This is a genomic window from Amycolatopsis sp. CA-126428, assembly GCF_002904335.1.
Classification (GTDB): Bacteria; Actinomycetota; Actinomycetes; order Mycobacteriales; family Pseudonocardiaceae; genus Amycolatopsis.
Genome location: NZ_PPHF01000075.1, coordinates 1 through 56,016, shown reverse-complemented (window position 1 = coordinate 56,016; position 56,016 = coordinate 1). Strand labels below are relative to the sequence as shown.

The window sequence follows — 56,016 nt, the reverse complement described above, 5'->3', positions numbered from 1 at the left end:
CGTAGGCCTCGCCTTCGTCGCGGAGGAGGTCGAAGCCGCAGGTGGCCACGAACGTCGGGGGGAGGCCGTCGAGGCTTTCGTCGTAGAGGACCGAGGCCCGCGGGTCGCGGTACCGGGCCGGGTCGCGCACGTACTGCGCGCGGTACCAGGCCCATTCGTCCCGGTCGAGGCGGAAGCCCGAGCCGAACCGGCGGTGCGACGCCGACTCGCCGAGCGCGTCCGTCGCCGGGGTGAGCAGGAGGGAAAACGCCGGCCGGGGCAGCTCGCCGCGGGCCGCCGCGTGGGCGACCACCGCCGCCAGGTTGCCGCCGCTGCTGTCGCCGCCCACCGCCAGCCGGGCCGGGTCCACGCCGAACTCCGCCGCGTGCGACGCCACGTGGGCGAACGCCGCGACCGCGTCCGAAGCCGCCGCGGGGAAGGGGTGTTCCGGCGCGAGCCGGTAGCCGATCGACACCACCCGCACCCCGGCTTCCTCGGCGAGCAGCCGGCAGGCGCCTTCGTGCGTGTCGAGGCTGCCGAGCACGAACCCGCCGCCGTGGAAGTACACGATCGCCGGGCCGGGCGCGGGGAGGCCGGCCGGTTCGTACAGCCGCAGCGGTAGCGGCCCGCCCGGCCCGGGCCACGAGCCGTCGCGGGTCCGGACGCCCGGGCAGATCCCGGCGCCGGCGAGCGCGCCCGCCAGGTTCAGCTCGGTCCGGGCCCGCGAAAGGCTCCCGTTGTGGTGCGGCGCGTCGAACGGCGCGAAGCGCGCCACCCGCATGAGCACCCGGGCGGTGAGGACCGGCTGGCGGCCGTCCACCACCACCGGCCGGCCCGCGAGCACGCGCAGCACGGGCGACGGCAGGCGCAGCAGCCACCGCAGCCCGGCCATGATCGACCGCACGAGCAGCCGCCGGCTCAGTCCGTTCAGCACAGGTCCACGAAAATCGGATTCGCGTACAACCACAAGTCCTCGAAGGGGTTCGCCTGCCCGATGATGTCCGGTGTGGGCTCGGAAACGCCGTTTGTCCCCCGGACGCGCAAGTAGCACGGTTCCCGGACGTTCCGGAAGGTGCGCCGGAACACGACCTGCCGCCCCGGCGCCCAGCGCGGCTCGAACGACTCCACGACCCGCGTGCCCGGCGCGGTCATCGTGTCGCGGTCGGCGGCCGGGCCGGTGACCGGGCCCGCGACGACGTCCAGGCGCGCCAGCCGCGGTACCGAGCCGCCGCCGTTCGGCCGCGACGCCAGCCGCGCCGACAGCACGACCGTGACGTCCGATCCCGGTCGCACTCGCAGCCGGCCGCCCAGCGTCGCCGACGCACCACCGCCGTACGCGCCGACCTGCAGGTCCTGCGCGAGACCGCCGTGCGACAGCCAGATCCGCCCGGCCCGCAGGCCCTCCAGGACGCCTTCGAGGCTTCGCCGCGTGACGCCGACGTACGTGCGGCTGAACTCGCCCGGGTAGAAGTCCGCGTACGGCGCGAGCAGCTGCGGCGTACCGGTGTCGACGGGGTCCGGGAACTTGCCGTGCGTGTCGTACCAGTCGCCCGCCACCGGCGGCCGGGCCAGCGTGTCGCCGCGGTTGTAGTGCGAGTCGGAGTTCGTGGTGATCCACCACGACTTCCCCTCGGCGAGCAGCGAGTCCCAGAGCCCGCCGACCTTCGCCGCCGCCCAGTCCCAGCCGCCGTGCGTCCGGTACGCCTCGGCCGGGAAGCCGGGCCACGAGCCGGCGCCGGGGCTGTTGGCGTAGCCGCCGCGTGCGCCGCCGTTGCCGAGCGGCTCGGGGAAGCCGTCCGCCTGCGCGCCGGGCGCCCCTTCCATGCCGATGACGATGCCCGGCGCGGCGTCGCGGTAGGCCCGCAGCTCGTGCGGGGCGACGCGGCCGTTGCGCAGCGGGTGGTTGATCAGCACGACCGGGGCGTGGATCCGCCGCGCCTGCTCTTCCGAAGCGAGCCAGCGCAACGCCCGCAGCGCGAGGGCTTCGTTCGCCGGGCTCGACGCTTCGGAGTTCGTCAGCCGCCAGTCGAAGGTCCGCTCGAACTCGCGCAGCTTGGCCGCCTGCTCCGCACCGGCCTGGAAGAAGACGGTGGCGTGCTCGGCGCCCGGGACGTTCCACTCCATCCCGTGCCACAGCAGCAGGTCCGGGTACTTCCGCCGGGCGGCGAGGAAGTCGGCTTCGGTGGGCTCGACCGACACCTTCTCGTGCTCGGCGTGGCCGTGGTCGGTGAAGACGATCCAGTCCGCGCCGTGCGCCCGCCCGCCGGTGGCGATCTGGTCGATCCGGTACATCGCGTCGTACGAGTACTGGCTGTGCGTGTGGTGATCGCCCACCAGCCACTGGTAGCGGCCGCACGTCCGGCTCAGGTCGGCGTCGGCGAAGGCGGGGGCCGGGAGGGGCACGCCCGCGGCGGCGGCCGCGAGCCCGGCGCCCTTGAGGAACCGGCGTCTGTCGGTGGTCACGGCGGGACGCTAAGCCGCCGGGGTGAACGGGCGGTGTCCCGGCGGCCAACTGTGCTGTGATCTTCGGTGTGGAGGAGAAACCCCTGGCCCGGGTGCTGCCGCCGGTGATCGTGCTGGCCCTGGCCGCCGGCGTCGGGCTCGCGTTCTTCGTCGCCGCGCTCGTCCGGCCGCCCGAGCTGCCGGTGGACCGGAACCCGGCGCCGCTGGCCGGGCACACGCTCTGCGCGGCGGTCGTCGTGACCTATGCGTCCGAAGAGGACATGCGGGCCGCGGTGCCGTCGTTGCGCGGCGACCCGAAGGTCCGGCGGGTGTTCGTCGACCCGCCGTCGGTCTCGCTGCTCGCCGTCCCGGGCACCGATCTGAAGGCGTGGGCGCAGGAGCTGCACGCCCGCTACCGGAGCGCCGAGCGGGTGACGGTGATCGATCTGGACGCGGCGGCGGCGCAGCTGAGACTCACCGCGCCGCCGCCGAAGTGCCCTCGAGAGGGCGAGTACTAGCGAGCCGGGACCGAAGCCACGCCCGGGGCGAGGAACGGCTTGCCGTTCACGCGCTCGGAGACGCCGGAGCGGTCCAGGTACGGCGTGATGCCGCCGTTCCAGAACGGCCAGCCCGCCCCGAGGATCAGGCACAGGTCGATGTCCTGCGCCTCGGCGACCACGCCCTCGTCGAGCATGATCCGGATCTCCTCGGCGATCGCGGACAGCGCCCGCTCGCGCACCTGCTCGGAGGTGGCGGGCTGGTCACCCTGCGTCCACAGCTCGGCGACCTCCGGGTCGACCGAGGCGTTGCCCCGGTCGTCCCAGATCCAGACGCCCTTCTTGCCCGCCTTGACGAACTTGGCGAGGTTGCCGGACACCGTGAACCGGTCCGGGAAGGACTCGTGCAGGGTCTCGCCGACGTGCAGCGCGATGGCCGGGCCGACGAGCTGCATCAGCGTCAGCGGCGTCATCGGCAGGCCGAGCGGTTCCAGGGCCTTGTCGGCGACCTCGAACGGCGTGCCCTCGTCGACGGTGACCAGCACCTCGCCGAGGAAGCGCAACAGCAGCCGGTTGACGACGAACGCCGAGGCGTCCTTCACCAGCACGCTGGACTTCTTCAGCTGCTTGCCGACCGAGAACGCCGTCGCCAGGGCCGCGTCGTCGGTCTGCTCGCCGCGGACGATCTCCAGCAGCGGCAGCACGGCCACCGGGTTGAAGAAGTGGAAGCCGACGACCCGCTCGGGGTGCTGCAGCTTCGACGCCATCGCGGTGATCGACAGCGACGAGGTGTTCGTCGCCAGGATCGCCTCGGGCTTGACGTGCTGCTCCAGCTCCGCGAACACCTGCTGCTTGACGCCCAGCTCCTCGAACACGGCTTCGATGACGAAGTCGGCGTCGGCGAACGCGGCCTTGTCGAGCGAGCCGGTCACCAGGGCCTTGAGCCGGTTGGCGGCGTCCGGGGAGAGCCGCTTCTTGCCCAGGAGCTTGTCGATCTCGGCGTGGACGTACCCGACGCCCTTGTCGACGCGCTCCTGATCGACGTCGGTCAGCACGACCGGCACCTTCAGGCGGCGCACGAACAGCAGCGCGAGCTGGCTGGCCATCAGGCCGGCGCCGACGATGCCGACCTTGTTCACCTTGCGGGCCAGCGACTTGTCCGGCGCGCCGGCCGGGCGCTTGGCGCGCTTGTTGACCAGGTTGAACGAGTACAGCCCGGCGCGCAGGACGTCGGACATGAGCAGCTCGGCGAGGCCGTCGGTCTCGGCCGCGTACCCGCGGTCGAGGTCGTTTTCGCGAGCCAGCTCCAGCAGCTCGACGGCCTTGGTCGCGCCCGGCGAGGCGCCGTGCGTGCGGCCGTCCACAATGGACTTCGCGCGGGCGATGGCGGCGTCCCACGCCGAACCGCGGTCGATCTCGCGGCGATCCGGGGTGATCTCCCCGTTGACCACGCGAGCCAGCCACAGCAGCGACTGCTCGAGGTAGTCGGCCGAGCCGAAGACGGCGTCGACGATGCCGAGCTCGGCCGCCTGCTTGACGTTCAGCATCTTGTTCTGCGCCAGGGCGTTCTCGATGATCACCGTGACGGCGGCGTCCGCGCCGATCAGGTTCGGCAGCAGCTGCGTGCCACCCCAGCCCGGGAACAGGCCGAGGAAGACCTCGGGGAACGCGATGGCGGCGGTGTTCTCCGACAGCGTCCGGTAGTGGCAGGACAGCGCCAGCTCCAGGCCGCCGCCCATGACCGCACCGTTGACGAACCCGAACGTCGGAATCGAAGACTCGGTGAGGCGGCGGAACACGTCGTGCCCGGTCTGGGCGATTTCGCGCGCCAGCTCGGGGTCGCTCACCGATTCGACGCCGGACAGGTCGGCGCCGACGGCGAAGATGAACGGCTTGCCGGTGACGGCGATCGCGGCCGGCTCGGCCTCGAACGCCTTGTCCAGCGCGGTGTTCAGCGACACCAGGCCCTGCGGGCCGAAGGTGTTCGGCCGGGTGTGGTCGTGGCCGTTGTCGAGCGTGATCAGCGCGACGGGCTTCTCGAGCCCCGGCACCTTGACCAGCCGGGTCTTCGCCTCGGTGACGACCTCGTCCGGGAACGCGGCCTTCGCTGCTTCAGCGGTGAAAGTCATTACTTGGCCCCCTGGAAACCGTTGTACGCCGGGTTCTCCCAGATCACGGTGCCGCCCATGCCGATGCCGATGCACATCGTCGTCATGCCGTAGCGCACGTCGGGCCGCTCGGCGAACTGGCGGGCCAGCTGCGTCATCAGCCGGACGCCGGACGACGCCAGCGGGTGGCCGCAGGCGATCGCGCCGCCCCACTGGTTGACGCGCGGGTCTTCGTCGTCGATGCCGAAGTGGTCGAGGAAGGCCAGCACCTGCACGGCGAAGGCCTCGTTGATCTCGAACAGGCCGATGTCGTCGATGGACAGGCCGGTGCGCTTGAACAGCTTCTCGGTGGCCGGCACCGGGCCGATGCCCATGACCTCCGGCTCGACGCCGGCGAAGGAGTAGCCGACCAGCCGCATGGCGACCGGCAGGCCCAGCTCGCGGGCGGTCTCTTCGTCGGCCAGCAGCGAGGCGGTGGCGCCGTCGTTGAGGCCGGCCGCGTTGCCCGCGGTGATCCGGCCGAAGGGCCGGAACGGCGTCTTCAGGTTCGCGAGCGTTTCGAGCGTGGTGCCCGGGCGGGGCGGCTCGTCCTCGGTGGCCAGGCCCCAGCCCAGCTCCTTGGAGCGGGTGGCGACCGGGACCAGCTCGGGGCCGATCTTGCCGGTCTTGACGGCCTCGGCGTAGCGCTCCTGGCTGCGCGCGGCGTAGGCGTCGGTGCGCTGCTTGGTGATCGCCGGGAACCGGTCGTGCAGGTTCTCGGCGGTCTGGCCCATGACGAGCGCGGTCGGGTCGACGAGCTTGTCGGCGATGATCCGCGGGTTCGGGTCGACGCCTTCACCCATCGGGTGGCGGCCCATGTGCTCGACGCCGCCGGCGATGGCGATGTCGTAGGCGCCGAAGCCGATGCCGGACGCGGCGGTGGTGACGGCGGTCATCGCGCCGGCGCACATGCGGTCGATAGCGAAGCCGGGCACCGACTTGGGCAGGCCGGCGAGCAGCGCGGCCGTGCGGCCGATGGTCAGGCCTTGGTCGCCGGTCTGGGTGGTGGCGGCGATGGCCACCTCGTCGACGCGCTCGGGCGGCAGTTCGGGGTGCCGCCGCAGCAGCTCACGGATGGCGTTGACGACCAGGTCGTCGGCGCGGGTCCCGGCGTAGATGCCCTTGTCGCCGGCCTTGCCGAAGGGGGTGCGGACCCCCTCGACGAAGGCGACGTTTCGCACGCCCCGCGCGGTCGGCGCGAGCGGCGTTGCTGGTGCGGCCACGAATGCTCCATCAGTAGACGTTCGTTCAAGGGGGTCCGGGTGGCGGAGCCCCCGGCCCGGGGCGAAGCCCCGGTTGTCACAGCCGCACGATAGCCCTTGTTACCGGTCGGTAACCAGTGGTGTGGCCCGGTCGAGTGGGCTACCGCACACTCTTGGGCTCCAGAGTCTGTCCTTTCACGAGCCAGGCGACGCCGAACGCCTCCACCGCGACGGCCTCCAGCCACAACGCGGGCAGCAGCGCCGGCAGCAGGCCGAGCGCCTTGGTCACCGCGATGAGCACCAGGCAGGCGAGGATCACCACCCCGCAGACGCGGTAGACGACGCCGGTGCCGGGCGGCTGCTCGCCGTCGTGGGGGAACAGGCGGAGGCAGAAGTAGGCGAGGGAGAGGAAGAACACGGCCGCGAAGACCCAGTGCAGCACGCCGGCGGTGCGGTCCCACGCCGTCACGTCGTGGTCGGGAGCGGTGGGGAAGAGCGCCAGCCCGATCGCGCCCAGCCCGGCGACCGTGCTGGCGACGTTGTCGACGAAGTCGTGGCCGTAGTAGGCGAGGAGGAACACCCCGACCGCGCACATGGCGCCGACGAGGACGTCCCGCAGCTCGGTGTAGTAGTAGCCGCTCAGCGAGCCGATCAGGTCGCCGCCCTGGACGAGCTGCTTGCCGAGGATGAGGACGAACGGCAGCGCCAGGCCGATGAGCCCGATGGCGCGCCGGAGGAACAGGTACGAGTGGACGAGGGTGTTCTGCGGGGATGTGGTCGCCGTGGTCATGGCCGCCTCCGGGGGTCACTGAGGTGATCGGCGTTCAAGTGCCCACGGATGAGGCTTGTTATCGCGGAGTTGTCCAAGTTCTCGGCTGATCGTTACTGGGGAAAGTCCCACACAAGCCCGGCATCCGGCCCTCGTCCGCGTCGCGCGTGCCTAAGTTGGGGGACACCTTCAGCCGAGAACGGACACCGAGAGCGTCAGCCGTTCCGCCGGCGATGAGAAGCATTCCCGGGAGACAAGTTGAAACGTTCGGTAAGCGATCTCGCCGTGTTCGGCGGACGCCCGGAGTTCCTGAATCCGATCCTCGTCGGTCAGCCGAACAACATCGATCGCAGGCGCTTCTTCGACCGGATGAACTGGGCGCTGGACAACCAATGGCTGTCCAACGGTGGTCCGCTCGTCCAGGAGTTCGAAGAGCGGGTCGCCGATCTCGCAGGGGTGCGCAACTGCGTGGCGACCTGCAACGCCACCGCCGCCCTCCAGCTCTACGCGCGCGCGGCGAGGCTCACCGGCGAGATCGTCATGCCGTCGATGACCTTCGTGGCCACCGCGCACGCCATGCGGTGGCTCGGCCTGAAGCCGGTGTTCTGCGACGTCGACCCGCTCACGGGGTGCCTCGACGTCCCCCAGGTCGAAGCGGTGCTGACCGAACGCACCGCGGCGATCCTCGGGGTCCACCTCTGGGGCCGGGCGTGCCCGGTCGACGATCTGGAAAAGCTGGCGGCCGAGCGTGGCGTTCCGCTGTTCTTCGACGCCGCCCACGCGATCGGGTGCAGCTTCTCCGGTCGCCCGGTGGGCGGGTTCGGTGCCGTCGAGGTGTTCTCCTTCCACGCCACGAAGGTCGTCAGCGCTTTCGAGGGCGGCGCCGTCGTCACCGACGACGACGAGCTCGCCGGGCAGATCCGGGCCCTGCACAACTTCGGCATCGGGCCGTACGGGCACGAGGCGGGCGGGACGAACGCGAAACTCAGCGAAGCCGGGGCGGCCATGGGGCTGACGTCCCTGGACGCGCTCCCCGAAGCCGCCCGGCGGAACGAGGAGAACTACGAGCTCTACCGGGCGGAGCTGGACGAACTGCCCGGGGTGGGCCTGGTGGAGTTCGATCGCCGCGAGCGCAACAACTACCAGTACGTCATCGTGACGATCGACGAGAGCGTCACCGGAATCGGGCGGGATCTCCTGCAGGAGCTGCTCGCGGCCGAGAAGATCGTGACCAAGCGCTACTTCTCTCCCGCGTGCCACGAGCTGGAGCCCTACCGCACCGAGAACCCGGTCGGGTTGCCCCACACCGAGGCCCTGGCCCGAAGCGTGCTGGCCGTGCCCACCGGGACCAGGACCACCGCCGAAGACATCCGGCGGGTCTGCGGGGTGATCCGCTTCGCCGTCACCGAGGGACGGGCCGTCCGTGAGCGCTGGCGACGGCGAGAGAGCAAGGAGAACGCCGCCTCGGACCACCGCCGGGAGGATTGACGGCCGAGTCACGTTCCCCTGCCGGCGGCGCAACCCGGCTACCGGACGCCGAGGTGCGCCAGCCAGCCGCCCTTCGCGGAGATGTCCGCCGCGCCCTCCGTGGCCGCCGGTTCGCACAGGAAGCCGGGCACCGACCTCCCGTCCGCCAGCTCCAGCTTGCCGATGGCGAGGGGGGCCGGGATGCCGGCCACGAACTCGCCGAACCCCGCGACCGGCAGCTCCCAGACCTCCGCGGCCAGCGAAACGCCGCCGGACGTGACCCGCACCAAGCCGGGCTTCGGCGGCACCGTGTCCAGTGCGTACAACCGGTACGAAGCCGCCGTCGACACCGCGGACACGAACCGGCCGCCACGCGAGGTCAGCTCGTGGTTCAGCGGCTGGCCGCGCAGGTGCGCGCCGACCACCACGATCGGGACCCACGCACGCCGCAAGCCCGCCAGGGCCGCCAGCTTCAGGTCGTCGTGCGGGGCACCGAGGAACATCACGCCGAACGGCCGCCCGGCCACCGAGCCCGCCGGGACGGCGAGGGCCGCCAGCCCGAACAGGTTCGTCGAGTTGGTGAACCGGCCCAGCCGGGCGTTGACCGCGACCGGGTCCGCGGCGACTTCGGCGATCGTCGGGTGCTCGGTCGTGGTCGGCACCAGCAGTGCGTCGACGCCGGCCAGTGCGGCCAGTGCCTCCGCCCGCAGGCCCGCCAGGACGGCCTGGTCGGCGAACAGCCGGTGCGCCCGGATGTCCCCGGCCGGCGCGATGATCGAGCGCACGACCGGGTCGACGGCGTCCGGGTGGGCGTCGATGAACTCGCCGACCGCGGTGTACCGCTCGGCGACGAACGCGCCGCCGTACAACAGCCGCGCCGCCTCCAGGAACGCCGAGATGTCCACAGTGGTCACTTCGGCGCCCGCCGCGGCGTAGTCCGCGACGGCGGCTTCGAACGCCTCCGCCCAGCCGGGAGCCAGCGGGCCCAGCTGGTCCGGGGCGGGGACGCCGAGCCGGAACCGTCCCGTGTGGACTTGGGCGGGTTCGGCGAGACAGGTGAGCGCGAACGACGCTTCTTCGACCGTCCGCGCGAACAGCGACACGCAGTCGATGCTCGCGCAGGCCGGGACGACTCCTTCGGTGGGCAGCAGCCCCGGGGTCGGTTTGAGCCCGGCGATCCCGTTGAAGGCCGCCGGTACCCGCCCGGATCCGGCGGTGTCGGTGCCCAGCGCGAGGTCCACGATCCCCAGCGCGACGGCCACCGCCGAGCCCGAGCTGGATCCACCGGAGATGTACGCCGGGTCCACGGCATTGCGCACCGCGCCGTACGGACTGCGGGTCCCGACCAGGCCGGTCGCGAACTGGTCCAGGTTCGTCGTGCCGAGCACGAGCGCCCCGGCCGCACGCAGCCTCGCGACCACCGGCGCGTCGGCTTCCGGCTTGTACGCGTAGTCCGGGCAGCCCGCCGTCGTCGGCAGGCCGGCGACGTCGATGTTGCCCTTGACCGCGACGAGCTTGCCGTAGAGCGGCAGCCCGCGCTCTTCCAAGGCGGCGGCCTCGGCCAGGACGTCGGCTTCCGGCCGCAGGTCGATCCAGATCTCCGGCCGGTCCACCTGTTCGATCCGCCGGTACGCGGCCCGCACCCGCTCCTCGAGGCTCATGCCAGCACCACCAAGGGCGTCCCGGGGGCCACCTGGTCACCGGGGGACACGAGCACTTCGACCACCTCACCGCTCGCGGGCGCGGGGATCCGCGCCTCCGTCTTCATCGCTTCCAGCGTCACCAGCGACTGCGCGTCCTCGACGCGTTCGCCCGCGGTGACGTCGACCCGCCACACCGTCGCCGCGAACGGTGCCTCCACGACGTGCCCGCCCGACGGGGCCTCGACCCGCGCCGGTGGCCGGGTGACCGGTTCCGGTTTCGGGTCGAACTCGCCCGCCGCCGCCCACGCCCGGCGCTCCGCCTCGAACGCCGCCGCCTGCGTCGCCCGGAAGCCGGCGATGCTTTCGGCGTTGTCCGCGAGGAACTCCTGGTAGTCCGCCAAGGCGAAGGAGCCCTCGGTGGTGTCGAGTTCCAGCGTGCCGGACGCGCTCTGCGCCCGCAGGTCCAGCAGCTCTTCGGCCGACACGGGGTACCAGGAGATCCGGTCGAAGAACCGCAGGTTCCACGGCTGGTCCCCGCCGCGCCAGCTGTTCCACACCTGGACCGTCCGCCCGACGAACTGGTAGCCGCCCGGGCCCTCCATGCCGTAGATGCACAGGTAGGCGCCGCCGATGCCGACGGAGTTCTCCGCCGTCCACGTCCGCGCCGGGTTGTACTTCGTCGTCACCAGGCGGTGGCGCGGGTCCAGCGGCGTCGCCACCGGTGCTCCGAGGTAGACGTCGCCGAGGCCGAGCACCAGGTACTCCGCGTCGAACACCGTGCGGTACACGTCGTCCACACTGGACAGCCCGTTGACGCGGCGGATGAACTCGATGTTCCACGGGCACCACGGCGCGTCGTCGCGGACGCCGGTCATGTACCGCTCGATCGCCTCGCGCGTCGCGGGGTCGTCCCACGAGAGCGGCAGCCGGACGCTGCGGCTCGGCACCACCAGGTCGTGCGTCGGCGGGAGGTCCCGCTCCAGCTCGCGCACCAGCCCGAGCGCCTTGCCGACCGGCAACGCGTCCGGGTCGACGTGCACCTGCAGCGACCGGATGCCCGGCGTCAGGTCCACGATCCCCGGCACGCCTTCGGCCGCCAGCCGCTCGGCCAGCGCGTGCACCCGCATCCGCAGCGCCAGGTCCAGCTTCATCTCGCCGTACTCGACGAGCAGGTTGTCGTCGCCGCTGCGGCGGTAGGTGACCGACGGCTCGCCCGAAGCTCCCATACCGTCCGAAGAGGACAGTCGCGCGAGGACACCGCCGTCGTCGCGCGCGGGCCGGCTCGGGGCGACCGCCGACGCCGGCCGCGTCCGCAGCGCCGCCGCGTGGTCGGTGCCGATCGGCACGAACCGCACGGTGTCGCCCGGCCGCAGCTGCCCGAGCTTCCACCGCTCGCCGGTGGCGACCGTCGCCGGGCAGACGAACCCGCCCAGGCTGGGCCCGTCCGGGCCGAGCAGGATCGGCAGGTCGCCGGTGTAGTCGACGGCGCCGATCGCGTACGGCGTGTCGTGGATGTTCGACGGGTGCAGGCCCGCCTCGCCGCCGTCCGCGCGGGACCATCCGGGCCGCGGACCGACGAGCCGGACACCGGTGCGCGCCGAGTTGAAGTGCACCTGCCAGTCCGTGGCGTAGAACGTTTCGACGTCGTCCGGGGTGAAGAACTCCGGGGCCGCGTGCGGTCCTTCGAGTGCGCCGATCGTCCAATGTGGAGCGAAGGCCGGGCGTTCGGCCGGAGCGACCGGTCCGACGATCGGGTCCGCCGGGGCCGGCCCGGGACGCAGGACGTCCCCGGCGGCCAGCGCGCGGCCGCCGTGCCCGCCGAACTTCCCCAGCGTGAACGTCGCCGCGCTGCCGAGGAACTCCGGCACGTCGATGCCGCCGCGCACCAGGACGTAGCTGCGCAGCCCGGCCGTGCACGCCCGGACGTCCAGCGTCGCACCCGCCGGCACCTCGACGGGGGTCCACAACGGAACCTCGGTGCCGTCGACCAGCACGGTCGCCGGTGCGCCGGCGACGCACACCTCGGTGGCGTGCGAGAACCGCAGCGCGACGCCGTCCACGGTGCACTCCAGGCCGGGTGCGCCCTCCGGGTTGCCGAGCGCGAGGTTGCCCAGCCGCAGCGAAAGGTCGTCCATCGGCCCGCTCGGTGGCACCCCGACGGCCCAGAACCCGGTGCGGCCCGGCCAGTCCTGCACGGTCGTCATCGTCCCGCCGCGCAGGACGTCGATCCGCGGCTCGGCGTCCTCGACGTGGTCCAAAGTGGACGTATCGTGGGTGGCGGTGCCGAAGGCCGTGTCGGCGGCCGCGGCCCGCAGCTGTCCGAGGTTGGTCTGCACGCCGTCGAACCGGGTCGCGGCGAGCGCTTCCCGCAGGTTCGCCAGCGCCTCGGCGCGGTCGGCACCCGTGCAGATCACCTTGGCCAGCAACGGGTCGTAGTGCGCGGTGACGGTCGCGCCCGGCTCGACCCACGTGTCGACGCGGGTGTTCCCGGGCAGCGTGACCCGGGTGACGAGCCCCGCGCTCGGCCGGTGCCCGGTGCCCGGGTCCTCGGCGTACACGCGCGCTTCGACGGCGTGCCCGCGCGGGACCGGCGTCGCGCGGAACATCGCGCGGTCACCCTGGGCGAGCCGCAGCATCCAGGCGACCAGATCGACGCCGTAGACCGCTTCGGTGACCGGGTGCTCGACCTGCAGCCGGGTGTTGACCTCGAGGAACGCCGCCTCGCCGCGTCCGGCGTCGTAGACGTATTCGACGGTGCCCGCGGAGCGGTACCGCACCGACGAGCACAGCGCGACGGCGGACTCCACCAGGTGCTTCCGGACGTCCTCGGGCAGCTCCGGGGCCGGGCACTCCTCGATGACCTTCTGGTTGCGCCGCTGCAGCGAGCAGTCGCGCGTGCCCAGGGCCAGGACCTCGCCGAAGCCGTCGCCGAACACCTGGACCTCGACGTGCCGCGCGCGGGTCACCAGGCGTTCGAGGAAGACCCCGGAGCTGGCGAAGCTCTTGGCCGCGACGCTGCGCACGGTGTCCCAGGCGGCGCGCAGCTCGTCGGGTGACGCGCAGGCGCGCATCCCGATCCCACCCCCGCCACCGGTCGCCTTGAGCATCACCGGGTAGCCGATGTCCGCCGCGCGCGCCAGCGCTTCGTCCACATCGGACAGCAGGCCGGTGCCGGCCAGCAGCGGCACGCCCGCCGCGATCGCCGCCTCGCGCGCGGTGTGCTTGCTGCCGAACACCTCCAGGTGCTCCGGGGCGGGCCCGGCGAACGCGATCCCGGCGTCTTCGCAGGCGCGCGCGAACGCCGCGTCCTCCGAGAGGAAGCCGTACCCCGGGTGGATCGCGTCGCAGCTGGTCTCCAGCGCCGCGGCGACGATCGCACCGGCGCGCAGGTAGCTTTCCGCCGCGGGCGCCGGGCCGAGCCGGACGACCCGGTCGGCGAGCCGCACGTGCGGGGCGAGCCGGTCGGCGTCGGAGTACACCGCGACGGTCTCGAGGCCCAGTTCCTTCGCGCTGCGCAGGATCCGGACCGCGATCTCGCCGCGGTTGGCGACGAGCAGCCTCACGCGCCGACTCCCGGGGAGATGACGACCATCCGCACCGGCGTCGGGTCGAACCCGTTGCAGGGGTTGTTGATCTGCGGGCAGTTCGAGACGAGCACCAGCACGTCGGTCTCGGCGCGCAGCCGGACTTCCAGGCCGGGCGCCGAGATGCCGTCGACGATGCCGAGGGTGCCGTCCTCCTCGACCGGCACGTTCATGTACCAGTTGACGTTGCTGACCAGGTCGCGCTTGCCCAGTCCCCACTTGGCGCCCTCGATGAGAAAGTTCTCGACGCAGGCGTGCTGGTGGCGGGTGTGCTGGCCGTAGCGGAGGCTGTTGGACTCCTTGCTGCACGCGCCGCCGAGCGTGTCGTGGCGCCCGCAGGTGTCGGCGACGACGGTCAGCAGCGGCGCGCCCTCCTGGGTGCGCAGGACACTGCCGGTGGTGAGGAAGATGTTGCCCTGCGCGGCGATCGTCGCGGCCGCGCTGTAGCGCTTCGACGTGTCGTTCGCGTCGTAGCAGAGGAAGTCCACGGCCTGGTTGCCGCCGAGGTCGATGATCGCCAGCTCCTGGCCTGGTTGCAGCACCGTCGAATACGGCGCCCGCGCGGGAACGTCGACGCTGACTTCCAGCTGGGATTCGTAGGCCGTGCTCATGCGATCCCCCGGGCGGTGAGGTAGTCGGAGGTGTTTTCGAAGGCGCGCTGCGCTTCCGGCGTGTGTGTCCACTCCGGACTGTCCGGAGTGGACGGCCGGTCGTACCAGGCGAGGATCTCGAGCTTCGACACGGTGTAGTCCGGGCGCGGGTCGACCGGGTGGGCGACGTTGGCGATCAGCACGATCGACGGGATTTCGATCCGCAGGTCGACGGCCTTGCCGGCACCCGCGGACCCGATGAACTCCAGGCCGCCTTCCGGCTGGACCCGGACGCCCTGGAAGAACGACAGGCTCGGCGGCAGGTCGCGTGGCCCCAGGCCGTTCTTGGCCGCCGCCAAGGTGAACAGCGGCAGCCCGGCGGGGGAGGGGCCCTCCGGGGCGCCGTCGCCGTAGCGCTCAATGTTCCCGTCCACAGTGGACGTGCCGCACAGGGCGTCGTGCCGCCCGCTGGAGTCGGCGACGATCGTGGCCAGCACGCGGGCCTGGTCGGACAGCAGCGCCACCGACTCGCCCAGGTAGGCGTTCCACTGCACCTTGACCGTGTCGGCGACGTTCAGCCGCTCCCACGGCCCCTCGGCGTTGAACAGCAGCAGGTGCGCGCAGGCGTCGCCGTCGACGTCGGTCAGCCGCAGCCGCGTGCCCCGGGCCAGCACCTTGTGCGTGTACCCGCCGCCGGCCACGGTTTCGGCCCAGGTCAGCGCCTCGGGGGCGACCTCGGGCGGCGGTGACGGCCAGGTGCTCGCCGGGATCGACGGCATCGTGTCGACCACGGTGCCGGCCTGGGCGCGGGCGTGGTCGCGCGCTCCGTAGGTCGTCGCGGTGGTGCTCATGGTCGTCCTCTCTCAGGTCGCGGGTTCGAGGGCGGGAGCGGGGCGCAGCCGCAGCCAGCAGAGCCAGCCGATCACCAGTGCGCCGCCGACGAACTCTATCGGGAACAAGAGCATCCAGGGGGAGCCCGAACCGGCGAGATCGTAGATCTCCGCACGCGGCCAGCCGATGTTCACGATCATGGCGATTCCGTAGAGAACGGCTGCTCCGTTCAGCGGAACACCCCAGCGGCCCAGGGAGAACCGGCCCGGCTCGGCCGGGAACCGCCCGCGCAGCCGGTGCACCAGCAGCGGCCCGGTCACCAGCAGGTAGGCCAGGTAGACGACCACCACCGACGTCCCGGTGATCGTGCTGAACAGCGTCGGGTTGCCGACGTTGAGCAGCAGCAGCCCGATGGCGAGCGCGCCCGACAGCAGTGCGGGCGCGACCGGTGTCCCGGTGCGCGGGCTGACCCCGGCGAGGCGGGCGGACGCGGGGAGCGCGCCGTCGCGGGCCATCGCGTAGATCAGCCGGACGGTGCCGGTCTGGATGGTCAGGGTGCAGACGACGACGGCGATCGCGACGTCGGCGAGGAAGACCCGGCCGAGGGTGTCGCCGAAGACGGCGGTGATCACGTACGGCAGGCCGTGCCCGGCGAGCTGCCCGTCGGTGAGGCTCGGCGCGGCCATCAGCGCGGTGACGACCACCGCGAGGCCGCCGATGCCGGAGACGAGCACGGCGCGCAGCACCGCCCGCGGAGCCGCCTTTCGCGCGTCCTTCGTCTCCTCCGCGACCGAAGCGGCGGTGTCAAAGCCGTAGAGGACGTACGCGGCCATGAGCGCCGAAGCGAGCACGCCGCCGATCCCGGCGCTGGTGCCGGGTGCGTCGTGCAGCACCACCTGCGGGCCGCGGACGGCGAACAGCGCCAGCCCGGCGATGAGAACGAGGACACCGAGGAGCTCGGCCGCGACGCCGACGTCGTTGATCCGCGCCATCAGCCGGACCCCGCCGGTGTTGACCGCGGTGGTGAAGACGAGCAGCGCGGTGCCGAGCAGCACGGCGTTGGCCGCGCCGGACGGCGACGTCACCGACGGATCGCCGCCGACGAACTGGAAGCCGTCCCACACCGACGGCAGCACGACCTGCAGCGCGATCGCGGCGGCCGCGAGGGCGACGATGCAGCCGAGCAGCATCATCCAGCCCGCGAGCCAGCCGAGGAAGCCCTTGCTGAGCTGTTTCGCCCACTGGTACACGGATCCGGCGAGCGGGTAGCGGGCGGCGAGCTCGGCGAAGACCAGCGCGACGAGCAGCTGGCCCGCCAGGACGACCGGCCACGTCCAGAAGAAGAGCGGGCCGCCGAAGGTGTAGCCGAAGCCGAAGAGCTGGAAGACGGTGGTGAGGATGGAGACGAAGGAGAAACCGGCGGCGAAGGCGGAGAACCCGCCCAGCGACCGGCGGAGCTCTTGGCGGTAACCGAAGGCGGCGAGTTCGTCGGGTGGCGTCATGCGGGCTCCTTGTTTCGATCGCTTGACAGAAATTAAGTCCCGGTCGCGACGCGTCGATCTCCGCCGTGTTAGAGACCGGTTAACGCCCGGACCGACCCGGCGTCAATGACGACATCCGGGCGTAACCGCGCCTGTCGTGCGCGTGTCGCGGCCACGGACCTGGCAAGATCACGTGCGTGGGCAAAGGGTCGGGAGTGGGCAGGCGGCGGGCGAGCGGAGCGGCGGCGAGCCGTCCGGACGCGCGCCAGGCGGTGCTCGACGCGGCGGGTGAGCTGTTCACCGAAGCCGGGTACGCGGCCACCACGACCAGAGCGATCGCCGAACGCGCGGGCTTGCGCCAGGCGTCGCTCTACTACCACTTCCCGGCGAAGGAAGACATCCTCGCGGCGCTGCTGGCCGAGACGGTCCGCCCGTCACTGGCCCTGGCGGCCCGCCTCGTCGCGGGCGCGGCCCCGGCGGCGGTCCGGTTGTGGGCACTGGCGTACGCGGACATCGGCCTGCTGGGCGGAGCCCGGCACAACCTGGGCGCGCTGTACCTGCTGCCCGAGGTCGGTTCGCCCAACCTGGCCCGCTTCCGCATCGAGCGGGCGGAACTGAAGGCGGCGTACGGCCGGCTGGTGGCGGCTTCGGGCGTGGAGCCCTCGGCGGTCGCGATCCGGACGGACCTGGTGTTCGGGCTGGTGGAGAGCATCGCGGTGATCCGCCGCGACGACCCGGCGCTGGACGTCGAGGCGCACGTGCGGGAGGGCGCGGACGGGGTGGTCCGGCTGGTGGGTTCGGCGGAGCCGTCGGACGAGCTGCGGGCCGAGGCGCACCGGCTGCTGGCGACCCTGGCCGACTAGCGGCAGCCGCAGCCAGTTCGTCCGGGTTCCGGCGCCACCGAGGGAAGCCGATGGCCGGGGCAGAACGATTCCGGGACCTGTCCGATCAGGAAGCGGTGGTCTGCAACGCCTTGCTCAGCACCGCCGCCGTCAGCTCGACCTGCCACGGCCGGGCGCCGCCCGCGCGCAGGACCTCCGCCACCGAGTCCTCGTCCGTTTCGGCTGGGGGACGCCAGCACGTGCGGCGGACCAGGTCCGGCAGCAGCAGGTTCTCCACCGGGAGCCGGCGGTCCTCCGCGATGGCCGTCAGGGCCGCGCGGGCCGCCGACAAGCGGGCCGCCGCGTCCGGGTCCTTGTCCGCCCAGCGGTTCACCGGGGGCGGGCCGTCCGTCGGCTGGGACGGCGACGGCAGCTCCGAAGCGGGGAGCGCCTTGGCCGCCTGCAGGTGACGCAGCCAGCTCGCCGTGTACTTGCGCTGGACGCGGCCGCTGAACACCGGCAGCGCCTGCAGCTCTTCGACCGTCTTCGGGTCGGCCGTGACGGCGTTGACGATCGCGCTGTCCGGCAGGATCCGGCTCGGTGCGCGGTCGCGTTTGCGGGCCAGCTCGTCGCGCGCCTGCCACAGTTCGCGGACCGCCGCGAGGCCGCGCGGGCTGCGGATCTTGTGCACGCCGGACGTCCGGCGCCACGGCTCGGCCCGCGGGGGCGGCGGCGGGGCCGTCCGCACGAATTCGAACTCCTGCCGCGCCCACTCCAGCTTGCCCTGGGCGCCCAGCTCCGCTTCCAGCTTTTCGCGCAGCTGGACGAGCAGCTCGACGTCGAGGGCGGCGTAGTTCAGCCAGTCGACCGGCAGCGGCCGCTTCGACCAGTCGGCCGCGCTGTGGCCCTTCTCGAGGGTGTAGCCCAGCAGCAGCTCGACGAGCGTCCCCAGCGCGACGCGTTCGTAGCCCGCCAGCCGGCCGGCCAGCTCGGTGTCGAACAGCGCCGCCGGGTGCAGGCCCAGCTCGGCGAGGCAGGGGAGGTCCTGGGAGGCGGCGTGCAGCACCCACTCCAGGGAATTCAGGACTTCGCGCAGCGGGGCGAGTTCGCCGTCCAGTGCGATCGGGTCGATCAGCACCGTGCCGGAACCTTCGCGGCGCAGCTGCACGAGGTAGGCCTTGGGGAAGTACCGGTAGCCGGACGCGCGTTCGGTGTCGACGGCGACCGCACCGGTGCCCGCGGCGAGCTTGGCGCAGGCTTCGGCCAGCTCGGCGGCGTCGGTGATGACCGGGGGCGTGCCCTCGGCTGGTTCGCGTAGCAGCACAGGGCCGCCCGTGGACTCGATCTCCATCCCGGTGTCCTCGGCCTCAGTGCTTCCCATGGTTGACGACCCTACGGGACGGGCGTACCGCGCCTGGTCCGCCCGCCCCGCAGGGTGATGTGCTTTCGTCAGCGGATGACGCCGGCTCGCATGGCCAGTGCCACCATCTGTGCCCGGTCGCCCGTGCCGAGCTTGCGCCCGATCCGGGAGAGGTGGGACTTGACGGTGAGGGCGGAGAGCGAAAGCTCCTCGCCGATCTCCTTGTTGGACTGTCCGTCGGCGACCAGCTGGAGCACCTCCACCTCACGAGCGGACAGCTCGCGCGGGGTGTTGTCGGTGCCCGCGACGCGGGTCCCGGTGGCGAGCACCGGAGCCACGCTCGGGTCGGCGTAGACGCCGCCTTCGAGCACGCGCCGCACGCCATCGGTCACGACGACCGGCGACGCGGACTTCAGCAGGTACGCCTGGGCCCCGGCCTGGAAGGCCGAGCGGACCGCGTACGGGTCGTCCGAGGATGCGAGTACGACCACGCGCGGCCAGCCGTGGCTACGGAGTTCCGTAACCAGCTCGATGCCGCTGCCGTCCGGCAGTCCGAGATCGAGGATCGCCAGGTCACAAGGCCCAGTGGCCTGTGCTCGCGCCCTCGCCTCGGCCACCGTGGCGGCTTCGTGGACGGTTCCCGCACCCATCTGTGCGAGTCTTGCTGCGATTGCCTCCCTCAACAGCGGGTGGTCATCGACCACCAGTACCGAAAAAAGCTCTTCCCGCGGGTGCGGAACCATGCTCGCCGGCAACGCGCCGGCTGGCGTGGATCGGACGGCCTGAGAAATGCCGACGGTAGCCACGTCACTACCTCCCTGGAGTCGGTCGTGCCCCCCGACCGGCACCGGGACCTTCGGCCGTTCAGCCGCGCCAGCTTTAGACCGAAAGTGGTGTCGTCGAAGGCACTGTAGCCGTCCTGAGGCCGTTGCGGGGGGATCGAATGGGTATCTATCTCAAACGAACAGTCACTCAGTGGGTTCGTAGTAACACGATCGGGCTAGTACACGGCCGGTTGCTAACGGATAGCCCACTGAGCACGATGCTAAGGAGTTACCGGCGGCCAAATGGCCGTGCAGATGGGGCGTGCAGCTGCCGGTGCGCCTAGTGACGGGGGTCCGGATGGGCGCCCGCGGCGCCCCGAATGTGGCCCCGGCCGGGGCTTGATCAACTCCCTTGCGCGGCCCCCGGCGCACCTGCCGACGCCCGCAACTGTGACTGTCCGTGTCTGTCGCGGGGTGATCGTGACCGCCGCGTCCTCGCTTTGATCTTGTTGCGGTGCGTGACCGCGAAGAGTCACGAACGAGGAGACGTGAAACGGCCTCAGGGCTGGTCGCGGCCCTGAGGGGCCCCCGATGGTCGTCCGCGGTCCCCGGGCCGCCAGGCGGCAGCTCAGCGCCCGGACGGCGGGTGAACGGTGTTCAGCGGACGTGAATTTTGCTCACATCCGTACAAGGGGCGCTCTCGGGACGGCTCGCGGCGGCCCGCCGTTGCCGATTCGTTGCGGAGATCGCCCGGACAGCCGCTGAGGGTCGTGAGTGGTAATGAGGGTTAGAACCCTCATTACCACTCACGACAGCTGCGGCAGGGTCAGGAGCCCTGGCGCTGCCCGAAGAGGGTCACCCCGACCGGCGGCAGGCCCACGACGCTCGCCATCACCTGGCAGAAGGCCTGCCCGTGCGGCAGCAGGTCCGGGTCCGCCGGCGTCCACGACGCCCGCAGCTCCAGGTCGTCGGTGCGGGCGGGACCGGCGAGGTCGCCGAAGCGGGCCGACGACGTCTCCGTCACCGTGCCGCCCAGTGCCGTCCAGCTCGCCCCGGACACCTCCAGCGCGTCGGTCAGCCACGACCAGCCGACCGCCGGCAGGAACGGGTCCGTCGCCAGCTCCCGGTCCAGCTCCGCGCGCACGTACATGACGAGGCGCAGCACGCCCTCCCAGCCGTCCTGGCCGTCCGGGTCGTGCAGCAGGACCAGCCGTCCCGAAGCCAGCACGTCGGCGGGCCCGGACACTTCACAGCTGACCGCGTACGACCACGGCGCGAGCCGCTGCGGCGCACGCATCGGCTCCAGCAGCACCTCCGGGCGGGGCCGGACGGACTGCAGCGCCGCGACTGCTTCGCGGAAGAGTTCGGGCACTGGCGTCATCGCGGTCACGCACCGACTTTAGGGCGGGCACGCCCTGTTGCGGGCGCAGGCGCGCCGAGAGAACGGCCCGCCCGGGCTCGTGGCACGATTGACCGCGATGTCTCAGACCACGCCCCTGCCGCGCCACGCCGCCCCGTCCGGTCGCCGCGAGCTGCCCGAAGCCCCGTTCCTGGCCGCCGCGCGCGGCGAACGCCCGGCCCGCACGCCCGTCTGGTTCATGCGCCAGGCCGGCCGCTCGCTGCCCGAGTACCGCGCGCTGCGCGAGGGCGTGCCGATGCTCGACGCCTGTTTCGACCCGGAAATGCTCGCCGAGATCACGCTGCAGCCGGTCCGCCGCCACGGCGTCGACGCGGCGATCCTCTTCAGCGACATCGTGGTCCCGCTGAAGGCGGCCGGGGTCGACATCGACATCGTGCCCGGCACCGGCCCGGTGGCCGCCGCGCCGGTGCGCGACCTCGCCGCCGTGAAGGCGCTGCCGGAGCTCGAGCCCGCGCAGGTCTCGAAGGTCGCCGACGGCGTCCGGCTGCTCGTCGAGCGGCTCGGCGAGACCCCGCTGATCGGGTTCGCCGGCGCGCCGTTCACGCTGGCCAGCTACCTCATCGAGGGCGGCCCGAGCCGCAACCACGAGCACACCAAGGCGCTGATGCACACCTCGCCCGAGGTGTGGCACGAGCTGGCCGGGCGGCTGGCCGACATCGCCCTGACCTTCCTGCGCGCCCAGCTCGACGCCGGCGTCGACGCGGTCCAGCTGTTCGACTCCTGGGCCGGCGCGCTCTCCGAGCGGGACTACCGCGAGTTCGTCCTGCCGCACTCGGCCAAGGTCCTCGCGGGCGTCGCGGAGTACGGCGTGCCGCGGATCCACTTCGGCGTCGGCACCGGCGAGCTCCTGGCCGCGATGCGCGACGCGGGCGCCGACGTCGTCGGCGTCGACTGGCGGATCCCGCTCGACGAAGCCGTCCGGCGCCTGGGCGGGCGAGCGATCGTCCAGGGCAACCTCGACCCGGCGCTGCTGCACGCTTCCTGGCCGGTGCTGGCGGCCGAGGTCCGGCGGATCGTCGAAGAGGGCAAAGCGGCCGACGGCCACATCTTCAACCTGGGCCACGGCGTGCTGCCGGGCGTCGATCCCGACGTGCTGACCCGCGTGGTCGGGCTGGTGCACGAGCTGTGAAGCGCGTCGCGGTCGTCGGGGGTGGCGTTTCCGGGCTGACCGCGGCGTACCGGCTGCGGCGGCTGCTCGGACCCGAAGCCGAGATCACCGTGTTCGAGAAGACGACGGCGCCGGGCGGGAAGCTGCGCACCGCCGAGCTGGCCGGCGTGCCCTACGACGTCGGCGCCGAGGCCTTCCTCGTGCGCCGCCCGGAAATGCTCGCGCTGGTGGGCGAGCTCGGGCTCGACGTCGTCCACCCGACGAAGGCCCGGGCGAAGATCCACGCGGGCGGCGCCGTCACCGGGCTGCCGCCCGGCACGGTCATGGGCGTCCCGGCCGCCGCGGAGTCGGTGGCCGGGGTGCTGTCCGAAGCGGGCCGGCAGGCGGTCGAGGCCGAGCCGTCACTGCCCGAGCTGCGGCTGCCGGGCGGGGACGTGCCGCTGGGGCCGCTGCTGCGCGAGCGGTTCGGCGACGAACTGGTGGACCGGCTGGTCGACCCGCTGCTCGGCGGCGTCTACGCGGGCGGCGCCGACGGCCTCGGCCTGCGCGCCACCATGCCCGGCCTGGCCGCCGCGCTGGCGGCGGGCGCGGGCTCGCTGACCGCGGCGGCCGCCGCCCAGCTGCCGGCGAACCCGTCGGCGGCGCCGGTGTTCGGCACCGTCCCGGGCGGCCTCGGCACGGTGATCGACCGGCTCACCACCGCCTCCGGCGCCGAGCTGCGGACCGGCCTGCCGGTGTGCGAAATCGAACGGCACGGCTCCGGCTGGCGGCTGCGCATCGGCGCGGCGCCGACCGCGCACGCCCCCGCGGACAACGTCGCGGAGGCCGACGCGGTGGTGCTCGCGGTGCCCGCGCCGTCGGCCCGCCGCCTGCTCACCGACGTCGTCCCGGCGGCTTCGGCGGCCTTCGGCGAGGTCGAACTGGCGTCGATGGCCGTGGTCGCGCTGGCGCTGCCGCCCGGCACCGCGCTGCCCGAGGCGTCGGGGATCCTGATCGGCCAGGGCGAGCGGGACGGTTCGGGCGTGCCGTACGCGTCGAAGGCGTTCACGTTTTCTTCCCGGAAGTGGGCTCATTACGGCACCGGGCCGGTCCTGGTCCGCGGCTCGGTCGGGCGGTTCGGCGAGCCGGGTGCGCTGCAGTTCGACGACGTCGAGCTGGTCCGCGTGGTCCGCGACGACCTCGCCCGGCTGACCGGCGTGACGGCTGCGCCGGTCGAGACGCTGGTGACGCGGTGGGGCGGCGGGCTGCCGCAGTACGGCACCGGGCACCTCGAGCGGGTCGAGCGGATCGAGAAGGCCGTCGCGGAGGTGCCGGGCCTGGCGATCGCCGGGGCGACCCTGCACGGGGTCGGGTTGCCGGCGTGCGTGGCCACCGCGGAGGCGGCGGCGCAGCGGATCGCGGCCCACCTTTCCTCGTGAGTGCGCCTCACCCCACCCGTGGCGGCGGGCGCGGCGCCGCGGTGACAGGATGGACGCATGGCGCGGGTCAACTACAACGAGCTCAACGACACCATCCGCTACACCACCTGGTCGGTCTTCCGGATCGAGCCGGGCCGGCTGGGTGAGGACCGCGGGACCGCCGGTCGCGAGACCGCGGAGTACCTGGAGGGGCTCGAGGCCAAGGGCGTCGTCGTCCGCGGCGTGTACGACCTCTCCGCGCTGCGCGCCGACGCGGACTTCATGATCTGGTGGCACGCCGAGGAGATCGAGCAGGTCCAGGCCGCCTACGCCGGCTTCCGCCGGACGCCGCTGGGCCGCGCGTCGACGCCGGTCTGGAGCCAGACCGCGCTGCACCGGCCCGCCGAGTTCAACAAGAGCCACATCCCGGCGTTCCTGGCCGGCGAAGAGGCCCGCAAGTTCATCTGCGTCTACCCGTTCGTGCGGTCCTACGAGTGGTACCTGCTGCCGGACGCCGACCGCCGCAAGATGCTCGCCGACCACGGCAAGGAAGCCCGCGACTACCCGGACGTGCGCGCGAACACCGTCGCGTCGTTCGCCTTGGGCGACTACGAGTGGATCCTCGCCTTCGAGGCCGACGAGCTGCACCGGATCGTCGACCTCATGCGCCACCTGCGCGGCACCGAGGCGCGGCTGCACGTGCGCGAGGAGATTCCGTTCTACACCGGCACCCGCGTGCCGCCCGCCGAGCTCGTCGCGGCTCTGCCGTAGTGCGCGACATCGTCGAGGGTGTCTGGGACGCCCTTACCGGATCTTCGCCGGGACCTTTCGAGCTGACCGGCGCCGAAGACGTGCTGCCGGGCCCGTACCGGGTGGCGGCGGCCGCCACGGCTTCGGTGGCCGCGGCGACGCTGGCGGCGGCCGAAATGCTGAAGCTGCGCGAAATCGAGCCCGGCGTGGTCACGGCGGACACGCGGCACGCGGCGGCGGCGTTCGGGAGCGAGCGGCTGCTGCGCGTGGAGGGCGTCGGCGCGGAGCCCGCCTGGGCGCCGCTGTCGGGCGACTACCGCACGGCCGACGGCTGGGTGCGCCTGCACGCCAACTACCCGCGGCACGAATCGGCGGTGTGCTGGGGGCTCGGTGTCCCCGGCGCGCGCGAGGCGGTCGAAAAGGCGGTCGCCGGACGTCCGGCGCGCGAGGTGGAGCACGCCGTCGTGTCGGCCGGGGGAGCGGCGGCCGAGCTGCGGTCCCCATCGGACTGGGCGGAGCACCCGCAAGGTGAGGCAGTGGCCTCGCTGCCGCTGGTTTCGCTGACGCCCCTGGGCCCGGCCCCGAAACGGACACTGTTCTACTCGGACCGGCCACTGGGCGGGATCCGGGTGCTGGAGCTGACGCACGTGCTCGCCGGCCCGGTCGCCGGCCGCGTCCTGGCCGCGCACGGCGCCGACGTCCTGCACGTCGGAGCCGCGCACCTGCCGCGGGTCGAGGCGCTGGTGCGGGACACGAACCAGGGCAAGCGATCGACGTTCGTGGCACTGGACACCGAGGGCGGCCGCGCCCGGTTGAAGAAGCTGATCAGCCGGGCCGACGTGCTGGTCCAGTCGTTCCGCCCGGGCGCCCTCGAACGCATCGGGTTCGGGCCCGCCGAGCTGGCCGAGCTGCGGCCGGGCTTGGTGGTCGCGGACCTGAGCGCGTACGGCTGGGAGGGCCCCTGGGCCCGGCGCCGCGGGTTCGACAGCCTGATCCAGATGTCGAGCGGCTTGGCCTGGGGCGATCCGCCGTCACCCCTGCCGGTCCAGGCCCTGGACCACGCAACGGGCTGGCTCACGGCGGCGGCGGTGATGACGGCGTTGCACCGCCAGGTGGTGGAAGGCGGCACGTGGCACGCGCGGCTGTCGCTGGCGGGCACCGGGCGGTGGCTGGATTCGCTCGGCCGCAAGGATGCCGCGGCGGCAGAGGTCGGCTTCGGCGACTTGCTGGAGGAAGTCGACAGCGGGTACGGGCGGATGACGCGGGTCCGGATGGCCGGTGGGTTGCCGGGGGCGGAGCCGTTCTGGAAGTTCGGGACGCGGGTGCCGGGAGTCGACAAACCGACCTGGACGCCCTGAGGCGGAACCGGCCCACCTGCTGGATCAGCGGCGCCGGAGGCGGTCCGCCAGCCGACGCCGGGGCTTCGGCAGGTGGCCCCCCTCGATCAGCCACGTCACGAACTCGTCGGCATAAGCTCCCGATCGCTCAGCCGCCTTCTTCGGCCGTCCCGCGGTGAACCGTGCGAACAGCGGCTCGTACCGCTCACCCAGCGCCTCCGCCAGCTCGGGCCGCTGGTACGCCAGCACCCGCCCGTGCTTCCGGCGCAAAACCGACGCCTCCACCTTCAACCGGGCCGGGTCGAAGCCCGCCGGAGGCGGGCCGTCGGCCAGCAACGCCTGCAGCAGCTCCGCCTGCCGGCGGGCCAGCTCCGCGCGGCTCACCCCGTCACCGCCGTCCGCAGGGCCGACAGCTCCGCCGCCAGCTCGTCGTCGGTCGGGTAGTCGTCGTCGCGCTCCAGCAGGACTCCCGGTGGGTCCGTCCGGCGGCGGAGCTCCGTCAACAGCGCCAGCACCTCCGGCAGCACCGGGTGCGCGTGCGTGTCGTGGTACACGCCGTCGCGCTCGATGCCGCCCGCCATGTGGACGTACGCCAGCCGCTCCCAGGGGATTCCGTCCAGGAACGCCACCGGGTCCGTGCCGATGTTGCGGGCGTTGGCGTACAGGTTCGCCACGTCGATGATCAGCCGGCAGCCCGTCCGGTCGGTCAGCTCGGTGAGGAACTGCTCCTCGGTCAGCTCGGCGTCGGGCCAGTCGAGCACCGCGGCGATGTTCTCCAGCGCCAGCGGCACGTCCAGGATGGACTGGGCCAGCCGGACGTTCGCCACCAGCACGTCCAGGGCCTCGCGCGTGCGGGGGAGCGGCATCAAGTGCCCCGAATCGAGCCCGCCCGCGCGCACGAAGCACACGTGGTCGCTGACCAGCGGCGCGTCCAGCGCACGCGCGACCTCCGCGAGGTGCTGGACGCGGCCGGTGTCCAGGGGCTCGGCCCCGCCGAGGGACAGCGAGACGGCGTGCGGCAGCGCCGGCAGGCCCCGCTTGCGCAGCGCCACGAGCGTCTCCGGCAGGTGGTCGGCGTGCAGGTTCTCGGCGACGACCTCGACCCAATCCACCCCCGGCAGCCGCGCGATGGACAGGTCGAGCTCGTGCCGCCAGCCGATCCCGATGCCCAGCTCACCCACCGCAGCCCCCTCCGCCGCACGACGAACCGCACGAAGACCCGCTGCTGCACGACGAGCTCGAGCACGACGACCCGCTGCTGCAGGACGACCCGCCGGACGAGCCACCGCCGCCGTACGACGTCATCGGCGGGGTCAGCGCCGCGCTCAGCTCCTCGTCGGGGTACATCGCCCAGCCGCCCAGCGCGACCGCGGCCGCCGCCCCGCCGAGCAGGACGCCGCCGGCCAGCATGCCCGCCGGGACCGGGCCGCTCGCCGCGGCGCGGGCCTGGCCGAGCAGGCGGTGCCCCGCGGCCGACGGCTGCCGGGCACCCGTCTTCGACCGGCGGACCGCCGCCACGATCGCCAGCACCGCCGCGACGAGGACCAGGAACACCAGGATCCCGACCGGGCGGCCGAGGGAAATGCCGGTGACCAGCCGCGCCACGCCGAACGCCAGCACCGCCAGCTGGAGGAGCAGCCCGAACGTCCGCGCCTGCCGCTTGGCGGCCGCCGACGCCAGCAGCCCGCGCTGGTCGAGGCCCTCCTCCAGGGCCCGCATCGCCGCCGACTGGCGGCCGTACGCCCGCAGCGCCGACGTCGTCTTCAGCTGCGCCGCGTCGAAGACCGCCCGCTCCAGCGGATCGGCCGGCCGCGTCCCGGCCTGGCTGACCTGCTTGTAGCTGTTGACGCGCAGCTGCCCGCGCTCGACCAGGGCCGCGATCGCCGCGTCGACGGCCCGGTCGGGGCCGCCGGCGAGGAAGGCCAGCTGGTAGACGCTCGGCGGCGGCCCGGGCGCGACGGCGTCCGCCCGCATCGCCCGGCTGCTCACGATCCCGGACACCACGACCCTGATCAGCAGGACCGCCCCGAGCAACGCGATGTAGAGGACCACGAAATCCGGTCCGGAGATGCCCCACGGGTCGGTCATCGCCCGTCTCCCCTCAGTGTGTCGCGGTTACCGTAGCTGTGAGACGCACGCGCTCGCGTCGGCGTTTCAACCACCACAGCCCCCGCCTCCGCCGCCACCGCAGCCGCCGCCCCCGCCGCCGCACGAGCTGCCGCCACCGCCGCAGGAGCTGCCGCCGTAGTAGCCGACGGCCACGCCGCCACCCCCGCTCGCCCAGCGGCCGCGCGGACGGCGGGCGGCGCGTGCGGTGGACTGCTGGATGGCGCGGCTGGCGGCCAGCCGGACGTCCTTCTCCGGGTGGCCGCCGAAGCCGTCCGCCGCGACGGCCCCGGCCGGGCCCATGACGAGCGTCCGCGCCCGGCGCGCCTCTTCCGCGGCCGCCCGGCCGGCGAAGGTGGCCTTGACCTGGAGCTTCTTCGCGGCGCGGACCGTGGCTACCACGGCCACGACGATGTTGAGGGCGAGCAGGGCCAGCAGGAAGCCGACGGGGTGCCCGGTCGAGGAGCCGGCGATCAGCCGGACGACGCCGAGGACGAACAGCGCCCAGTTCGCCACGGCGACGAGCAGCCGGGTCCGGCGCAGTTTCCGGACGTCGGTGAGCAGGCCGCGGGTGATCAGCCCGGCCTCCAGCTCCGCCACGGACGGGTGGCGCGCCACCTCGGCGCGCACCCGGTCGACGGAGCTGCCGGTCTTGCCGATCCGCCCGAGAGCGGCCCGGCCCAGGTCGTCGGCGGCCGAACCCCGGACGCGGTGCACGCGTCCGGTGCCGTCGAGCCGGATCAGCTGCCGCTCGAGCAGCCGGGCGACGACCCATTCGCCGACGCGCTCCCGCCCACCGGTCAGCAGCGCCAGTTCTTCGGCCTTGTCCGGTGCCCCGCCGGTGCGTCCCCGCGCCAGCAGCGCGGCGCGCACCAACCCGACCAGCGCCACCAGGAACAGTGCCCCCAGGTAGAGCCCCGCGAACACCGGTCCGGGAATACCCCAGGTGTCGGTCATGAGTCCGCCCTCCCTCGTCCGTGTGCGGAGACTACGTCCGAGGAAGGGCGGCGGGTTGCTCGCTTAAGGAGGATTTAGGACGGCGGGTTTCAGGGCTCGGTGACCAGTTTCAGCGAGATCGAGTTGATGCAGTAGCGCTGGTCGGTCGGGGTCGGGTAGCCCTCGCCCTCGAAGACGTGCCCGAGGTGGCTGTGGCAGGAGCCGCAGAGCACCTCGATCCGCTTCATGCCCATGGCGCGGTCCTCGCGCAGCAGCACGGCGTCGGAGTCGGCCGGGTCGTAGAACGACGGCCAGCCGCAGTGGCTCTCGAACTTCGTGTCGCTGCGGAACAGCTCGGCACCGCACGCGCGGCACTCGTAGACGCCGGTGGCCTTGGTGTCGGTGTACTCACCGGTGAACGGCCGTTCGGTCCCCGCCTGGCGGAGCACGGCGAACTCGTCGGGGCTGAGCTGCGCCCGCCATTCCTGCTCGGACTTCACGACGCGAGGGGTCGCGCCGACAACGGGTTTCATACCTTTCACCCGATCCACGTTACGCCGCGAGCCAGGCGAGGGCGTGCACCACGATGTCCCATGCGGCCACGATCACGCCGAGCACGATCAGGATCACGATGAGCGCCGACACCCAGTAGCGCAGGCCGCCGAGCCGGTTGCTGGAGTCGGCGAAGTCGGCGACGCCGTCGAGCGCGGCCTCGATGGTGTAGTTCGGGCCGCAGCGTTCGATGCGGTCGAGGTGCTCGGCGAACGCGCGCGCCTCCGGGTCGTACGGGTCCAGGCCGACCAGGTCCTCGTGGAAGCGAGGATTCGGGCCCGGCAGCGAAGCTCCGTCGTCGGCCATGCCACCACGGTAGGCCATCCGGGCCCGTCAGCCCACCGGACGCGCGTTACGTCTCAGTTGCCCGAGCCGGGACCGGCGTCGGCGTTGGCCTTGGTCTGGGCGTCGAGGAGCAGCTCCCCGCCGGAGTTCACGATCCGGAACGACCGGGACTCTTCGTGGTCGGGGAAGACCACCGTGGCGGTGATGGTGACCGAGCCGTCGTCGTTGTACGCGCCGCTGGCCCGCTTGGCGCCGACCGACTTGAACTTGCTCCAGTACTCGGTGAAGGCGTCCTGGCTGCCGTAGACCTGCTGGGCCGCCGGCGTGAGCATCGACCAGGAGGCCGCGGCCCCGCTCGGGAAGTCGTAGAACGCGATGACCCGCTGGCCGGCCGGGGTGAATTCGATCCTGCCCGAGGTCGGCGTCTTGCCCAGGTCCGCGGAGGCGTTCGAGTTGCTCGGGCTGTTGGTCTTGGGCGTGCTGTGGCCGGTCGTCGGCTGGTTGCCCGGCGACTGGGCCGTCTGGTTGCCGCCCGAACCGCCGTTGCCGGAGTTCAGGACCAGGAACACGATCACCGCGACCACGACGACCGCCGCGCCGGCGCCGGCGAACAAGGCGTACTTGCGCTTGTTGTCCGGTTTCGCGGTGGCCGTCGAGTACTGGGGGGCCCTGGCCGACGGCGCGGCCGCGGGCATCGGTCTGGGCGGGGTGTTCGGCGGGGCGGCCGGGGACCGCATCGGCATGAACGCCGCGGTCGGGCGCGGCGGGTTCGACGGCGCCTTGTTCGCGGGCACGGGCGTGCCGACCGGCGGGGACGACGGCGCCTTGTTGGCCGTCCGCTGCCACGGCGGCCGCTCGTCGTCCGAAGACGCTGGTGCCGCGGGTGCGGCGGGCTTGCGGCCCGCGCCGCCGGAGAGCAGCGGCGGGGATGCCATCTGGCCGCCGGGCTCGGTGCGGGCCAGCGCGGCCAGCCGCTCACGCGCCTCGGCCATGCTCGGCCGCTCGCCCGGCTCGCTGCGCAGCAGGCTCATCAGCAGCGCGGTGGCCCCGCCCGCCTGCACCGGCGGGTTGATCTGCCCGTTCGCCGCCGCGTAGAGCAGCGCGAGCTGGTTGGTCGTGTTGCCGTACGGCGTGGTGCCCTCGATCGCCTGGTAGAGGGTCGCGCCGAGGGCGAAGACGTCGGAGCTGGGCACCGGGTCGGCGCCGCGGGCCAGCTCGGGCGCCAGGTAGGCGGGCGTGCCGCCGATCAGGCCGGTCGCCGTCAGCGTCATGTCGCCGGCCGCGCGGGAGATGCCGAAGTCGGTGATCTTCGCGGTGCCGGCCTCGTCGATGAGGATGTTGCCCGGCTTGACGTCACGGTGCACGATCCCGGCCCGGTGGGCCGCCACCAGGGCGGACGCGACCTGCTCGCCGATCCGGGCGACCCGCCCGAGCGGGAGGGTGCCCTCCTCGGCGAGGATCGTGGAGAGGCTGGGCCCGTTCAGGTACTCCATGACCAGACACGGGTCGCCGTTGTGCTCGGCGATGTCGAACACGACGATGGCGTTCGGGTGCTGGAACCGGGCCGCGTTCTTCGCCTCGCGCATCGCGCGCTGGCGCATGTTGTCGCGTTCGGTCTCGGAGACACCCGGCTGCGGGAGGATCTGCTTGATCGCGACGGTGCGTTCGAGGCGCACGTCGGTCGCGCGCCACACGACACCCATGGCACCGCTACCAATGTGTTCGACGAGGCGGTAGTGCCCCGCGATCAGCTGACCGGTGTCGATGGCGACTGCTCCTGACGAAATTCCCGGTGGTGGTGGCCCTGCTCAGCGCGGTACCGCTTCGCGCACCCGATCGAGTGTAGCGGTCGGCAGCGCGGGAGTTCGCGTCAGCCAGCCGGTCCGGCGAGCTGCGGTTCGGCCGGTGCCCGCTTCTTGAACACCTTGACCAGCCCGATCGCTCCGGCCAGCGCGAACAAGCCGTAACAGGCGAGCAGCGCGGGCGGCGTGTCGCCGGTCAGGGCGTCGCCGAGGACGACCACGGCGACCGTGCCGGGCACGCTCCCGAGCAGCGTACCGGCCAGGTACGGGGCGAGCCGCACCGAGGACACCCCGCAGAGGTAGCTGAAGGGCGCGAACGGCACCACCGGGATCAGCCGCAGCGACGTGATGGCGAGGACGCCGCCGCCGGAAAGGCGGTCGTTCACCGTCCGCACCGCGGACCGGTGCAGGTGCCGGGTGACCAGGTCGCGGCCGAGCGAGCGGGCCAGGCCGAACGAGAGGCCGGCCGCGATGGTCGTGGCGACCAGGCCGATCGCGATCCCGGCCGCGGTGCCGACGAGCAGGCCGGCGGCGAGGTTGAACACCGTCCGCGGGACGGGCGCCACGGTGAGCAGCGAGTACGCGACGAGCAGCACGAGCGGGGTGGCGGGGCCGGTGGCAGCGGCCCAGGCCCGCAGCTCGGCCGGACCGGGGATCGGCAGCAGCACCGCGGCCGCCGCGAAGACGGCGAGCACGGCGAGCGCGACGATCAGCTTGGTGCGGCCGGACACCCGTTCGAGCCTACCGGGCCGCCGGGCACGGGCTAGCGTGCAACGCATGCCCAAGAACGGTGACCCGGTCGAGTACGAGGTGGACGGGCGCACGGTCCGCGTCACGAGCCCGGACAAGGTGTACTTCCCCCAGCGCGGGATCACGAAGCGGCAGGTCGTGGAGCACTACATCACGGTCGGCGCGCCGCTGCTGCGCGCGATCGGCGAGCGCCCGACGACGCTGAAGCGCTACGTCGACGGCGTCGAGGGCGACTGGTTCTACGCCAAGCGCGTGCCCAAGGGCGCGCCCGAGTGGGTTTCGACCGCCGAGATCACGTTCCCGTCCGGCCGCAAGGCGGCCGAGGTGTGCCCGACCGAGCCCGCGGTGTTCGCGTGGGCGGCCAACCTGGGCACGTTCGACTTCCACCCGTGGCCGGTCCGCCGCCCGGACACCGACCACCCGGACGAGCTCCGGATCGACGTCGACCCGCCGGACCGGGCGGGCTTCGCGGACGCGGTCGAGGTGGCGATGGTGGTCCGCGAGGTCCTGGCGGACGCGGGCCTGACGGGCTGGCCGAAGACCTCGGGCGGCCGCGGGGTGCACGTGCTGGTCCGCATCCGCCCGGAGTGGGATTTCGTGGCGGTCCGGCACGCGGTGATCGCGCTGGGCCGCGAGGTCGCCCGCCGGATCCCCGAGAAGGCGACGATCAACTGGTGGAAGGAGGAGCGGGAGGGCCGGGTGTTCCTCGACTACAACCAGGCGGCCCGCGACCGCACGGTGGCCTCGGCCTGGTCGGTCCGCGGCACCCCGCGCGCCACGGTGTCGACGCCGCTGACCTGGGACCTGCTGGGCGAGGTGGACGCGGACGACTTCGACGTCCTGACGATCCCGGCGTTCCTCGAGAAGCACGGCGACCTGCACGCGCCGATGGACGAGTCGCCGTTCGGCCTGGAGACGGCGCTGGAGTGGTACGAGCGGGATGAGCGGGACCACGGGCTGGGGGAAATGCCTTATCCGCCGGACTACCCGAAGATGCCGGGGGAGCCGAAGCGGGTCCAGCCGAGCAAGGCGCGCACCGACTGACCCTTCCCGGCCTGGGGCGGTGCCTGGGTAACCGGAACCACCGCGTCGGCGGAAATGCTTGGCACGCTGCGCCGAATGTCCCAGCAGGTGATGCGGCGAGTGATCGCGCAAGCGCCCGCTGTCGCCTTTCGGGTCACAAATGTTGCACGGCCGATCTCCGTGTCACGATCTTGGTCTCCGACGGCGTAACGTGCGGTCCCGGATCGGCGACTCCCCGGGACCCTCGGGGGGCGGGGTCCGAGGAAGGAGGCCGTTCGTGGACGACCTGATCGCTTTCCTCGCGGCGCGTGTGGGCGCGCGGCAGGCGTTGATCATGCAGGCCGTCAACAAGGCGAAGGCCGGCGAGGTGATGAACCGCGGCGAGACGAAGGTCGCCGTGGAGCAGAAGATCCGCGGGCTCACCGACCTCGAGCTCGACGTGGTCAACCAGATGATCAACGAGATCGAGGCGACCCGGCGGATCCTGCTCGCCCATCGCACGACGGTGTCGGAGAAGGTCCCCGGGTTTCCGCTCTACGGCAGCGAATACTGGTGTGAGACCTGCCACGTGCCCGCCGACGAGGCCGGCTCCAACTGGTGCGTCACGCTGCGCCTGCTGGCCCTGCCCTACGCCGACCACCCGGAGTACAGCGAGCGCTGGCGGCCCTGACGGGAATCCCGTCGCCCGCCCGGCGTTGCACCCTGCGTGACGCTGTTCTCCGTGCTCGACCGTTCGCCCGTGCGGCGGGACCGCGGGCCCGCGCAGGCGCTGCGGGACACCGTCGCCTTCGCCGCCGGCGTCGAACGGCTGGGCTACCACCGGTTCTGGGTGTCCGAGCACCACGGCGTGCCGGGCGTCGCCGGGTCCGCGCCGACCGTGCTGGCCGCCGCCGTCGCCGGGGCGACGTCGCGCATCCGCGTCGGCACCGGTGGCGTGATGCTGCCGAACCACCGGCCGCTGGTCGTGGCGGAGCAGTTCGGCGTCCTGGAAGCGCTTCACCCGGGCCGGATCGACATGGGCCTCGGCCGGTCCGTCGGCTTCACCGGCGGCGTCCGATCGGCGCTGGGGCACGGCAAAGAGGACGCCGGCGACTTCGGCACCCAGGTCCGTGAGCTGCTCGGGTTCTTCACCGGGGACCACGCGTACCCCGGCGTCCACGCCTACCCGGCCGAGGGGCTGCGCGTGCCGCCGTTCCTGCTGGCCACCGGGTCCGGCGCGGACCTCGCCGCGGAACTCGGGCTGCCGCTGGTGATCGCCCCGGTGCGCGGCGAACGTGCCCTGGCCGAAGCCGTGTCTCGGTACCGGGACGGGTTTCGGCCGTCCGAGTGGGCGCTGGAGCCGTACGTCGTGGTGTCGACGGCGATCGCGGTGGCGGACTCGGCGGCCGACGCGCGGCGCCTGCTCGTCTCGGAAGCCTGGGCGACGGTGTATTCGCGCTCCCACGGCGTCTTCCCGCCCCTGGACCCGCCGGGTGAGATCGTCACGGCGCCGATGACCGACCGCGAGCGCCGGCGGCTCGAGGAGACTTTGGACGGTCAGATTTCGGGCACACCGGACGAGGTGGCGGACCGGCTGGGGCGGCTGGTCGGCATCACCGGCGCCGACGAAATCCTCGCCACGACGGCCGCCCACGACCAATCCGCGCGGCTCGATTCTTTCGCCGCGTTGGCCCGGCTGGCCGAACTGCGCGCGCTCGCGTAAGACTGTTTCCTGATTCGCGGATATCGCGTCGGAGAATTACGGGGCCGTATTCCGGTGGTCCGGTTTTCGGGTGGCTGCCGGGTCGGCCTCGAGCTGTCCAGCCAGACGATCATCCGAGCACCAGCGGCAGCCGCGCGGCCAGGTCGCCCAGTGCCGCACGCTCGGCGTCCGAGGGCTCGCGCCGACCCGTCCCCACCAGCAGGACGTCCTCGTCCGAGAACGACGGCGGGAACTCCGCCCCCGCGATCTTCTCCAGCATCACCCGCGTCCGCGCCAGGCCCTCGGCGGGCGGCCCGGCCGCCGACGGCACGTTCGCCACCAGGTCCAGGTGGTGCACCGTCCACTCCAGCACGTACGCCGACAGGTAGTCGCCCGCCGTCAGGACCATGTCCTGCGTCGACACCCTCGTGCCCGGGTCCGCCAGGTCCGCCGCTCGGCCCGCCGCCGATCCCACGTCGTCCAGGTGGAACTTCAGCAGCGCCGGGTCCTCGTACGCCGCCGCCAGGCGGACGATCAGCGCCGACAGCGGGTCGTCGCCGGTCGGTGGCTCGGAAGACACCGCCCAGTACGTGATCGCGTCGTGCGTCAACGCCGAGGACGCCGGGGTGGCCAGCGTGATCAGCACGTCCTGCGCGTCGATCACCAGGTGGCAGACCAGGTCCCGGACCAGCCAGCCCCGGCAGCCCGACGGCTTCGCGAACTCCGGATCCGGAAGGGAAGCGACCGCGGCACGCAACGCCGCCCACGTGCGCGAAAAGAGATCCACGGGCGCGAAGCTAGCAGGGTCACAGCCGCAGCTGCAGCTGAGTGAGCAGGCGCTGCGCCGGGTCGTCGAAGTCGACGCCGGACACTTCGGCCGCGCGGCGGACCCGGTAGCGGACCGTGTTCGGGTGGATGTTCAGCAGGCGGGCCGCCGCGCGGACGTCGCCGAACGCGTTCAACCAGGCCAGGACCGCCGGCACGAGGATGCCGCCGTGCTCGGTGTCGTGCTCGACCAGGGTTGTCAGCCGGGGGTCGCGGATCCGCGGCTGCGTACCCAGGAAGGCCAGCACCTCCGACAGCAGCACCTCGGCGCGGACGTCGGCCAGCGAGGCGACGTCGGCGGCCCAGTGCCCGCGCGTCATCGCCGCCAGGACGCGGTCGGCGTCGCCGCGGGACGCCGCCGCCTCCGACAGGCGGGGTACGACGCCGCCGAGGGCCGCGCGGACCGGGACGTCCAGGTGCCGGCGGGCGGTGGCGGCGATTTCGCGGGCCAGCGCCAGCACCGCCGCGTCGGAGTGCTCGGGCAGGTCCGGCAGCAGCGCGTAGACGCGGCCGCCGATCACGCTCACCAGCGCGCTGCGCCGGTAGGCCGCCGTGTGGACGGCGATCAGGTGCACCAGTTCGGCGCGCCGCAGCTGCCGGTTGTCCGAGCGCTCCAGCGAAAACGCCAGCACCTGCGCCGGCCGGGCCGGATCCGCGCCGATGTCGTCCGCGACGGACTCCGCGTCCAGCCGCCCTTCCAGCAGGCTTGCCAGGAGGTCTTCGCGCAGCCGCAGTTCCGGGCTCGGCAGCGTGCGGGCCCGGATCAGCTGCGGCGCCAGGGTGCGGCTCGCCCCGAGCAGCGCCGTCTCGGCCCGCTCGGTGAGCGGCTGGGCGCCCTCCTGGACCCAGATCGTGCCGAGCGGCTGCTTACCCGCGTGGATGCCCGCGGCGATGCGGCGGCGGATGCCCAGCTCGGGCCGCTCGTCGATCCGGACGATCCCTTCCCCGGCGCGCAGCCGCTGGTAGACGCCCCATTCGCGGAGCATCGCGAGGTAGCGCTCCGGGCCTTCGCGGCCGAGGATCGACAGCCGCCGCAGCTCGTCGACCTCGTCGCCCGCCCGCGAATACGCGAGGACGCGGTTCGCCGTGTCCTCGATGCTGACCAGCCCGCCGGTGAGCGTCGCGATCGTCTGGGCCAGGGCGAACAGGTCGCCGAGCACTTCGCCGCTGGCCGCCTCCCCGCCCGCGCGTGCCGCCTCGACGACTCCGCGGGCCAGCGATTCGACCTGCTCCCAGCGTGCCTCCGCGCCGACCGTGAGCAGCGCGACGCCCGCGTCCGCGGCGACGTCGGCACCCGTCGCGCCCTTGACCGCCACCGCGGCCGCGCCTCCCCGTCCGGCCGCGCGGATCGCCGGGGCCGCCGCCCGGCCGCGGGCGCCGATCACCAGCACCAGGTCGCCCGGGGACGCCTCCAGCGGGTCTTCGGGGTCGAGGATCACGACGTCGGTGACCGGGACCCCGAGCCCGTGCGGCGCCACGACGACCTCGACCAACGGCTCCCCGAGGGTGGCGAGCACGTGCCGCAGCGACGTCACCGGCGGGTTATCCGGTCAGCCAAGATCATACGAGCGATTTTAGCCGATCGAACAAGCCGCGGGCACGTGTCCGGAGTTACCGTTCGGGGCACTTGGACAGAAAGCAGAGGAGCCGCCGTGGACGCCGTGACCCAGACCCCCGCCCCGACGAACGAGCCGGTGCTGACCTACGCGCCGGGCAGCGCCGAGCGCGCCGAGCTCGAGGGTGCGCTGAAGCGGCTGGGCCAGGCGGAACCGGTCGACCTGACGGTCACCGTCGGCGGCGAGCAGCGCCCCGGCGGCGGCCAGAAGATCGACGTCGTCCAGCCGCACAACCACAAGCACGTGCTGGGCACCATCCACAGCGCGACGCGGCAGGACACCACCGACGCCATCGCGGCCGCCGCGAAGGCCGCCCCGGAGTGGCGCGCGCTGTCCTACGACGACCGCGCCGCGATCCTGCTGCGCGCCGCCGACCTGCTCACCGGCAAGTGGCGCGCCACGCTGAACGCCGCCACCATGCTCGGCCAGTCGAAGACCGCGACCCAGGCCGAGATCGACGCCGCCTGCGAGCTCGCCGACTTCTGGCGCTTCAACGTCGAGTTCGGCCGCCGCATCCTGGCCGAGCAGCCGATCAGCTCGCCGGGTGTGTGGAACCGGATGGAGCACCGGCCCCTCGAGGGCTTCGTCTACGCGATCACGCCGTTCAACTTCACCGCGATCGCCGGCAACCTGCCCACCGCGCCCGCGCTGATGGGCAACACCGTGCTGTGGAAGCCGTCGCCGACGCAGTCGTTCGCCGCGCACCTGACCATGCGGCTGCTGGAAGAGGCGGGCATGCCGCCGGGCGTCATCAACCTGCTGCCGGGCGACGGCAAGGCCGTCTCCGAGGTCGCCCTGACCCACCGCGACCTGGCCGGCATCCACTTCACCGGCTCGACCGCGACCTTCCAGCACCTGTGGGGCACGGTCGGCGCGAACATCGCGGGCTACCGCTCGTACCCGCGGCTGGTCGGCGAGACCGGCGGCAAGGACTTCGTGCTCGCGCACCCGTCGGCCGACGTCGACGTCCTGCGCACCGCGCTGGTCCGCGGCGCTTTCGAGTACCAGGGCCAGAAGTGCTCCGCCGCTTCGCGTGCGTACATCCCGCGCAGCGTCTGGACGAAGCTGAAGGACGGCCTGGTGTCCGAGACCGAGGCGCTGTCCTACGGCGACGTCACCGACCTGTCGCACTTCGGCGGCGCGGTGATCGACGCCCGCGCGTTCGCCAAGCACACCGCGCTGTTCGACAGCGTTCGCGACGACGCCTCGGTCGAGGTCCTGACCGGTGGCACCGCCGACGACAGCGTCGGGTACTTCGTCAAGCCGACGATCCTCGTCTCGGACAACCCGAAGCACGAGATCTTCTCGACCGAGTACTTCGGCCCGATCCTGTCGGTGCACGTCTACGAGGACGGCGACTTCGACGCCGTGCTCAAGCTCGTCGACGAGACCGCCGCGTACGCGCTGACCGGCGCGATCATCGCCAACGACCGCACCGCCGTCGCGAAGGCGTCCGAGGCGCTGCGGTTCGCCGCCGGCAACTTCTACGTCAACGACAAGCCGACCGGCGCCGTCGTCGGCCAGCAGCCGTTCGGCGGGGCGCGGGCCTCGGGCACCAACGACAAGGCCGGCTCGATCTTCAACCTGCTCCGCTGGACGAGCCCCCGCTCGATCAAGGAGACCTTCGTGCCGCCGACCAGCGTCCGCCACCCGCACCAGGGCTGAGAGGGAGACCGTCATGCTGCGTGCCCCCTTGCTCGCCGCCGCCCGGTCGAAGGGCATCCGGCGGCTCGTCGAGGCCGTGCCCGCCACGCGCTCCGTGGTGCGCCGGTTCGTGGCCGGGTCCGAGACCGCCGACGCCGTCCGGGTGGCCGGGGAACTGGCCGCGGACGGCCGCCGGATCACCCTCGACCACCTGGGCGAGGACACCACCGACGCCGCGCAGGCGGCGGCGACCGTGGCGGCCTACGAAGCCGTGCTGACCGCGCTGGCCGCGAACGGCCTGGCCGAGGGGGCGGACGTCTCGGTGAAGCTGTCGGCGGTCGGGCAGTTCCTGCCGTCGGACGGCGAGGACGTCGCGTGCGAGAACGCGCGGAAGATCTGCGCGGCGGCCGAGGCGGTCGGGGCCACCGTGACGCTCGACATGGAGGACCACACCACCACGGACTCGACGCTCGGCATCCTGCGCGAGCTGCGCGGCGAGTACCCGTGGGTGGGCGCGGTGCTGCAGGCCTACCTGCGCCGCACCGAGCAGGACTGCCGGGAGCTGGCCGGGCCCGGGTCACGCGTGCGGCTGTGCAAGGGCGCGTACGCCGAGCCGGAGTCGGTGGCGTTCGCGGAGAAGTCCGCAGTGGACAAGTCCTATGTCCGCTGCCTGCGCGTGCTGATGGCCGGCGAGGGCTACCCGATGGTGGCTTCGCACGACCCGCGGATGATCGAGATCGCCGCCGCGCTGGCCGAGGAGCACGGCCGCACGGACGACGACCACGAGTTCCAGATGCTCTACGGCGTCCGGCCGGAGGAGCAGGCGCGGATCGCGGCTTCGGGGACGCGCATGCGCGTCTACGTGCCCTACGGCGACGAGTGGTACGGCTACTTCATGCGGCGGCTGGCCGAGCGCCCGGCCAACCTGGCGTTCTTCCTGCGCGGGCTCGCCACCCGGTCCTGAACATGGCGAAGGCCGCCCCGCGGGGCGGCCTTCGCCATGTGGTGGTGGTCAGGCCTGTTCGGCCTCGGCTTCGGCGGCCTTGCGCTTGACCTCGTCCATGTCGACCTCGCGAGCCTGCTTGATGAGGTCTTCGAGGGCGGGCTCGGGGAGCGCACCCGGCTGGGCGTAGATCAGCGTCTTGTCCCGGATGATGGCCAGCGTCGGGATCGAGCGGACGTCGAAAGCGGCCGCAAGCTGCTGCTGCGCTTCGGTGTCGACGCTCGCGAAGACGATGTCCTCGTGCTTCTCGGAGGCCTTCTCGTAGACCGGCGCGAACTGGCGGCACGGCCCGCACCAGCTCGCCCAGAAGTCGATCAGGACGAACTCGTTGTCGGTTACCGTCTGGTCGAAGTTCTCAGCGGTCAGCTCAACGGTGCTCATGCCCTGGTCAACGATCCGGGCGCGGCGGGAATTCCCGGGGCCGGGGTAGCGTCTGATCGCGAGTACCCGCGAAGAGGAGGAACAAATGGCCGACGGCGAAATCCTGGGCCGGATCGACGAGCTGATCGCGGAGGAGCACGAGCTCCGGTCGCGCTCGGTCGGCGTGGGGCTGAGCGGCGGCGACAAGGACCGCCTCACCGCGGTCGAGCAGCAGCTCGACCAGTGCTGGGACCTGCTGCGGCAGCGGCGCGCGAAGACGGAGTTCCACGAGAACCCGGACGAAGCCGCGGCCCGCCCGGTCTCCGAGGTGGAGTCCTACCGCCAGTAGGTCCGTGCGGCCGCCCTTCGCGGGCGGCCGCACTCTTGCGGGGGTCCGGGTGGCGGAGCCCCCGGCCCGGGGCGGAGCCCCGGATGTCACTGCAAAATCTTCTCCGGCGATGTCGAAACGCCGGAACCGGCTCCGTCCCCGGGGTGGAAGCGGCCAGAATGGGTCGCCACACACCGAGGGAGCACCACGATGGCCAAGTACCTGCTGCTGAAGCACTACCGCGGCGCGCCGGCGCCGGCGAACTGCGACACGTCCATCGACCAGTGGACGCCGGAGGAGATCGCGGCGCACATCCGGTACATGCAGGACTTCGGGGACAAGCTCGTGGCCACCGGCGAGTTCGTCGAGCACCAGGCGCTCGCTCCGGAGGGGACGTTCGTCCGCTACGACGGCGAGGGGCGGCCGCCGGTCACCGACGGGCCGTTCCCGGAGACCAAGGACCTCATCGCCGGCTGGACGGTGATCGACGTCGACAGCTACGAACGCGCCCTCGAACTGGCCGCGGAGCTGTCGGCCGCGCCCGGCCCGAACGGGGAGCCGATCCACGAGTGGCTCGAGCTGCGCCCGTTCCTGGCCGCGCCGCCGACCATCACGGAATGACGGGGAGCACGATGGTTCTGCCACGGCTGGAGCACGTCGGCATCGTCGTCGGGGACCTCGAGGCGGCGAAGGCGTTCTTCGCCGAGCTCGGGCTCGAGGTCGAGGGTGAAGGAGAGGTCGAAGGCCGGGCGGTCGACCGGATCGTCGGGCTGGCCGGCGTCCGGTCCGACATGGTGATGATGCGGACGCCGGACGGCCACGGCAAGCTGGAGCTGATCCGGTACCGGACGCCGCCGGGCCCCGCGGGGGACCCGGAGGCGCCGGCGAACGCGCCCGGTCTGCGGCACGTCCTGTTCGAGGTGGCGGACATCGAGGGGGTCCTGGAGCGGCTGCGGCCGCACGGCGCCGAGCTCGTCGGCGAGGTGGTGCGGTACGAGGACAGCTTCAAGCTCTGCTACCTCCGCGGGCCCGAGGGGATCATCGTCGAGCTGGCCGAGCGGATCGGCTGAACCGTGGACGAAGCCCTGCTCCGGAGCCTCACCCCGGGTGTCCTGGGTGTCCTCGTCCGCCGCGGAGCCGAGTTCGCGGCGGCCGAGGACGCCGTGCAGGAGGCGCTGGTCGAGGCGCTGCGCGTCTGGCCGGCCGAGGCGCCGCGGGATCCGAAGGGCTGGCTGGTCACCGTGGCGTGGCGCAAGTTCCTCGACGCGACCCGGGCGGACGCCGCCCGCCGCAAGCGCGAGGACGTCGTCGACACCGAGGTGGCGCCCGGGCCCGCGGCGGCCGTGGACGACACGCTCCAGCTGTACTTCCTGTGCGCGCACCCGTCGCTGACGCCGTCGTCGGCGGTCGCGCTCACGCTGCGGGCCGTCGGGGGGCTGACGACGCGGCAGATCGCGCACGCGTACCTGGTGCCCGAGGCGACCATGGCGCAGCGCATCAGCCGCGCCAAGCGGACCGTGTCGGGGGTGCGGTTCGACCAGCCCGGCGACGTCGCCACCGTGCTGCGCGTCCTGTACCTGGTCTTCAACGAGGGGTACTCCGGGGATGTCGACCTCGCCGCCGAAGCGATCCGGCTGACCCGGCAGCTCGCGGCGTCCATCGACCACCCGGAGGTGGCGGGGCTGCTCGCGCTCATGCTGCTGCACCACGCCCGCCGCGCCTCCCGGACGACCGACGGCGGCGCCCTGGTCCCGCTGGCCGAGCAGGACCGGTCCCGGTGGGACACCGCGCTGATCACCGAAGGGGTGACCGTCCTGCAGCGGGCGCTGTCCCGCGACCGGCTGGGCGAGTTCCAGGCCCAGGCGGCCATCGCGGCCCTGCACGCCGACGCGCAGGACGCCGCGGAGACCGACTGGGTGCAGATCGTCGAGTGGTACGACGAACTCGTCCGGCTGACCGGCAGCCCGGTCGTGCGGCTCAACCGCGCGGTCGCCGTCGGCGAGGCGGACGGACCGCGGGCCGGCCTGGCGGCGCTCGCGGAAGTGGACGAGACGGTCCCGCGCTACACCGCGGTGTCGGCCTACCTCCACGAGCGCGACGGCGACCTGGAGACGGCGGCGAAGCTCTACGCCGAGGCGGCGGCCAAGGCCGCCAGCCTCCCCGAGGTCGACCACCTGACCCGCCAGGCCGCCCGCCTCAACATCCGCCGGTGACTGAAGGGTCGACACGCGTGATTGAGGAGTCGACACGCGTGATTGGAGGGTCGACACGAGGTCTGCGCCGTGTCGACCTCTCAATCACGTGAGATGACCCTTCAATCACGCGTGCTGACCCTTCGCGCACGGGGTCAGGCGGGGCAGAGGGTGCCGTCGGCCGGGATTTTTCCGTCGATCAGGAAGGCGCGGGCCGCGTCGGTGACGCAGGGGGAGACGCCGAGGGCGCCGTGGCCCGCGCCCTGCCAGGTGATCGTCACCGCGGAGGGCATCTGGTCGGCCGCGCGGGTGCTGCCGACCTGGGGCGTGATCGGGTCGGTCGCGGTGGCCGCGACCAGGATCGGCGGGGCACCGGGCGCGCCCGGTGGCGGCAGCGGCTCGGTGCGCACCGGCCACGGGCCGCACCAGGCCAGCTGCTGGGCGATGACCGCGCCGAACTGCGGGTACTTGCCGCGCATCCCGGCCACGACCTGGTCGAGCTGGTCGGCCGAGAGCCGGGTCTGGCTGTCGTTGCAGCGGGTCGCGATCGTGGCGTCGATCCGGGACGGCTGGGCGCGCGAGTCGTGCAGCACCGGCGCGGCGAACACCGAGAGGGGGCCGATGTCCCCGGAGCGCGCCGCGGTGATCGCGTCGGCCAGCTCCGGCCACCGCGCGCGCTGCGAAAGTCCCGTGTAGACGGCATACATCGCGACACCCGGGCCGAACGCGACGTCGTCGTCGATCGACGCCGGGGCGCGCCGCAGCTGGTCGGTGAGCGCGGCCAGCGCCGCCTTCGGGTCGCCGAGGGCGCAGTGCCGCGCCGCGCAGTCCGTCGCGAAAGCGTCCAATGTGGACTGCGCGCCGGCGGCGACCGCGTCGAGGACCGCGGCCGTGTCGGCGCCCGGGTCCGGCACGCCGTCGAGGACCACGCGCCCGACCTGGCCGGGGAAGCGCACCGCGTACTCGGCCAGCACCTTCGAGCCGTCGCCGTGGCCGAGCGCGTCGAGCCGCTCCATGCCGAGTTGCTTGCGCAGCTCGTCGAGGTCGCCCGCACCGCGCCAGCTGTCCAGCGCGGTCTGGGTGTCGTCCAGCTCGATGGCGCACTGCTGGCCGGCCTTGCGGGCCGCGTCCAGCACGTCGCCGAGGCCGCCCTGCACCGGATCGGCGTCGACGAGGTCGTGCCGGATGTCGGCGGGGACGCACTGGGCGGCGCCGGAGAGCCCGGTGCCGCGCCGGTCCAGGCCGATCAGCGAGAACTTCTCCAGGAACGCGGGCGGCAGCGTCGCGGCCAGCCGTGCGGCGTACACGGTGCCCGGGTCGCCGTCGACGTCGTTGACCACGACCAGCGGCACCGGCCCGCTGCCGACCTTCAGCGCGAGTAGCCGCACCAGCGAGCGCCGCGGCTCGCCGGGGGCGTCGAGCGGCGCGGTGACGCGGGCGCAGGTGAAGTGCAGGCCGTCCGGGACGCCGGGGGTGCCGATGCGCTGGCGGGTGTCGTCGTCGCAGTCGGCCCACTTCAGCGCCGGCGACTGCGGTTCGCCCAGCGGTGGCAAGGGGACCCCGGGTGTCCGGGTCGGCGCGGCGCCGGTCGTCTTCCCGTCGTTCTCGACCAGCGCCGGGCGCACCGACGGCCCCGCGGCGCAGCCCGCGGCGGCGGTCAGGGCGAGCAGCGCGGCCAGGAGACGGGTACGGCGGCGGCGCACGGGCGGTGTCCTCACGTCGAACGTCGATCAAGGGGCAGGCCGAGCTTCGCACGGCCGGTGTGGGACGCGGGTTAGCGGGTCCGGACCACCTGGCCGCGGAAGACGGCGTCGAGGTCGTAGCGGGCCGGCTCCTCGAGCTGGCTGTAGTCGCACGACGCGGGTTCGCGGTCGGGCCGCCAGCGCTTGAACCGGGCGTTGTGCCGGAACCGCGACGGCATGCCGCCTTCGGTGTTCTCGTAGGCGGCCTCGACGACGCGCTCGGGCCGCAGCGGCACCCATTCGTGCTCGGTGGCGCGCCAGCGGGTGATGCCGCCCGGGATGCGCTGGGCTTCGCCGGTGGCCCGGCCGCCCCAGGGGTGGTCCTCGCCGTCGGTGATCAGGGGCGCCAGTTCCTCGGCGAGCTCGCGGCGGCGCTCCTTGGGGAACGAGCCGATGGTGCCGACGTGGTGCAGCACGCCCTTTTCGTCGTGCAGGCCGAGCAGGAAGGAGCCGACGAGCTCACCCGGGGCGCCGTCGACGTGCCAGCGCAGCCCGGCGAGGACGCAGTCGGCGGTGCGCACGTGCTTGTACTTCAGCATGACGCGTTTGCCGGGGGTGTAGGGCTCGTCGAGGGGCTTGCCGATGACGCCGTCGAGGCCGGCGCCCTCGAACAGCTCGAACCAGTGGCGTGCGGTGCCGGGATCGGTGGTCGCCGGGGTGAGCGGGAACCGGTCGCCGGCCAGTTCGACGAGGCGTTCGCGGCGGACGGACGTCGGTTCGCCGAGCAGCAGCTCGTCCTCCAGGGCGAGGACGTCGAAGGCGACGAACTCGGCGGGCTGTTCGGCGGACAGCAGCGTGATCCGGCTTTCGGCGGGGTGGATGCGTTCGGTGAGGGCGTCGAAGTTCAGCCGCCCGTCCCGCGCGACGACCAGCTCACCGTCGAGCACGACCCGCGGTGGCAGGGTGTCCAGCAGCCGCGCGACGGCCTCCGGGAAGTACCGGTTGAGCGGCTTTTCCGCGCGCGACTGCAGGTACAGCTCGTCGCCGTCGCGGAAGACGATGCAGCGGAAGCCGTCCCACTTCGGTTCGAACAGCAGGCCCCCGGAGTCGGGGATGGCCTTGGCGGGCTTGGCGAGCATCGGCTTCAGCGGCGGCTTCAGCGGTAGGGGCATGCCCCGCATTCTGCGCAAAACCCCGGCTCAGCGCACGCGTTCGGCCGGCCCCGTGTCGAGTTCCGGGCGGATGGTGGTGCGCGCGGTGGGGCGGCTGCGGCGCGGGGCGCGTGCTGGAGGCGCCGACACGCGTGATCAGGAGGTCGACTCGCGTGATTGCGGGGTCGACTCGCGTGATCGGAGGGTCGACACGGCCGCGGGCCGGCTCAGCGCACGCGTTTGGCCGGGCCCGTGTCGAGTTCCATGCGGACCGCGGTGGGCAGCCACGTCAGGCCGAGCGATTCGCGGGCGCGGGTCAGCACGCGCGCGTCTAGGTCCGACCACACCCGTTTGAGGTCCGTGCCTTCGCGCAGCCACAGGGTGATCCGCAACGCCGGCGAAGTGCGCGAGCCGACCGCGCGGACACGGGCCCGGCCGACGCCGTCGAGCTGCTCCGCGTCGGCCTGGACCGCGCCGGCGATCGCGGCCGCGGTGACCACCAGTTCCGCGCCTTCGGTGCGGTCGAGGTCGAGGTCGGGTCGCGATTCCGGGCGCAGCGAACGCAGCGCCCACCGCAGCCCCAGCACGAACAGCAGCACCCCGAGCACGATCGCGGCGACGCGCGCCGGGGTCGCGTGGCCGCCGAGCCAGGTCACGGCGATCGGGTCCAGGAGCGGGCGGCGGCCGCGGAACTCGCCCAGCCCGCCGAGGCCGACCACCAGGGCCAGCGCCCCGCCCAGGAAGGCGAGCAGCCCGACGAGGAACGTCAGCGTGCGTTCGCCGGTGTACGACCGGGAGAGTGCCTTCGCGGCGATCGTCTTGCTCATCGGCGGTCCTTCGGCGAGTCGACGACGACCGACACCTTCGGCCGCCGCACCAGCGGGAGCTCGTCCAGCAGCGCCGACACCGTGGCGAGCAGGCGCGGCCGCAGCTCGCCTTCGGTCTCGAGGGTGCTCTTCGCGCGGACGCGGATGCGGCGGGCGCTCGCGGTGACCGACGCGCCCGCGACGTTGTCCTGCGCGCGCACGGTCAACCCGACCAGCCGGGCCAGCGACCGCGGTGACGTCGAGACGCTCACGTCGCCGGCCGGGTCGGTCAGCCGCACGGCGCGGTTGCCGGCGGCGAGCGCGCACACCACCAGGACCAGGCCCGCGGCGGCCAGCACGCCGGCCCCGACGCGCACCGCGTAGGCGTCCCAGCCCAGCGACGCCAGCTCGGCCTGCCAGCGCGGCCACGGGACCAGCAGCGGCGCCGAGCCCGGGCGCCACCAGTGCCAGCCGACTTCGAGGGCCAGCAGGGCGCCGGCCGCGGCGAAGGCCAGGCCGAGCAGGGTGGCGAGGATGCGGACGAACGGGCGCACGGCTACCGCACCCTCGGTGCGACGTCCGGCAGCAGCGCGGACACCGTCACGGCCAGGGTGCGCACGCGGTAGCCGGTGAGCAGCTCGACCTCTTCGGTGACCTTCTCGCGCACGTCGCCGACGACCGCGCGGACCGCCGCGGGGTAGCGCAGGGCCAGGTCGAGCGCGAGGTCGACGTCGTTGTCGTGGCCGCCGACCTTCGCCTTCGGCCCGGTCTTGCCGTTCCGGGTGGTGCCGGGCACCTGGCCGGCCGCGTGCTGGGCGACCTTGCGGACCACGGCGTGCCCGATGGTGAGGGTGCCGCGCTCGGCCGGTTCGGCGAGCTCACGCGGCACGTCCAGGGCGGGGCTCACTTGTCGCGGCCCTTGCCGAACAGCTCGCCGAGGTCGAGTTCGCCGTCGAGGACCCGGCCGGCGACGAGGCCGATGATCCCGACGGCCAGGGTCACCAGGAACGCGGTGAAACCCTGGGTCGCGGCGAGGCCGAGGATCAGCCCGGCCAGGAGCCCGGTCTGCGTTGCGTTCACATGTCCTCCTTGGACTGGACGGAAGGTCGTGGGCGAACCCGGGTCGCGGCGGGTCATTCCACGCGGGTGGACTCGGGTTCTTCTTCGCCCGGCAGGAAGATGTCGTTGACCGCGATGTTCACCTCGATCACCTCGAGGCCGGTGATCTGCTCGACCGCGGTGATCACGTTGCGCCGCACCGCGCGGGCGACGTCGGTGATCCGCGCGCCGTACTCGACGACGACGTCCAGGTCGATCGCGGCCTGCTTCTCGCCGACCTCCACCGACACGCCGGTCGTGGTGACCGTGCCGGAGCCGGGGATGCGCTCGCGCAGCGCGCCGATCGCGCGGGACACCCCGCCGCCGCCCAGCGTGTGCACGCCGGCGACTTCGCGGGCGGCCAGGCCGGCGATCTTCTGCACGACCAGCGACGAGATCGTGGTGCGGCCGGCGGCGCCCTCTTCGTTGAGCGGCGTCACCGTGCCGGGGCTTTCGGTCCGTTCCGGGTGCATGCTTGCGGGCTCCTCTCGGCGGGTTCTCGCCCATACGATGCCCGGCAGCGCGAAACCCTCACGCAAGGTCCCCCGATCGGGGTAATCTCACCCCGGGTGGACGTCCACGACGTGCACGTTCACCACCGAGGCGATCCCCAGCTGCCGGGACAGCCCGGCGGTGATCTCCCGCCGGAGCGCTTCGGCGGCGGCGTCGGCGATGACGCCGAACCGGACCGAAACCAGCACCTGCACGACGTCGTCCTCGACGGCGACGGCCGAGATCCGCACGCCGAACGGGGCCCGGTCCGCGGCGATCGTCCGGGCCAGCCGGTCGACGACGCCCTCGGCGACGCGCAGCCGGCCCCGCTCGCCGGGTACCTCCACCGCCGTCCGGCGGCCGCGGGCGACGGCCCGCAGCACGCGTTCGACCAGGCCGGGCGGGGTCGGCACCCGGCGCCGGGCCGCGGCGCGCACGGCGTCCCAGCGGGGGTCGGACTCGGGATCCGCGCTCTCGGCCATCACCGCTCCCTCAACTCGGCGAGCAGCGCCACCCTGGCCCGGTGCAGCCGGGAACGCAAGGCGCCGACGTTCACGTCGAGCACTTCGGCGACCTCTTCGTAGCTCAAGCCCTCCAGTTCGCGCAGCACGAGCGGGACGCGCTGGGACACCTCCAGCCGGCCGACCGCCCGCAGCACCGCGTCCACCTCTTCGGCGCGCACGACGCGGCCTTCGGGCCCGGGCACCGCCGCCGCCAGCAGCGCGCTGTCCACAGTGGACTGCGGATCGGGGGCGTCGAGCGAGACCGTCGGACGGCGGCGGCGCAGCACGGCCAGCGCGCTGTTGGTGACGACGCGGTAGAGCCACGTCGACACCGCCGACTCCTGCCGGAACCCGGCCAGCGACCGCCACGCGGCCAGCCACGCCTCCTGCACGACGTCCTCGGCCTCGGCCGCGCTGCCGGTGATCCGCAGCGCGACCCGGTACATCCGGGGCGTGTGTTCCCGCACCAGCGCGCCGAACGCGGTGTGGTCGCCGCCCGCGGCCCGGGCGAGGAGCTCGGTGTCGTCGCTCACCCGGCGTCCCGGCGGTAGCGCAGGAGGGTGAAGCCGTCCTCGACCAGGATCGAGGCCAGGGCGAGCCGGCGCGGCACGGCGGGCGTGGCCCCCGCGGCGATCCGGCCCGCGGTCCCGGCCACCAGCAGCGGCGCGACGGTCAGGCACAGCTGGTCGACGAGATCGGCGGCGACGAGCCGGGCGAAGAGACCGGGCCCGCCTTCGCAGTCGACCCGGCGCAGGCCGCGGGCGGCCAGCAGGTCGAGGGCCAGCGCGAGGTCGACGTCACCGGCGCCGGCCCGCAGGACCTCGGCCCCGGCGGCTTCGAGGGCGCGCGTGCCGGCGGTGTCCGTGGTCACCACGATCGGGGGGACGGCGGTTTCGGTGAACAGCCGGGACGCCGGGTCCAGCTCGGCGGTGCGCGTCACGACGGCGATCGGCGGGACGCCGGTGAAGCCCAGACGTCTCCTGCGCTCCAGCCGTTTCGCGCCCGCGACGACCCCGCGGTAGTTCTCGGCGCGGGCGGTCCCGGCGCCGACCAGGATGACGTCGGCGAGGTCGCGGCCGAGCAGGAAGACCTTGCGGTCGGCAGCGTGCGAGAGCCCCGCCGAGGTGGTGTCGATCTCGACGGCGCCGTCCGCGGACGCGACGAAGTTGACCTGCACCCAGGGTCTCGACAGGCCGGCCGGGTAGGCGTAGATCTCCTCGAGGTCCGTCGCCGTCAGTTCGCCCGTCGCCAGGGGCCACACACTCCGCACACGATCATCCCAGCACGGACGTGAAACAGGTCTCTACCGGGGGATATGCCCGCTCATCGGTACGCCGGGCGCGGATAGGCTCTGCGACCATGCCCGCGCACCTGACCGGCCGCCGTCCCGAGCTGTCCGCCGACGAGCTGATCGGCGCGCTCGTGCCGCCGCCGCGCTTCGGCGCCGTGCGGTTCGACACCTACCTGCCCAACCCGGACGAGCCCAGCCAGGCCGCCGCGGTCGAGGCGTGCTCGGCGTTCGCGGCGAAGGTGGGGGCGCGGCGGGAGAAGAAGCGGTTCAGGCTCTTCGGCGGATCGCCGGAGCCGGCCGGGCCGATGGGGCTCTACCTCGACGGCGGGTTCGGCGTCGGCAAGACCCACCTGCTCGCCTCGACGTGGCACGCCGTGCCGTCGCCCAAGGCGTACGGCACGTTCGTCGAGCTGACCCACCTCGTCGGCGCGCTGGGCTTCGCCGAGGCCGTGCGGCGGTTGTCGGAGCACCGGATCCTGGCCATCGACGAGTTCGAGCTGGACGACCCGGGCGACACCACGCTGGTCACCCGCCTGCTGCAGGAGCTGATGGACGCCGGGGTGTTCATCGCGGCGACGTCGAACACCCTGCCGGAGAAGCTGGGCGAGGGCCGGTTCGCCGCCGAAGACTTCCTGCGCGAGATCCAGACGCTGTCGGCCCGCTTCGGCGTGGTGCGCGTCGACGGCCCGGACTACCGGCACCGCGGGCTGCCGGACGCGCCGCCGCCCGTCTCGCCGGCGGAGCTGGAGGCGTCGGCCGCCGCGCACGAAGGGTCCACTGTGGACGACTTCGACGCGCTGTGCGCGCACCTGGCGGAGCTGCACCCGTCGCGCTACGGCCGGCTGCTCGACGACGTCACCCGCGTGCACCTGCGCGGCATCCACCCGGCGCCGGACCAGAACGTGGCGCTGCGGCTGGTCGCCTTCGCCGACCGGCTCTACGACCGGGCCATCCCGCTGGTCGTGTCGGGCGAGCCGCTGCGGTCGCTGTTCACCGAGGAGATGGTGAACGGCGGCTACCGCAAGAAGTACCTGCGCGCGGTCAGCCGGTTGACGGCGCTGGCGCGGGACGCGGTGCCGGCCAGCTGAACAGCACCACCGCGACGGCGAAGAGCGTGCCGCCGACGACGTCGGTGAGGTAGTGGTAGCCCATCCCGACGAGCCCCGCCGCGGCGGCGAGCAGCGCCACCGCGGCCAGCACGGCCACGACCACCCGGCGGGTGACCAGGACGAGCACCGTCAGCACCGCCACCAGGCTCACCGTGTGGCCGCTCGGGTAGACCAGGGTGTCGTTCTTCCACCGGTCGTACAGCGGTTTAAGCAGCCAGGTGTTCAGCAGGATGGCCAGCACCGGCACGGCGAGCGCGAGCGCGGCCTCCAGCCGCCGTCCGGCGCGCAGGCACAGGAAGACCGCGAGCAGGCCCAGCGCGAGCACGACGTACGGCTCGGTCGGGAGGACCAGCGCCCGCAGCACGCCGGGGCTCAGGTGCGCGACGGCCCGGGCGGCGTCGTCGTCGACCGCGCCGGGGGTCGTCCCGCCGGCGAACGGCAGGCCCAGCAGCAGCGCAAGCAGGCCGCAGACGGCGGCCGGCACCCGGATCGTCCTCACCCGCGCGAGGGTAGCCGGGCCCCCGGGACCCGCCGGGAGCCGCGGGTGCGTCACGATGCGGGGATGCGCGTGACAGTCGCCGGGGCCGGGATCGTCGGGCTGAGCAGTGCGTACCGGCTGGCGGAAGCGGGCCACGACGTCACGGTCGTGGCGGCGGCCCCGCCGGCGGAGTCGACGTCGGCCGTCGCGGGCGGGGTGGTGTACCCGCCGGGCCGGGGAACGGACGAGCGGATCGTGCGGTGGACCGCGGCGAGCCTCGCGGTGTTCCGCGGGCAGGACGCACCGGGCGTGCGGTTCCGCCGCGGCCGGGTCCTGCTGCCGGCGGGCACGCCGGACCCGCAGTGGCTCCCGGCGGTGGAGGCCGCGGTCCGCGACGGCGACCGCGTCGACTTCACGACGGCGGTGGTCGACACGCCGGTGTACCTGGACTGGCTGCTCGCGCGGGCTTCCGGGCTCGGCGTACGAGTCGAGTACCGGTCCCTGGGGTCGCTCTCCGGTCTCGGCGCGGACGTCGTGGTCAACGCGGCGGGTCTGGGCGCGGGTGCGCTGGCGGGCGACCGGTCGATGGTCCCGGTCGGCGGCCAGGTGGTCCACGTGACCGACCCGGGCCTGCCGGAGTTCGTGGTCGACGGGACGGGCCCGGGCATCACGTACGTGATCCCGCACGGAGACCACGTGGTGTGCGGCGGAACGGAGGAGCCGGGCCGCGCCGACACCGACCCGAACCCGGCCGTGACGGCGGACATCCTGCGCCGCGCCCGCGAGCTGGAACCGCGGTTGGCGGGCGCGGAGGTGCTGCGGTCGCGGGTGGGGCTGCGCCCGTCGCGGCGCGAGGTGCGGCTGGAGCGGGAGGGCGATGTGGTGCACTGCTACGGCCACGGGGGAGCGGGGATCACCCTGGCCTGGGGGTGCGCGGCGGACGTCGCCGAACTGGTCACAGCCGGATGAGCTCGGTGATGCCGCGCTGCTTCAGGTGGTTCGCGTCGGAAGCGCGGCTCTGCAGCACGAACGCCACCCGCTTCCCCTCGGCCGCCAGCTTGAAGAACCGGTCGTTGCCCCACGTCGGGAAGAGGTCCGGAACTACGATCGCCGTGGTGCGCGGGGCCGGCTCCGGTGGCGTGCGGTCGAACTCGGCCACCAGGTTCTTCAGCGCCTGACCGGCGGGCTTCAGCCGTGCCCGCGTCCGCGAGCCCGGGGCGGGTGAAGGAGGTGCCGTTGTCCCACGGTGCCCGGTCGCGGCCGACCGTGTGCGCCTTGCCGGGGGCCGCTTCTTCGGCGGGGGCGCACAGCGTGCGCGCCCATGTGTCGGCCTGGGCCTGGGTGACGAACAGCCCGGCGAAGTCGTCCCAGTGGTAGTACGGCTCGTTCGACAGGTCGAAGCCGAGGAAGCGCGGGTGCCGCCCGATCCGCTCGGCGAGGGCCCGCAGCAGCGTCCGCTGCGCGTCGAGGGCGGCCGGGTCGGTGAACCAGTTGACCGGCTTCGGCTCCGTCAGTTGCGGGAGAAGGCGGCGTGATCGGCCTCCGTCCGGTCGGCGTACCGCACGGCATACGCACCCATCGCCTCGTCGAGCTCCGAGTCGTCGGCGAAGTAGCCGGACAGCAGCTTCGGGTGCAGCGATCGCGTGTGGGCGCGGGCGAGCAGCGCCCCGGCCAGCCGGCCGTAGTCGTCGAGGTGGTCCTTCTCCAGTTCCGCCGGGTCGATGTCGCCCTTGAGGTTGCGGAACTGGCGGACGATGAACGGGACGCCGTCGATCGTGGTCCAGCCGAGCAGGATGTCCGTTTCCGCCTGCACCAGCCGGGCGCCGTCGACGATGCGCTGCCCTTCGTGGGCGGCCTCCGGCAGGTCAAGGTACGGCGCCAGGGCCGGCCGCTGCGCCTGTTTCACCTGCAGCACCAGGTCTTCGTCGTCGTTGCCGTGCAGCAGGGCCACGTAACTGCGCAAGCCCACACTGCCCGTGCCGACCACCCGGAAGGCGACGTCGGCGAGCCGGTAGCGCGCGATGAGCGTGCGCCGCGACTCGCGCAGGGTGTCCACATAGGACACCAGGCTGGCCGCGACGGCTTCGGCCGTCCGCTCGTCGACGTGCGTCAGCACCGGCGGGTCCGCGACGAACCGGTGGCGGGCCAGGCCGGTCTCGTGGTCGTCGACGCGCTCGGTCCACCGGGCCGCGACCTTCGCGTGATCGTTCTTGCGGGCCTTCTCGGCCGCGTCGGCGAAGTCGTCGATCAGCTCGTCGGCCCGCGCCTTCGACAGCACGGACGAGTCCGGCAGCGCGTTCCAGCTTCGCAAGAACGGCAGCTCGGCCAGCGCGCGGATCGTCCGGCGGTAGGACTTCACGGCATCTTCGGCGGCCTCGCGGCAACCCGATTCGCGGATGCCGCCTTCGCGGCCGGCGAGCACGAGGCTGGCCGCGAGCCGCTTGAGGTCCCATTCCCAGGGGCCCGGCACCGTCTCGTCGAAGTCGTTGATGTCCATCACGATCTTGCCCTCGGGCGTGCCGTAGAGCCCGAAGTTCGCGGCGTGCGCATCGCCGCAGAGCTGCGCGGCAACGCCGGACGACGGCGTACCGGCGAGGTCGGCGCCCATCAGCCCGGCCGCGCCGCGGAAGAAGGTGAACGGCGAGGCGAGCATCCGCTCCCGCCGCAGTTCGATCAGCTCCGGCAGCCGCCCGGTGTTGGTGGCCTCGAAGTACGCCTGCGGCGTCGGCCGGTCCGTGGCGGCGGCCGCGTGGTCGTGCACGGCGGCCGGGGTCTTCTCCCGGAGCCGCTTCCCCTGTTCGTACAGCTCGGCCGGCGTCACGCTGTCGGTGCCGGCCAGCGGCCGTTCCACCCAGTCCCCTGTGCTCATACCGGGCACAACGTCCGAACGGGACATTGTGCTCCCGGACGCCGCCGGGGCGGGAGGCTCAGCCGGCGGCGTCCGGGTGGTTTCAGGGGCGGATGACCTCGGCGATCGCGTCGATGCCGCGGTCCAGTTCCTCGCGGGTGATCACCAGCGGCGGGGCGACGCGCAGGGTGCGCTCGTGCGTCTCCTTGCACAGCACGCCGCGCGCGATCAGTGCCTCCGACGCCGCCCGGCCCGACGGGCCGCCCGGGGCGATGTCGATGCCGGCCCACAGGCCGCGGCCGCGGACCTCCGACAGGCCCTGCCCGATCAGCTCGTTCAGCCGCGCGTGCAGGTGGGTGCCCAGCTCGGTGGCGCGCTGCTGGAACTCGCCCGTGGTCAACAGGCGAACGACCGCCCGCCCGACCGCGCAGGCCAGCGGGTTGCCGCCGAAGGTCGAGCCGTGCTCGCCCGGCTTCAGCACGCCGAGGACGTCTCGGCGGCCGACCACCGCGGACACCGGCAGGATGCCGCCGCCGAGGGCCTTGCCGAGGGTGTAGACGTCCGCGCGGATGCCCTCGTGGTCCAGCGCCAGCACCGTGCCGGTGCGGGCCAGCCCGGACTGGATCTCGTCCGCGATCAGCAGCACGCCGTGCTCGTCACAGGCGGCGCGGACGTCGGCGAAGTAACCTTCCGGCGGCACGATGACGCCGGCCTCGCCCTGCACCGGCTCCAGCAGCACCGCGGCGGTGCGCGGGGTGATCGCGTCGCGCAGCGCGGCCGCGTCGCCGTACTTCACCGTGACGAAGCCCGGGGTGAACGGGCCGAAGTCGGCGCGAGCGGTCTCGTCGGTGGAGAACGACACGATCGTCGTCGTCCGGCCGTGGAAGTTCGAACCGGCGACGATGATCTCGGCGGTGCCGTCCGGCACCCCCTTGACCCGGTGCGCCCACTTGCGGGCGATCTTGACCGCGGACTCGACGGCCTCGGCGCCGGAGTTCATCGGCAGCACCAGCTCGGTGCCGGTCAGCTCGGCCAGCTCGCGGCAGAACAACCCCAGCTGGTCGTGGTGGAACGCCCGCGACGTCAGCGTGACGCGCCCGAGCTGCTCGACGGCGGCGGCGATCAGGTCCGGGTGGCGGTGCCCGAAGTTCAGGGCCGAGTACCCGGCGAGGAAGTCGAGGTAGGACCGGCCCTCGACGTCGGTCACCGAGGCGCCGGCGGCTTCGGCGATCACGACGGGCAGCGGGTGGTAGTTGTGCGTGCTCCATCGCTCGTCGAGCTCGATGAAGCTCGCTGCGGTGGGGGCGGCGGTCTCCCGGCCGGCGAACGTCGTCATGTGTTCAGGTTAGAGGCAGAACACGCAGACTTCAGCCGGGAATCATTGCTTGAACCCGGTGTTCGTTGCGCAATCTGCGCGTTACACCCCCGAAACAGTGCGCGCCGGTTGACGCAGGCATTGGTAAGTCGTAACTTACCGTTCGTGGCGACTTACGGAAGCGACCAGCTGGCCGCCCTCGCCGACCCTTCGCGGCGCGCGATCTTCGAAGCGCTCCGGGACGGGCCGCGCGCGGTCGGCGAGCTGGCCGCGGACCTGCCGATCAGCCGCCCGGCCGTCTCCCAGCACCTCAAGGTGCTCAAGGAGGCCGGCCTGGTCACCGATCGGGCCGCCGGCACCAAGCGGCTCTACCGGCTCGAACCGGCCGGGATCGCCGCCCTGCGCGCCTACCTCGACGGGATGTGGTCGGACGCGCTGAAGGCCTTCGCCGAACTGGCCGGACAAACCGACGAGGAGCAGTCATGACACCCCTTGTGTCAACCTCGAGAGCAGAATCAGGCCGCGACCTGCTGATTGAGTCGCTGTTGAGC

57 protein-coding genes (1 of these 57 only partly in view) are annotated in these 56,016 nt (G+C 73.0%); 19 read left to right on the top strand and 38 right to left on the bottom strand.

All coding sequences use genetic code 11. The annotated features are described in order from the left end of the window. Together C2L58_RS21935 and C2L58_RS21930 are read right to left on the bottom strand one after the other, a co-directional pair. Positions 1-913, bottom strand: partial view of an alpha/beta hydrolase gene (locus C2L58_RS21935; RefSeq protein WP_103339498.1) — the 5' portion only. It extends 188 nt beyond the left edge of the window; only the first 913 of its 1,101 coding nucleotides appear in the window; the start codon lies at positions 911-913; the stop codon falls past the left edge of the window. Next, a complete protein-coding gene (locus C2L58_RS21930; protein ID WP_103339497.1) occupies positions 907-2,442 on the bottom strand; it encodes a twin-arginine translocation signal domain-containing protein in 1,536 nt (511 codons plus the stop codon). The genes C2L58_RS21935 and C2L58_RS21930 overlap by 7 nt, the downstream gene beginning before the upstream one ends. Before the next feature lie 68 nt (positions 2,443-2,510). Here C2L58_RS21930 and C2L58_RS21925 point away from each other — a divergent pair, with 68 nt between their 5' ends. Then, on the top strand, positions 2,511-2,939 hold the full coding sequence (locus C2L58_RS21925; protein ID WP_233225852.1) for a hypothetical protein: 429 nt from the start codon (positions 2,511-2,513) through the stop codon (positions 2,937-2,939). On the opposite strand, the gene C2L58_RS21920 is transcribed toward C2L58_RS21925, so the two are convergent. The 3 genes from C2L58_RS21920 to C2L58_RS21910 form a co-directional block, all read right to left on the bottom strand. Beyond that, complete coding sequence (locus tag C2L58_RS21920) at positions 2,936-5,047, bottom strand: 3-hydroxyacyl-CoA dehydrogenase NAD-binding domain-containing protein (protein ID WP_103339495.1); 2,112 nt, start codon at positions 5,045-5,047, stop codon at positions 2,936-2,938. The genes C2L58_RS21925 and C2L58_RS21920 overlap by 4 nt on opposite strands. Further along, positions 5,047-6,246, bottom strand: a complete 1,200-nt coding sequence (locus tag C2L58_RS21915; protein WP_103339494.1) for a thiolase family protein — start codon at positions 6,244-6,246, stop codon at positions 5,047-5,049. Before C2L58_RS21915 ends, C2L58_RS21920 begins: the two co-directional genes overlap by 1 nt. Positions 6,247-6,427: 181 nt before the next feature. Then, entirely contained in the window at positions 6,428-7,057 is a 630-nt protein-coding gene (locus C2L58_RS21910) for a DUF998 domain-containing protein (RefSeq protein WP_103339493.1), read from the bottom strand. 237 nt (positions 7,058-7,294) lie between these two features. Here C2L58_RS21910 and C2L58_RS21905 point away from each other — a divergent pair, with 237 nt between their 5' ends. Continuing rightward, positions 7,295-8,524, top strand: coding sequence for a dTDP-4-dehydro-6-deoxyglucose aminotransferase (locus C2L58_RS21905; protein ID WP_103339492.1), 1,230 nt, complete (start codon positions 7,295-7,297; stop codon positions 8,522-8,524). A 38-nt stretch (positions 8,525-8,562) separates the two neighbouring features. Here C2L58_RS21905 and C2L58_RS21900 read toward each other — a convergent pair whose 3' ends face one another. From C2L58_RS21900 to C2L58_RS21880, 5 genes are read right to left on the bottom strand one after another with little or no spacing between them, the layout of a single operon-like run. After that, the gene (locus C2L58_RS21900; protein ID WP_103339491.1) at positions 8,563-10,164 is read right to left on the bottom strand and encodes an allophanate hydrolase; all 1,602 of its coding nucleotides are present in this window, start codon (positions 10,162-10,164) and stop codon (positions 8,563-8,565) included. Further along, positions 10,161-13,709 (bottom strand): urea carboxylase, encoded by a 3,549-nt coding sequence (gene uca / locus C2L58_RS21895; protein WP_103339490.1) that lies wholly within the window; start codon positions 13,707-13,709, stop codon positions 10,161-10,163. The genes C2L58_RS21900 and uca overlap by 4 nt, the downstream gene beginning before the upstream one ends. Continuing rightward, the gene (locus tag C2L58_RS21890) at positions 13,706-14,341 is read right to left on the bottom strand and encodes an urea amidolyase associated protein UAAP2 (RefSeq protein WP_103339489.1); all 636 of its coding nucleotides are present in this window, start codon (positions 14,339-14,341) and stop codon (positions 13,706-13,708) included. The genes uca and C2L58_RS21890 overlap by 4 nt, the downstream gene beginning before the upstream one ends. After that, positions 14,338-15,171 (bottom strand): urea amidolyase associated protein UAAP1, encoded by an 834-nt coding sequence (locus C2L58_RS21885; RefSeq protein ID WP_103339488.1) that lies wholly within the window; start codon positions 15,169-15,171, stop codon positions 14,338-14,340. Before C2L58_RS21885 ends, C2L58_RS21890 begins: the two co-directional genes overlap by 4 nt. Positions 15,172-15,183: 12 nt before the next feature. After that, entirely contained in the window at positions 15,184-16,653 is a 1,470-nt protein-coding gene (locus C2L58_RS21880) for an amino acid permease (protein ID WP_103339487.1), read from the bottom strand. 176 nt (positions 16,654-16,829) lie between these two features. Between C2L58_RS21880 and C2L58_RS21875 the strand changes: the two genes are divergently transcribed. Then, positions 16,830-17,495 carry a TetR/AcrR family transcriptional regulator gene (locus tag C2L58_RS21875; RefSeq protein WP_103339486.1) on the top strand — a complete coding sequence of 222 codons (666 nt, stop codon included), beginning with the start codon at positions 16,830-16,832 and terminating at the stop codon, positions 17,493-17,495. Positions 17,496-17,580: 85 nt separating this feature from the next. Here the strand turns inward: C2L58_RS21875 and C2L58_RS21870 are convergent, their stop codons facing one another. From C2L58_RS21870 to C2L58_RS21860, 3 genes are all read right to left on the bottom strand, one after another. Beyond that, positions 17,581-18,804, bottom strand: a complete 1,224-nt coding sequence (locus tag C2L58_RS21870) for a ribonuclease D (protein WP_103339485.1) — start codon at positions 18,802-18,804, stop codon at positions 17,581-17,583. Between the two features lie 98 nt (positions 18,805-18,902). Further along, positions 18,903-19,619, bottom strand: coding sequence for a response regulator (locus C2L58_RS21865; protein WP_033261886.1), 717 nt, complete (start codon positions 19,617-19,619; stop codon positions 18,903-18,905). 784 nt (positions 19,620-20,403) lie between these two features. Beyond that, positions 20,404-20,967: a DUF3000 domain-containing protein gene (locus C2L58_RS21860; protein ID WP_199191366.1), complete on the bottom strand. Its 564-nt coding sequence runs from the start codon at positions 20,965-20,967 to the stop codon at positions 20,404-20,406. 88 nt (positions 20,968-21,055) lie between these two features. On the opposite strand from C2L58_RS21860, the gene hemE reads away from it, so the two are divergent. Genes hemE through C2L58_RS21840 form a run of 4 tightly spaced genes read left to right on the top strand, consistent with a single transcriptional unit; the run spans position 21,056 to position 25,610 of the window. Then, a complete protein-coding gene (gene hemE, locus C2L58_RS21855; protein WP_103339483.1) occupies positions 21,056-22,126 on the top strand; it encodes a uroporphyrinogen decarboxylase in 1,071 nt (356 codons plus the stop codon). Continuing rightward, entirely contained in the window at positions 22,123-23,523 is a 1,401-nt protein-coding gene (hemG, locus tag C2L58_RS21850) for a protoporphyrinogen oxidase (protein WP_103339482.1), read from the top strand. The genes hemE and hemG overlap by 4 nt, the downstream gene beginning before the upstream one ends. A 57-nt stretch (positions 23,524-23,580) precedes the next feature. Beyond that, positions 23,581-24,273 carry a hydrogen peroxide-dependent heme synthase gene (hemQ, locus tag C2L58_RS21845; protein ID WP_103339481.1) on the top strand — a complete coding sequence of 231 codons (693 nt, stop codon included), beginning with the start codon at positions 23,581-23,583 and terminating at the stop codon, positions 24,271-24,273. After that, positions 24,273-25,610, top strand: coding sequence for a CoA transferase (locus tag C2L58_RS21840; RefSeq protein ID WP_103339480.1), 1,338 nt, complete (start codon positions 24,273-24,275; stop codon positions 25,608-25,610). The genes hemQ and C2L58_RS21840 overlap by 1 nt, the downstream gene beginning before the upstream one ends. Positions 25,611-25,634: 24 nt before the next feature. Here the strand turns inward: C2L58_RS21840 and C2L58_RS21835 are convergent, their stop codons facing one another. From C2L58_RS21835 to C2L58_RS21800, 8 genes are all read right to left on the bottom strand, one after another. After that, positions 25,635-25,973, bottom strand: coding sequence for a hypothetical protein (locus C2L58_RS21835; protein ID WP_103339479.1), 339 nt, complete (start codon positions 25,971-25,973; stop codon positions 25,635-25,637). Further along, positions 25,970-26,770, bottom strand: coding sequence for a DUF692 domain-containing protein (locus C2L58_RS21830; RefSeq protein WP_103339478.1), 801 nt, complete (start codon positions 26,768-26,770; stop codon positions 25,970-25,972). The genes C2L58_RS21835 and C2L58_RS21830 overlap by 4 nt, the downstream gene beginning before the upstream one ends. Further along, positions 26,763-27,677 carry a TIGR04222 domain-containing membrane protein gene (locus C2L58_RS21825; protein WP_103339477.1) on the bottom strand — a complete coding sequence of 305 codons (915 nt, stop codon included), beginning with the start codon at positions 27,675-27,677 and terminating at the stop codon, positions 26,763-26,765. Before C2L58_RS21825 ends, C2L58_RS21830 begins: the two co-directional genes overlap by 8 nt. A gap of 66 nt (positions 27,678-27,743) precedes the next feature. Next, positions 27,744-28,652 carry a TIGR04222 domain-containing membrane protein gene (locus C2L58_RS21820; RefSeq protein WP_103339476.1) on the bottom strand — a complete coding sequence of 303 codons (909 nt, stop codon included), beginning with the start codon at positions 28,650-28,652 and terminating at the stop codon, positions 27,744-27,746. A gap of 89 nt (positions 28,653-28,741) precedes the next feature. Further along, positions 28,742-29,164, bottom strand: a complete 423-nt coding sequence (msrB, locus tag C2L58_RS21815; protein WP_103339475.1) for a peptide-methionine (R)-S-oxide reductase MsrB — start codon at positions 29,162-29,164, stop codon at positions 28,742-28,744. A 19-nt stretch (positions 29,165-29,183) separates the two neighbouring features. Continuing rightward, positions 29,184-29,489 carry a hypothetical protein gene (locus tag C2L58_RS21810; RefSeq protein WP_199191365.1) on the bottom strand — a complete coding sequence of 102 codons (306 nt, stop codon included), beginning with the start codon at positions 29,487-29,489 and terminating at the stop codon, positions 29,184-29,186. A gap of 53 nt (positions 29,490-29,542) precedes the next feature. Then, positions 29,543-31,219: a serine/threonine-protein kinase gene (locus tag C2L58_RS21805; protein ID WP_199191367.1), complete on the bottom strand. Its 1,677-nt coding sequence runs from the start codon at positions 31,217-31,219 to the stop codon at positions 29,543-29,545. Between the two features lie 119 nt (positions 31,220-31,338). Then, positions 31,339-32,001 carry a TVP38/TMEM64 family protein gene (locus C2L58_RS21800; protein ID WP_103339472.1) on the bottom strand — a complete coding sequence of 221 codons (663 nt, stop codon included), beginning with the start codon at positions 31,999-32,001 and terminating at the stop codon, positions 31,339-31,341. Between the two features lie 46 nt (positions 32,002-32,047). Here C2L58_RS21800 and C2L58_RS21795 point away from each other — a divergent pair, with 46 nt between their 5' ends. The 3 genes from C2L58_RS21795 (at position 32,048) to C2L58_RS21785 (ending at position 34,745) form a co-directional block, all read left to right on the top strand. Then, positions 32,048-33,064 (top strand): DNA polymerase domain-containing protein, encoded by a 1,017-nt coding sequence (locus C2L58_RS21795; RefSeq protein ID WP_103339471.1) that lies wholly within the window; start codon positions 32,048-32,050, stop codon positions 33,062-33,064. Positions 33,065-33,320: 256 nt separating this feature from the next. Continuing rightward, on the top strand, positions 33,321-33,713 hold the full coding sequence (locus C2L58_RS21790; RefSeq protein WP_103339470.1) for a DUF6221 family protein: 393 nt from the start codon (positions 33,321-33,323) through the stop codon (positions 33,711-33,713). 36 nt (positions 33,714-33,749) lie between these two features. Continuing rightward, positions 33,750-34,745: an LLM class flavin-dependent oxidoreductase gene (locus C2L58_RS21785; protein WP_103339469.1), complete on the top strand. Its 996-nt coding sequence runs from the start codon at positions 33,750-33,752 to the stop codon at positions 34,743-34,745. Positions 34,746-34,854: 109 nt separating this feature from the next. Here the strand turns inward: C2L58_RS21785 and C2L58_RS21780 are convergent, their stop codons facing one another. Both C2L58_RS21780 and C2L58_RS21775 read right to left on the bottom strand, forming a co-directional pair. Further along, positions 34,855-35,511, bottom strand: coding sequence for a maleylpyruvate isomerase N-terminal domain-containing protein (locus tag C2L58_RS21780; RefSeq protein ID WP_199191364.1), 657 nt, complete (start codon positions 35,509-35,511; stop codon positions 34,855-34,857). A gap of 19 nt (positions 35,512-35,530) precedes the next feature. Further along, complete coding sequence (locus tag C2L58_RS21775; RefSeq protein WP_103339467.1) at positions 35,531-37,084, bottom strand: PucR family transcriptional regulator; 1,554 nt, start codon at positions 37,082-37,084, stop codon at positions 35,531-35,533. A 117-nt stretch (positions 37,085-37,201) separates the two neighbouring features. Between C2L58_RS21775 and pruA the strand changes: the two genes are divergently transcribed. Both pruA and C2L58_RS21765 read left to right on the top strand, forming a co-directional pair. Beyond that, the gene (gene pruA / locus C2L58_RS21770; protein WP_103339466.1) at positions 37,202-38,830 is read left to right on the top strand and encodes an L-glutamate gamma-semialdehyde dehydrogenase; all 1,629 of its coding nucleotides are present in this window, start codon (positions 37,202-37,204) and stop codon (positions 38,828-38,830) included. Positions 38,831-38,843: 13 nt separating this feature from the next. Beyond that, positions 38,844-39,773, top strand: a complete 930-nt coding sequence (locus C2L58_RS21765) for a proline dehydrogenase family protein (RefSeq protein ID WP_103339465.1) — start codon at positions 38,844-38,846, stop codon at positions 39,771-39,773. Between the two features lie 48 nt (positions 39,774-39,821). On the opposite strand, the gene trxA is transcribed toward C2L58_RS21765, so the two are convergent. Continuing rightward, the gene (gene trxA, locus C2L58_RS21760; protein ID WP_103339464.1) at positions 39,822-40,193 is read right to left on the bottom strand and encodes a thioredoxin; all 372 of its coding nucleotides are present in this window, start codon (positions 40,191-40,193) and stop codon (positions 39,822-39,824) included. Between the two features lie 85 nt (positions 40,194-40,278). Between trxA and C2L58_RS21755 the strand changes: the two genes are divergently transcribed. From C2L58_RS21755 to C2L58_RS21740, 4 genes are all read left to right on the top strand, one after another. After that, positions 40,279-40,521: a DUF2630 family protein gene (locus C2L58_RS21755; protein WP_013224533.1), complete on the top strand. Its 243-nt coding sequence runs from the start codon at positions 40,279-40,281 to the stop codon at positions 40,519-40,521. Between the two features lie 189 nt (positions 40,522-40,710). Beyond that, entirely contained in the window at positions 40,711-41,121 is a 411-nt protein-coding gene (locus C2L58_RS21750) for a YciI family protein (RefSeq protein ID WP_103339463.1), read from the top strand. A gap of 11 nt (positions 41,122-41,132) precedes the next feature. Further along, complete coding sequence (locus C2L58_RS21745; protein ID WP_103339462.1) at positions 41,133-41,570, top strand: VOC family protein; 438 nt, start codon at positions 41,133-41,135, stop codon at positions 41,568-41,570. Between the two features lie 3 nt (positions 41,571-41,573). Beyond that, positions 41,574-42,713: an RNA polymerase sigma factor gene (locus C2L58_RS21740; RefSeq protein ID WP_103339461.1), complete on the top strand. Its 1,140-nt coding sequence runs from the start codon at positions 41,574-41,576 to the stop codon at positions 42,711-42,713. 134 nt (positions 42,714-42,847) lie between these two features. Here C2L58_RS21740 and C2L58_RS21735 read toward each other — a convergent pair whose 3' ends face one another. The 10 genes from C2L58_RS21735 to C2L58_RS21690 all read right to left on the bottom strand — a co-directional run bounded on the left by C2L58_RS21735 (position 42,848) and on the right by C2L58_RS21690 (position 49,694). Then, positions 42,848-44,395 (bottom strand): alpha/beta hydrolase, encoded by a 1,548-nt coding sequence (locus C2L58_RS21735; protein ID WP_103339460.1) that lies wholly within the window; start codon positions 44,393-44,395, stop codon positions 42,848-42,850. 71 nt (positions 44,396-44,466) lie between these two features. Then, positions 44,467-45,546, bottom strand: coding sequence for an ATP-dependent DNA ligase (locus tag C2L58_RS21730; protein ID WP_103339459.1), 1,080 nt, complete (start codon positions 45,544-45,546; stop codon positions 44,467-44,469). A 206-nt stretch (positions 45,547-45,752) separates the two neighbouring features. Beyond that, positions 45,753-46,352, bottom strand: coding sequence for an alkaline shock response membrane anchor protein AmaP (locus C2L58_RS21725; protein ID WP_103339458.1), 600 nt, complete (start codon positions 46,350-46,352; stop codon positions 45,753-45,755). Further along, complete coding sequence (locus tag C2L58_RS21720; RefSeq protein ID WP_103339457.1) at positions 46,349-46,885, bottom strand: DUF6286 domain-containing protein; 537 nt, start codon at positions 46,883-46,885, stop codon at positions 46,349-46,351. Before C2L58_RS21720 ends, C2L58_RS21725 begins: the two co-directional genes overlap by 4 nt. A 2-nt stretch (positions 46,886-46,887) precedes the next feature. Further along, entirely contained in the window at positions 46,888-47,238 is a 351-nt protein-coding gene (locus C2L58_RS21715) for an Asp23/Gls24 family envelope stress response protein (protein ID WP_103339456.1), read from the bottom strand. Then, entirely contained in the window at positions 47,235-47,411 is a 177-nt protein-coding gene (locus C2L58_RS21710; protein ID WP_013224542.1) for a hypothetical protein, read from the bottom strand. The genes C2L58_RS21715 and C2L58_RS21710 overlap by 4 nt, the downstream gene beginning before the upstream one ends. A 53-nt stretch (positions 47,412-47,464) precedes the next feature. Then, positions 47,465-47,902: an Asp23/Gls24 family envelope stress response protein gene (locus C2L58_RS21705; protein ID WP_103339455.1), complete on the bottom strand. Its 438-nt coding sequence runs from the start codon at positions 47,900-47,902 to the stop codon at positions 47,465-47,467. A gap of 87 nt (positions 47,903-47,989) precedes the next feature. Beyond that, positions 47,990-48,403 (bottom strand): hypothetical protein, encoded by a 414-nt coding sequence (locus tag C2L58_RS21700; RefSeq protein ID WP_103339454.1) that lies wholly within the window; start codon positions 48,401-48,403, stop codon positions 47,990-47,992. Then, entirely contained in the window at positions 48,403-48,957 is a 555-nt protein-coding gene (locus C2L58_RS21695) for an RNA polymerase sigma factor (RefSeq protein WP_103339453.1), read from the bottom strand. Before C2L58_RS21695 ends, C2L58_RS21700 begins: the two co-directional genes overlap by 1 nt. Beyond that, on the bottom strand, positions 48,954-49,694 hold the full coding sequence (locus tag C2L58_RS21690; RefSeq protein ID WP_103339452.1) for a pyrimidine reductase family protein: 741 nt from the start codon (positions 49,692-49,694) through the stop codon (positions 48,954-48,956). Before C2L58_RS21690 ends, C2L58_RS21695 begins: the two co-directional genes overlap by 4 nt. A gap of 89 nt (positions 49,695-49,783) precedes the next feature. Between C2L58_RS21690 and zapE the strand changes: the two genes are divergently transcribed. Next, positions 49,784-50,803: a cell division protein ZapE gene (zapE, locus tag C2L58_RS21685; RefSeq protein WP_103339451.1), complete on the top strand. Its 1,020-nt coding sequence runs from the start codon at positions 49,784-49,786 to the stop codon at positions 50,801-50,803. On the opposite strand, the gene C2L58_RS21680 is transcribed toward zapE, so the two are convergent. Further along, positions 50,757-51,308, bottom strand: a complete 552-nt coding sequence (locus tag C2L58_RS21680) for a phosphatase PAP2 family protein (RefSeq protein WP_103339450.1) — start codon at positions 51,306-51,308, stop codon at positions 50,757-50,759. The genes zapE and C2L58_RS21680 overlap by 47 nt on opposite strands. A 78-nt stretch (positions 51,309-51,386) precedes the next feature. Between C2L58_RS21680 and C2L58_RS21675 the strand changes: the two genes are divergently transcribed. Further along, positions 51,387-52,271: an FAD-dependent oxidoreductase gene (locus tag C2L58_RS21675; RefSeq protein ID WP_103339449.1), complete on the top strand. Its 885-nt coding sequence runs from the start codon at positions 51,387-51,389 to the stop codon at positions 52,269-52,271. Here C2L58_RS21675 and C2L58_RS50525 read toward each other — a convergent pair. The 3 genes from C2L58_RS50525 to rocD all read right to left on the bottom strand — a co-directional run bounded on the left by C2L58_RS50525 (position 52,258) and on the right by rocD (position 55,486). After that, entirely contained in the window at positions 52,258-52,461 is a 204-nt protein-coding gene (locus tag C2L58_RS50525) for a hypothetical protein (protein ID WP_233225850.1), read from the bottom strand. The two genes, C2L58_RS21675 and C2L58_RS50525, sit on opposite strands and share 14 nt — an antisense overlap. 351 nt (positions 52,462-52,812) lie before the next feature. Beyond that, on the bottom strand, positions 52,813-54,171 hold the full coding sequence (locus tag C2L58_RS21665; protein WP_103339448.1) for a DUF2252 domain-containing protein: 1,359 nt from the start codon (positions 54,169-54,171) through the stop codon (positions 52,813-52,815). An 82-nt stretch (positions 54,172-54,253) separates the two neighbouring features. Next, on the bottom strand, positions 54,254-55,486 hold the full coding sequence (gene rocD, locus C2L58_RS21660; RefSeq protein WP_103339447.1) for an ornithine--oxo-acid transaminase: 1,233 nt from the start codon (positions 55,484-55,486) through the stop codon (positions 54,254-54,256). 144 nt (positions 55,487-55,630) lie between these two features. Between rocD and C2L58_RS21655 the strand changes: the two genes are divergently transcribed. Beyond that, positions 55,631-55,951: an ArsR/SmtB family transcription factor gene (locus C2L58_RS21655; RefSeq protein ID WP_103339446.1), complete on the top strand. Its 321-nt coding sequence runs from the start codon at positions 55,631-55,633 to the stop codon at positions 55,949-55,951. The last annotated feature ends 65 nt before the right edge of the window (positions 55,952-56,016 follow it).

What these genes read in the sequence shown, in the direction of transcription:
- C2L58_RS21910 (WP_103339493.1), bottom strand. Translation starts at nt 7,057, where the DNA reads ATGACCACGGCGACCACATCCCCGCAGAACACCCTCGTCCACTCGTAC.
- C2L58_RS21755 (WP_013224533.1), top strand. Translation starts at nt 40,279, where the DNA reads ATGGCCGACGGCGAAATCCTGGGCCGGATCGACGAGCTGATCGCGGAG.
- C2L58_RS21665 (WP_103339448.1), bottom strand. Translation starts at nt 54,171, where the DNA reads ATGAGCACAGGGGACTGGGTGGAACGGCCGCTGGCCGGCACCGACAGC.
- trxA (WP_103339464.1), bottom strand. Translation starts at nt 40,193, where the DNA reads ATGAGCACCGTTGAGCTGACCGCTGAGAACTTCGACCAGACGGTAACC.
- C2L58_RS21765 (WP_103339465.1), top strand. Translation starts at nt 38,844, where the DNA reads ATGCTGCGTGCCCCCTTGCTCGCCGCCGCCCGGTCGAAGGGCATCCGG.
- C2L58_RS21725 (WP_103339458.1), bottom strand. Translation starts at nt 46,352, where the DNA reads ATGAGCAAGACGATCGCCGCGAAGGCACTCTCCCGGTCGTACACCGGC.
- C2L58_RS21880 (WP_103339487.1), bottom strand. Translation starts at nt 16,653, where the DNA reads ATGACGCCACCCGACGAACTCGCCGCCTTCGGTTACCGCCAAGAGCTC.
- hemE (WP_103339483.1), top strand. Translation starts at nt 21,056, where the DNA reads ATGTCTCAGACCACGCCCCTGCCGCGCCACGCCGCCCCGTCCGGTCGC.
- C2L58_RS21820 (WP_103339476.1), bottom strand. Translation starts at nt 28,652, where the DNA reads ATGACCGACACCTGGGGTATTCCCGGACCGGTGTTCGCGGGGCTCTAC.
- C2L58_RS21870 (WP_103339485.1), bottom strand. Translation starts at nt 18,804, where the DNA reads ATGGAGATCGAGTCCACGGGCGGCCCTGTGCTGCTACGCGAACCAGCC.
- hemQ (WP_103339481.1), top strand. Translation starts at nt 23,581, where the DNA reads ATGGCGCGGGTCAACTACAACGAGCTCAACGACACCATCCGCTACACC.
- C2L58_RS21920 (WP_103339495.1), bottom strand. Translation starts at nt 5,047, where the DNA reads ATGACTTTCACCGCTGAAGCAGCGAAGGCCGCGTTCCCGGACGAGGTC.
- C2L58_RS21745 (WP_103339462.1), top strand. Translation starts at nt 41,133, where the DNA reads ATGGTTCTGCCACGGCTGGAGCACGTCGGCATCGTCGTCGGGGACCTC.
- zapE (WP_103339451.1), top strand. Translation starts at nt 49,784, where the DNA reads ATGCCCGCGCACCTGACCGGCCGCCGTCCCGAGCTGTCCGCCGACGAG.
- C2L58_RS21810 (WP_199191365.1), bottom strand. Translation starts at nt 29,489, where the DNA reads ATGGCCGACGACGGAGCTTCGCTGCCGGGCCCGAATCCTCGCTTCCAC.
- C2L58_RS21700 (WP_103339454.1), bottom strand. Translation starts at nt 48,403, where the DNA reads ATGGCCGAGAGCGCGGATCCCGAGTCCGACCCCCGCTGGGACGCCGTG.
- C2L58_RS21730 (WP_103339459.1), bottom strand. Translation starts at nt 45,546, where the DNA reads ATGCCCCTACCGCTGAAGCCGCCGCTGAAGCCGATGCTCGCCAAGCCC.
- msrB (WP_103339475.1), bottom strand. Translation starts at nt 29,164, where the DNA reads ATGAAACCCGTTGTCGGCGCGACCCCTCGCGTCGTGAAGTCCGAGCAG.
- C2L58_RS21885 (WP_103339488.1), bottom strand. Translation starts at nt 15,171, where the DNA reads ATGAGCACCACCGCGACGACCTACGGAGCGCGCGACCACGCCCGCGCC.
- C2L58_RS21705 (WP_103339455.1), bottom strand. Translation starts at nt 47,902, where the DNA reads ATGCACCCGGAACGGACCGAAAGCCCCGGCACGGTGACGCCGCTCAAC.
- C2L58_RS21675 (WP_103339449.1), top strand. Translation starts at nt 51,387, where the DNA reads ATGCGCGTGACAGTCGCCGGGGCCGGGATCGTCGGGCTGAGCAGTGCG.
- C2L58_RS21750 (WP_103339463.1), top strand. Translation starts at nt 40,711, where the DNA reads ATGGCCAAGTACCTGCTGCTGAAGCACTACCGCGGCGCGCCGGCGCCG.
- C2L58_RS21795 (WP_103339471.1), top strand. Translation starts at nt 32,048, where the DNA reads ATGCCCAAGAACGGTGACCCGGTCGAGTACGAGGTGGACGGGCGCACG.
- rocD (WP_103339447.1), bottom strand. Translation starts at nt 55,486, where the DNA reads ATGACGACGTTCGCCGGCCGGGAGACCGCCGCCCCCACCGCAGCGAGC.
- C2L58_RS21900 (WP_103339491.1), bottom strand. Translation starts at nt 10,164, where the DNA reads ATGAGCCTCGAGGAGCGGGTGCGGGCCGCGTACCGGCGGATCGAACAG.
- C2L58_RS21890 (WP_103339489.1), bottom strand. Translation starts at nt 14,341, where the DNA reads ATGAGCACGGCCTACGAATCCCAGCTGGAAGTCAGCGTCGACGTTCCC.
- C2L58_RS21825 (WP_103339477.1), bottom strand. Translation starts at nt 27,677, where the DNA reads ATGACCGACCCGTGGGGCATCTCCGGACCGGATTTCGTGGTCCTCTAC.